A 57671-nucleotide genomic window follows, 5' to 3' on the forward strand; every position below is an offset into this window, starting at 1 on the left:
CATTGGTCAGCGCCTCAATGGCGTAGGCGATTTCCAGGTCCTCGGGATCGAGCACGTCTTCAAACAGCGCAATCGGCGGAAAGCTGCTGTTGACGATCCGATAGGCTCGCGGCCACTGCGCCTCGGCCAGCTCCGGCGCCTTCAACCGCGCACCCCGTCGAGGTAACGGCGTACATCGGCGATGTCCACCACCCGCCCGGCCAGCATGTAACTCAGCGCGGTCTGGCCATTGAACGGTGCTGCGTCGTTCGGGCTGCTGACCCATGTGTAGGCGCGCTCACGGCTGTTGCTGAAGATGATGCTCAGCGCCTTGTGAATCCCCATCAGGTAGGAGATGCGCTCAAGGGTGTCATGGGGCAGACGGATATTCGGCGGCAGGTGTTTGTACTTGTAGAACGTGGTGTTGCCGACGCCGCCGAGCAGTGTGCGTTGTTGCTCGGCGTTACAGCCCCAGCGCTCCATGAGGTTGAAGAAAAACTTCAACGCAACGCGGCCGGCTTCGGGGACGTCGAGTTGTTCGCGTGGGGGTGGGCTCGAAGTGGGTGATATGAAAGGCATGAGTTTCCTTCCGAAATTGTGGCGTACTTTGATACTAGTACAGATCCGAACACTTCTTTAAATTTAGTCCGCGTATGTACAATCGGTCATGCAAAAGCACGATTGACACGCCTGCGATTTGTGACAGAGAATCAAACCAAGAGCGCGAAACCGACTGCCTTCAGGTGGCGATAGTCGGCGTTAGGAACCCCGTTGATGGCCTGAAAATCAGCGCTCGGGTGAGACCTCTTTTTTCTGCTTTAGAACGTACCTATCAAGCATGTTTCAAAAAAAGAAGCCGACAGCGATGTCGGCTTCTTTGTTTCTGCGTTATTTGAATAATTCAGAGTGAGTACCGAGATCGACAAATGTAAGACGATCCGGACTTGAGCTCTCATAGATCATCAGGAAATCGCCGCCAATATGGCACTCGCGAAATCCAGACCAGTCTCCTGTCAGAGCATGATCCAAGTATTCTGCTGGTAAGGGCTCGCCCAGAAAAAGCATCACCATCACCCTTCGAACTTCGTTCATATCGCGCCGTCCGGCACGCAGGTATCGATCCCAGGACTTCTTAAATTCGGACGTTTGTGCGCATTGTCGCGGTCGTTCAGCGCGCTTTTGCTTTTTCTCCGTTTTCGCCATCAGCAGCCCTTAGCATGTCGTCTACAGAGTCGAAGCGCTGGCGAATATCTCGAGCTTCACTCATGGCGCGCGCTGTCTTTTCAGAAGGAACTCGCACCTCGAAGGGTAAACCCTGAGTCACAACGACCTGCCGGAGAAAAAGGCGCATGGCATCGCTTAGGCTCAACCCGCAAGCGTTCAACACTTCAGTGGCACGCGCCTTCAAATCCTCATCGATGCGGCAACGCACATCCGTGGTTTTAAGCAGTGCAGTCATGTTGAGAACCTCATCGTTATTTATGTAGCTACATCAGCGCTACCTCTGCATTGTTATCGGGAGACTGGTTTTCGGTCAATCGCTTGTTGATCGGCGGGGCTGCATCGTCGTAATTCGCCTTTCTGATTGCTATTTTCATCTGCCCCAACCAACCCCGACAATCAGTCCAATCCCTGTATTTCATCGGACAAGTCCGCGCATTTCGAAGGCATCAGGCGTCTACGCTGTAAGTCTTTTCCCGTTAAAATATCCCCCCTACACCGCTCGCCCCCGCACTTTTTTTGACCCCAATCACCCCCCAGTCACCAAAAACCCCGATCCTGTGTCAGCTTCCAGCCATCGGCGGAGGCATCAATTCGCTACTAAACCCGCGACAACTATGCTCAGGTGCAGGAATATAGCCGGCATATGGCGCCGTATCGGCAGTTTCCTACACAACAATACCCAGCCCACTTTAGAGGGCATTACCTATGGATAGCAGAACCTTACGCAACCTCATGCGCATCGTGCAGACCGGCTCTTTGTCGGCCGCAGCCGAGCATTCGTGCCTGACCGTGCAGGCCTTGGCCGCGCAGTTGAACAAGGTCGAAGAGCAGTTCGGTTTCCGCTTGTTTCGCCGTTCCAACAAGGGTTTGACGCTGACGCCGCAAGGCACTGAGCTGACGCCTTACATGGACAAAGTGTTGATTGCCACGCGGCAAATGGAAGAAAAAGTCGAGGCGCTGAAGGTGCCGGGGCAACGGACGCTGAAGGTAGCGTTGAACAATACGTTATCAACTGACTTCAACCGGCGAATGATCGGACGCCTGATCGAGGTGTTCCCCGATTATCAGATGGAGTTCAGTTACGCCGAGTCGATGGAAAACCTCAGCAAGCTGAAGAACGAGGACTTTGATCTCGCGGTGTTGATCGGTCCACAGCGGCCGGGGATGCCGAGCATTGTCCTGCCGGATGTTCAGGTGCAGGTGGTCGGTGCCCATTGCGGGCAGGAAAACGATCCTCTGACGCTGCTCGGCAACAAGTTTCAGGTACGTCCGGCAGAAGATTGTCCGTATTCCCACAGCTTCCTGCGTTTTCTCGACGCCGGGCTGGGCAATCACGAGAACGGTCAGCGCATGGTTTATTCGTGCAGCGAGACGTTGACGCTGTCGTTAATCACGCAGATGGATGCCGTCGGCATGGTGTCCCGCGAAGCCGCGCAGAAGAACGGGCTGACGATTTTCCCCGACTTCGAGGACTTCCTTGAAGTGCGCCTGGCGGTAAACAATCCGAACCTGTCCGGCCAGGCGCTGAACGACGTAATCGATCTGCCGCTACATGAACGAGCCGAGCGCAATGTACGCAGCCGTCCCAACCGCCACACTGAGAAAGAGGTTTTTGCTGAAGTACGCACATAACAACGTCGGAATCGCTGCATAGAATTCCGGGCGGTCGAGCTGTATGTGCTGATCCTTGATCAACAAGGGAGTCAGGCTGATCGCAGCGACGATCGCCACCGGCAAGTATTCCAGCGCCCGCGCAACGAACGGCGGCCAGTGTTCGGTGTTCACTTGCAATGGCAAGGCGCGTGGCAGGAAGGTCACGGCCATCATCAGCACGACGACCAGAATCAGGAACGTTTGGTCAGGCATACACCCACTCCGCAGCCCACAAACGTGGCGATGAATACGTTGAAGGGCGAACTGCCGACCAGACTCAGTGCGCCCATGCACACCACTGCGGCCAGCGCGGCGATCAGTTTGTTGCGGGTGTTGCACAGCGAAACCAGCACGTAGAGCATCATCGCGGTCAGCGCATAGTCGAGCTGATATTTGATCAGGTGCGAGGCATATTGCGCGCAGACGGCGCCGAGCAGTCCACCCAGCACCCACGAGGTGTGGCAGAACAGGTTGAAGCCGATCAGATAACGTACGTTGACTGGCGCCCCGGTGCCCAGTTTCACACTGTGAAAGGCAAAGGATTCGTCCGTCAGGCCGCCGGCGTAGCACCAGCGTTCCATGCGACTGAGGCCCAATGCGCGCAGGGCCTTGGCCATGTACACCGACATCAGCATGTGCCGCGCATTGATCAGGAAAGTGGTCAGCACAATGGTGGTCAGCGACGCGCCACTGGAGATCAGCGCCAGCGCCGCAAATTGCGAAGCTCCGGCGTAAACGAACAAGCACATCGCCACCGGCAGCCACATTGGCAGCCCTGCGTTGACCGCCATCAACCCGAACACGAATGACACCGTGAAATAACCGGCCACTACCGGGCTGGCTTCGGCAAACGTGCGCGACGGCTGACGCTCAGCCATCAGCGGCGCACTGCCGGACGTTTCATTCATAGATCCCTCTCAAATGTTCGTTCGCCATGGGGCTCGCAAAAACCCTGGGCAGTCCAAAAACGCTTGCCCGCGAGGTTAGCATCGTCGACGAACAGAAACATCCGCAATACCCCGACACGTTTCATGTCGGCGGAAGCCGCTTCAACCAGACGCTGGCCCACGCCTTGGCTGCGATAGCGCGGGCTGACGGCCAAATGATTGATGGTGCCGCGACTGCCGAGCATGCCGCCGAGTACTGCGCCGACGATTTCGCCGGCCACGTCGAAGGCCAGATACGCCGTAGTGGTTTTCTGGATCAGCACCCCGCGCAGGCACTTGGCGTCCTGCCATTCGCAGAAGGACACTTCGTCGAACATGCGGAAGAAGCGCTCCATGCGTTGCGCGTCCTTGGCCGTGGCGCGACGCAGCACCACCGGCGTCGAGCACTCGACACCGTCTATTTGGGTGATCTGATTAGCGAACAATGTCGAAAGCGGTCCCGGGCCGCGAGAAGGAAATCGCCAGAATCTGCCGGTATGCCATGGCATGGGAGTGGGTGTTGCGCGCCGGTGTCACGTAGTGGCGCATGTCGCGGTCGAGGAAATACGTGGTGTCGAGGATTTCCTTGTAAGTCGTCGACGCCAATTGCTGCTCGTGCACGTCATACAAACGGCTTTCCGCGCCCTCGACATTGTTGCGACCCCAGAAGTGCACGCCGCTGAACGGATAGCCGTCGCAGTGAATGCCTTCGGGAGTGATTTCCAGTTGTTTGCCGGGTTTGATCTCGATGCGGATCTGGTGAATCTGGCACTGCCAGATTTCATCGTGCAGCTCTTCAGGCAGCACGCTTTTGTACACTTCAAAATCGGTATCGATCAGGCTGCGCATCACCGGCGAAGTAATCACTTCTTCGGAGAAGTCCTGGAAGTGCCGGACCATACCGCCCACATAGGCGTTGTTCTCTTTGGACTGCACGTAAGCGCGGTGTTCGAGTTGCTTCAACTCGCGAGTCTTGGGGTTGTATTCGAAGTCGCTGTAGCGGCGATAGCGCATGCCGGCATCGGCCTGACCGTAGTAACTGTCGGGCTCCATGTTTTCCCAACTGCGGGTCAATCTGACGAGGTCGGTGAAATGACCGTAGAGATTGAAGTCACCACTCTGCACGTTGACATACTTGTCGCGCCGCAGCGATTCGCCCACTTCTCTGTTCAAAACGATCATTACCAAATTCTCCACTACGTTGAGCGGACTAATCTATTAGGTGGAGAATTTGCGTCCATGAGAAAGAATTTCAGGCATTTAAAGGCCTGATTGAAACGCCGTTTCAAGCGCCTCAAAAAGTAGTTTCAGATGACAAAAACACGGGTTTTTTGCGGTTTTCGTCGAAAAAGTCAAAAAAAAGCCCCGAACCAGTCGGGGCTTTTTTTACGAGTTTTTTATCACTCGCCGATCATCAGAAGATGTTGATCGGGTAATCGACGAATACACGCAGCTCGTTGCCGCTGACGTTGTATTCGCTGGATTTCTGCGACACGCGCAGGACCGAGCTACGCAGTTTCACGCTCAGGTCTTTGGCCGGGCCACTTTGCACGACGTACTTGAACTGGTTGAAAATTTCGCGCTCGGAACCACCGGAGGAAGTGGAGGTGGTGATGTTATCGCCACGCACGTAAGCAACGTTGTAGCTCAGACCTGGCACGCCGAATGCGCCGAAGTCCAGACCGTAACCAACCTGCCAGCTGCGCTCGTCTTCAGCGTTGAAGTCGGACCAGTAGGAGTTGGCCAGGTAGATGGTGTTGCCACCGTCACCCACACGCTGTTGATCTTTCTGGTAGCCGCCGTAGGCGTAGCCCAGGTTGCTGTCGCCGGTGGAGCGCTGGTGCGCCACGGTGAACGAGTGTGGACCCGTGACGAAAGTGGCTGCCAGGCTCCAGATCTTGTTGTCCTGACCGGTAACGATGCTTTTGCCAGGAACAGTGTTTTCGCGAACGTACGAGCTATCCAGCTTGGTGCGATAGCCGTTGAAGTCCAGGGTCAGGGACTGATCCTTGTCAATCGGGAACACGTAGTTGGCGTTCACGTATTGCTTCTTCAGCACGTCTTCGACGTCGGAAGCGTACAGCGCAGCCTTGAACTGTTCGGTGAACTGATAGCTACCGCCCAACACGTTGATCGACTTCAGACCACCGCTGTCACGGCCTTCAGCGCTCTTGCGCGATTCGGCGGTGAAACGACCGGCGTTCAGCTCCAGGCCTTTGATCTCTTTGGAAGTGATCAAAGTACCGGTGTAGCTTTCCGGCAGCAGACGCGAGTTGTCATAGTTCAGCACCGGCAGAGCCGGCATCTGGTCACCGTAGGTCAGCACGGTGTTGGATAGACGGAATTTCACCGCTGCGCCGAACTTGGACAGGTCATCAGCCGCGTTGCCGCTGTCGCCCTGCTTGAAGAAGTCGATGCCACCCGCGCCGCTGCGACCTTTGCCGCCGTCCAGACGCAATGCGTACAGACCGAAAGCGTCAACACCGACACCAACGGTGCCTTGGGTGAAACCGGACGAGAACGTACCGATGGCCGCTTGGCCCCACTCGGCTTTGTCGTCGTTACCGTTTTTGTAATCACGATTGATGTAGGCATTGCGCAGCAGCACTTTGAGGCTGCTGTCTTCAACAAAACCCTTGGACTCGGCCTGGTCGTTAGCCATGGCCTGAGTGGCGCTCAACATCCCCAATGCGATCAGACTGATCCGCTTGTTCAACATTTTATTTTCCTTATTACGGGTTGAAACGCGCTGTGTCGAACGGCTGAAACGGCGCTATTGCACTCTTCTTTCACCCCGAAAACAAAAAGACCCGCCCACGACAAAGTCATGGCGGGCCTGATTATTATTTTGAGTCATGGCGGTTAGCCACAGGCGTTGGCGCGAATCCTATCCGCGCCCTTAACAGTGTGTCAATTTCAAGAATCGTCTTTAAATAGGTAAAAATCGTCTAAGAAAGGACTTTTTTACGATAGGCAATTGCCCGAAAAGCCACGTAACCAGTGACTTTCGTGCATGTCATCAAGTGCAGCCATCAACGCCACAAAAGGGTGCGGCAACGGCGACCTGAGCCGTAGGAATCGTCTGACGCAGCCAATCGGAAAACTCCTGCGGTTTGCCCAGCCACGGTCCGATATCTATCAGCGTGAACTGCCCAGCGTCTTCCAGCACAAATGTCGGGAAACCCTGTCCGCCGACTTTCGCCAGCAACTGACGGCTTTGTTTGATGTGATGCTGCGTGTCAGCCGCTTCGAACGCGGCTTTAAATTCAGCGGTGTCGTAGCCCAGCTCCTGAGCCAACTCGAGAAGCACTGCTACATCGGCAATCCGCTGACCTTCCAGGTAGTGCGCGGTCTGTAACCGTCCAATGAATTCCAGACCCCGGCCATCGATCTGCTCGGCCGCCAGTACCGCAGCAATGGGTGGCTCAGAATCGAAGACTGCCGAGTGATCGCGCAACAGGCCTTCAAAATACGCCTCGCCGAAGGGCTGGCCGGTGTATTCGGCGATGCGCCGGTCATGCGGTATCACGTAATTGCGCAATTGTGGCGACACGCTCTGGCGGTTGGCGCCGCTCATCATGCCGCCGCCGTGGGCGATGACCGGCAGCACTTGCTGTGCGGCTTGCACTAGCGGTTTGGCGCCGTAGCACCAGCCGCACAACGGGTCGTAAATGTAGTGAAGGACCATGGGAAAGCTCCGGCAAGAATGGCGAAAAATCGATGGCGCCAGACTAGCCCTCCGACGTAGGCAGAAAAACGCTGGAATGGCTTTCAGTCTGTTTCACCAATCGGTCGAATGACCGTAAGGGAGTTTTGTATCGAAACAGACACAACTCGAAACAATCAAACCGGGGAACTTTTCAGGAACAATTAACGGAAGTAAATGCAAAGCATTACCATTCGCGCACTCGATTTCCCCTGCCCTTTCGGATGCGTTTCAGATGCCTGCCCCGTTCCGCTTAACCCCCGTGACCCTTGGACTTTCGGCTTTTCTGTCCAGCGGCTTTGCCTACTCTGCGACTGAATTACCCGCCACCTCGATCAGTGCCGAAGCGCAAGCCGACGACCCTCGCGTCAAAGTCAGCAACACCGCAACCCGCACATCCACGCCCGTGCGCTACGTGCCGCAGGCAATCGATTCGATCAAGACTTCAAACGTCGCCAACTACGGCACCAACGACATCGGTGACGCACTGAGCGGTGTTCCCAACGTCAGCAGCGGTGCCGACACCCGTTTCGACAGCGTGCGCATTCGCGGCTTTGACGCCAGCAATGACTTTTACCTGGACGGCATCCGCGACGACAGCCAGTACAAGCGCGACATGCACAACATCGAACGCGTTGAAGTGCTCAAAGGCCCAGCCGCCGTTCTGTACGGGCGCGGCAGCCAGGGCGGGATCGTCAACCGCGTGAGTAAAATGCCCGAGGCCGGACGTCGCTCGACCATTGAAGCCCAGGGCAGCAGCGAAGACCTGCGTAGCCTGTACGCCGACCTCAGCACCGATCCGAGCGACAACATCAGCCTGCGTCTGAACATGGGCAACATGGATGAAAACAGCTTCCGCGACGGCGTCAGCGGCAATCGCCAACTGTTCGCACCGTCGATGAGCTGGCAACTGACCCCGGACCTGAACTGGCTGGTGCAGTACGAATACAGCCGCTACAACCGCACCCCGGATCGCGGCATCCCTGGCGTGAATGGTCGTCCGGCGGACGTCGGCTCGGACACGACCTATGGCAACGATCACGATTACATCGACGACAAGACGCAATCCCTGCGCTCGAAACTCAGCTATGAAATAAACGACAACTGGCAACTGCGCCAAACCCTTGGCGTGTTCAAGCTCGACAGTGATTTCGACAACACCTACCTCACCGGTTTCGATAAAAAAACCAACAAGGTCACGCGCCAGCACTGGCAACAGGATCTGACCACCCGCAACATCTTCAACAACGTTGAACTGGAAGGCGGATTCGACACCTTTGGCCTCGAACACCGACTGCTGACCGGTATCGAAATCGGCAGCCAGCGCCGCGACCCGAAGCTGTTTAACGCTGCCACCGGCAAAACGCCGGGCGCGCAACCGGTGCCGTCGCTCGATCTGTACAACCCTGACCGCAACCTGCGCCACACGGGCAGCATGCAAGTCTTCAGCGACAGCCACACCGAAGTCGAAAGCCGCGCCGTGTATGTTCAAGACCAATTGCGCCTGAACGATCAATGGCAATTGCTCGGCGGCCTGCGCTACGACACGTTCGATATCAAGTCGACCAACCAGCTCAAGAACATCTCCGAAGAGCGTGACAGCCACAGCACCAGTCCACGAGTGGGTCTGGTCTGGACGCCATTGCAGAACCATTCGTTCTACGCTTCCTGGTCGAAGACTTTCTCACCGGTCGGCGGCGGTTTGATCGGTATCACGCCCGGAGCTGCCGGCAATAGCAACGACCTGAGTCCCGAGCTGACCAAGCAGAAGGAAATAGGGGTGAAGAGCGACTGGCTCGACGATCGCCTGAGCACCACGCTGGCGGTCTACGACCTTGAGCTCTACAACCGCCGTACCGCAGATCCAAACGATCCGACGATCACCGTGCTGACCGGTGTCCAGCGTTCGCGCGGGATCGAGTTGACCGCTGCCGGCAAGATCGTTGGCAACTGGTACGTTCGCGGTGGCGTCGGCATGCAGGACGCAACCGTCGAGAAGGACAACAACGGGCTGGAAGGCAAGCGAATCAGCAACGTCGCCAAGCACAACGGCAACCTGTTCCTGACCTGGAAACCGGAAATGGGCTGGTACGCCGAAACCGGCCTGACGATGGTTGGCCAGCGTTACGCCGACAACCTCAACACCACGGTGCTACCGGGTTATGGCCGCTGGGACGCGCTGGCCGGTTACAAACACAAGGACTGGGATGTACGCGCAGCGTTGAACAACATCACTGATCGCGATTATTACGCCTCATCCACCAGCGCCTTCCAGATCCAGCCGGGCGCACCGCGCAACCTGGTGGTGACCGGAACCTACAGCTTCTAGTCAGCGCAAAAACCTGTGGGAGCGAGCCTGCTCGCGAAGGCTTAGTGTCAGTCGATAAAGATGTCGACTGGCCCGACGCTTTCGCGAGCAAGCTCGCTCCCACATTGGTTGGTAGTCATGTCAAAAAAACTTCGTGCATAAAAAAGCGCCGCCATCCCGGCAGCGCTTTTACCAATCCCTGTTGTTGTTCTTATCCTTCCATCACAGCCCACAACGCTTCCAGTTCTGCCTCGCTGAACAGGCCAGCGGGGTAACGCTCGATCATCATCCGGCGCGGATCAGGTCCCCTGATCTGACGCGTTCCATTGGACTTCAACCAGTGCGCGACAATCTGGAGCGATTCGCCGTTGACGGCCACGGGATGCAAAGTCCGCTCGCTGACTACGTTCACTTCGGCGTTCATTTCAGCGCTCTCTCCCCGTTCGTGAGCGGCTACGTTATCCAAGGTTTATGACAGAACTGTTGAAGTTCTCTTCCCCTCCCTAGTACCCCTTGGCCGATACAAGAGCTATGCCAACGTTTCTTATTTGTCGACAAGCGGATACAAAGAAGCCCGCAGTCCAACCGGGCTGCGGGCTTCTCTTCGAACGGCGAGCGCGAATTGGCGCTCAGCTTATTTTTTAATCAACTCAAGCTGTTACGTCAGCACTCACTCTTTGTGGGGCGCTGGCTGCTGCTGGGTAAGGCAGTGAATATTGCCGCCGCCCAGTAACAGTTCACGACCCGGCACCATCACCACTTCGTGCTGCGGGAACAGGTTCTGCAGAATCTCCCGGGCCGGGGCATCCATCGGGTCGTCGAAGCTTGGCGCGATGATGCCGCCGTTGACGATCAGGAAGTTCACGTAGGAGCCGGCCAGACGCACACTCGGATTGCGCTCCTGCGTGCCGTCCACCGGATCGACACCGGCGCACTCTTCTTCGGTCGCATACAGCGGCCCCGGAATCGGCATTTTGTGCACCGTGAACGGGCGCCCCTTGGCGTCGGTGCTGCTTTGCAGCACTTTCATCGCAGCCTGGCAGCGTGCAAAGTTCGGGTCCTGTGGATCATCGGTCCACGCCAGCAGCACTTCACCCGGACGCACATAGCAGCAGAAGTTATCCACATGGCCGTCGGTTTCGTCGTTGAACAGGCCATCCGGCAGCCAGATGATTTTATCCACAGCCAGATTTTCGCTGAGCACCGCTTCGATTTCTTCACGACCCAGATGCGGGTTGCGATTGCGGTTCAGCAGGCATTCTTCGGTAGTGATCAGCGTGCCTTCGCCATCGACGTGAATCGAGCCGCCTTCAAGTACAAAACCTTCGGTGCGATAACGCGGGCTGCGCTCGATCTCGAGGATCTTGCCGCCGACCTGGGAATCACGGTTCCACGGTGAATACAGACCGCCGTCGAAACCACCCCAGGCATTGAAGTCCCAGTTCACACCGCGCACTTCGCCGTTGTTGTTGATGACGAAAGTCGGGCCGCTGTCGCGTACCCAGGCGTCATCGCTGGACATCTCGACCACACGAATATTCGGCACGTCGAGGCGGGCGCGAGCGTTTTCGTACTGGCCGGCGGACACGGCGACGGTCACTGGTTCGAAACGGGCAATGGCTTTGGCCACGGCAGCGTGCGCGGCTTGCGCCGGTTTGCCGCCCAGACGCCAGTTGTCCGGGCGCTCTGGCCAGATCATCCAGGTTTGGGTTTGTGGCGCCCACTCGGCTGGCATGTGGAAGCCGTCAGCGCGTGGGGTACTTTTCAAAGTGGTCATCGGGACTCCAGGGAACCGTCGAGGGTTTTCAGCTTTATAGCCGATAAAAATCGTATTTAAAAGGATGGAAAATGCATTCCATCTAAAAACTCTTAAAATTTACCGATATAAATCCGCTTTATGTAGGAGCTACGGCACGCTGCGATCTTTTGATTTTTGCCTCTGAAAACAAGATCAAAAGATCGCAGCGTGCCGCAGCTCCTACAGGGGATTGGGTTACAGGCCTTCAGTGAGTACCTGGTCGAGCATGTCGACAAAGAAATCCACACTGCGCCGCGACGTCACCATCGGTGGCTTGATCTTGAGCACGTTGAGGAAATCGCCGGTCGGTTGCATGAAGATACCCAGCTCACGCAGACGATCACACAGCAGCGTGGTTTCTTCGGTGGCCGGCTCCAGGGTTTCCCGGTTGCGGATCAATTCAACACCCAAATAAAAACCGGAACCGTGCACCGCGCCCACCAGCGGATGTTTATCGATCAACGCCTCCAGTCGCGCCTTGAAGTGGCCGCCAACCACCTGCGCATTTTCCCAGAGCTTCTCTTCCTCCATCACGTCCAGCACCGCCATGCCGATCTGGCAACTCACCGGGCTACCGCCAGCCGACGAGAAGAAATAACCCTCGGCCTCCAGCGCTTCGGCAATTTCCCGGCGGGTGATCACCGCGCCCAGAGGCTGACCGTTGCCCATGCCTTTGGCCATGCTAATGATGTCCGGCACCACGCCCTGCTCTTCAAAACCCCAGAAGAAATGGCCCATACGCCCATAACCAACCTGCACCTCGTCGGCGATGCACACGCCGCCCTGTGCATGCACCAACGCGTAGACCTGTTTCAGATACCCCGGTGGCAACGAGATGCCGCCAGCGTTGCCATACACCGGCTCGCAGATGAACCCGGCCAGTTGGCGCTTCTGTTCAGCGATCTTTTGCAGATGATGCTCGACGCTGCGCACGTAATCCGGCGCCGAGTCCGGGCCACGGAATTCGCCACGATAGATGTTAGGTGCGGTCACCGCATGCACCCAGTCCGGCCGGCTGCTCAGCGCTTTTGGATTATCGGCAATCGAGGTCGATACCGCGTCGGCGCCGACCGTCCAGCCGTGGTATCCCTCAAGCACGCTGAGCATGTCGCGCCCGCCGCTGTAGGCCCAGGCCAGACGGATCGCCAGATCATTGGCCTCGCTGCCGCTGTTGACCAGAAACACCCGGTCCATGCCTTCGGGCGCCAGCTTCAGCAGCCGCTCGGAAAACTCGGCGACCGCCGCATAGTTGAACCGCGAATTGGTATTGAGCAGCGACCACTGACGTGCCGCGACTGCCGCCATACGTGGGTGACCGTGACCGAGCACCGCAACGTTGTTGAGCATGTCGAGGTAAGAACGGCCCTGCATGTCGATCAGGTGATTGCGCCAGCCGCGCTCGATGCGCGGCGGGTCAACGTAATAGTGTTTTTGCGTGCGGGCGAAACTGGCATTGCGCCGATCGAGCAGGGTTTGCGCGTCCAGCTCCGGTTCGGCATCGCAGGCCAGCCCCAGCAGAGCGGCGGGTGACGGACACAACGCCTGCCACGCCGCCGCCCGCGAAGGCGTGCAGAACAACGGCGCATGCAGATCCGGGCCACGGCTCAACTGCACGATCAACGGGCCATCGACCGAACCCAGCACCTGACCTTTGACCAGCGCCGCGCCGCTGTGCAGTGAAGGGTTCACGCCCCACAGCCGCACGCTCAATTGCGGGCCGTCGAGTTGCAGTGCGCCATCCGCCGCTTGATGCAATACACCGGCAAACGGCGCCTCTACTGCCGTGCCATCCGGCACACGCAATTCGACATGCAGCGGGAACGTGTCCGGCTCATCGGCGCTGTCTACTCGGGTGTGCGACAACCGGTACTGGCCATAACGACTGGCCGCCAGACCGTGGGTCGCCGCAGCCTCAGTCAACAATCGTTGATCGATACCTTGCTGTTCCCAATTACCGGCCTCGAAATGCGGGCTCAAGACACCCAGATCAATCAGCGCAAATTCGCGCCCGACCAGTTCTGGCAACAGCGGCGCGAAACCTTCACTGCCGATGGCAGGCAGGCTCTGGCCGACCGAAGTGACAATCGCCGCTTCCATCAGCGCCAGTGGCACCGAGGTCGCGACGCGGAAAATCTCCCACTCGTGGGCCAGGTTGTCGCGGCTGTAGGTGTTGTCCGGATCGATGCTGACCTGTTGCTCGCCACTGAGTACCAGTACCGCCGCTCGTGCAACGATCAGCGGCCACAGAGCCTGAAGCTCTTCGTGTTGCAGCGGATTGACCGCGTGATAAGCCTGAACCGCCTTCAGGATGACAAACGGATCGCCAGCGGCGTGATGCAACAGCGCCGCACAGGTCACCGACAGATCGGTGATGCGCCAGGTGCGCACCAGATCACCGAAATCGATCACGCCTTGCAACTGCCAGTGGCGCTGCGCGTCACGCTGCCAGACCACGTTGTCATCGGTGATGTCCATGTGAATCGCTTGCACCGGCAGCTTGTCCAGAAGCGGTTGCAGACGACGCTCGGCCTGCTCGGCTGCGTCAGCGATTTGCCCACGCTGCTGGTCATCCTTGATCACCGGCAGCAGATGGCTGATCAGCGCACTGGCATGGCGAGCATCCCATTGCAGCGTGCGTTCGAGGCCCGGGTGATCGAACCCGGCCAGCGCCAGATCCATTTCGCCGCAGAGCCGACCGAACCCGGCCACCACTTGATTACCGAGATGCTCGAGAGCAGTCAGCGGCTGGCCTTCGATGTAGTCCAGCAGCCGCACATGCACCGGCTCGCCGTCGACTTGCAGGGTCAGCAGGTCTTCGCCGCTATTGGCCAGAATTACTCGCGGCACGTGGACTGCCGAATGTTCGGCAAGGTATTTGAGGCCGGCGTGCTGGGCCTGTAACTCCACCAGCGAATAATCGCCACGGCAGATCTTCAAGACGAACCGCCCGCGCACACTGTCGAGGCGGTAGTTGAGATCCTGCTGGCTACCCAGCGCCTGCAACGTGCCACTGAGCCCGTAGTGTTCCGCCAACCATTGCAGAGCCTGCTCCGCAGAAACCTGCGGGCTGGGCAAACTGGCGCGATGAATCAACGTGGCGAGCGGCATGAAACGACCCCTGAAATTTTATTAGGCGCCTATATCGCCACTGCACGGCGCGATACGCAACCCCCGGCCATCCTCACGCTTGATCCAGGACTGGGGATTTGTACTTGAGCACTCGCGCCCGGCACTGCTTTGCGCAAGAATGTCGGCCATTCACGCTTATCAATGGAGAATCCCATGAATGTAATCACCACCGACCTGCCCGGTGTTCTGATCATCGAACCCAAGGTGTTTGGTGACGAGCGCGGTTTCTTCTATGAGAGCTTCAATGCCAAGGCGTTCCAGGAGGCCACTGGCCTGGACACTCAGTTTGTTCAGGACAACCATTCGCGCTCGCAAAAAGGCGTGCTGCGTGGCCTGCATTACCAACTGCAAAACACCCAGGGCAAACTGGTGCGCGTGACGGTCGGTGAAGTGCTTGATGTGGCCGTGGACATTCGCCGCAGCTCGCCGCACTTCGGCAAATCGGTGGCCGTGCGCCTGTCGGCGGAAAACCACCGCCAATTGTGGGTGCCGGAAGGTTTCGCCCATGGCTTCGTGGTGCTGAGCGAGTTCGCCGAATTCCTCTACAAAACCACCAACTATTACGACCCGAGCTCCGAGCGCAGCATTCGTTGGGACGATCCGGCGTTGGGCATTGACTGGCAACTGGACGAAGCACCGAAGCTGTCCGGTAAGGACGCTGCCGCCGCATTGCTCAAGGACGCTGACGTCTTCTCCTGAGGCTAGGCATAATGCGCCTGTCACCTCAGGCGCATCCGGCCCATGAAACCAACCCTCCCTCGCCGCCCCCGCTGGCGCAGTCTCGCGTTGCTGGCCCTGTGCCTGGCGCCGTTGCTGTGGCCGCTGGAACATCTGGCCGAGCGTTATTACCGCAGCGAACTGGCCGGGCAGAACCGGCAGACCCTCGATCTGTACGTCGCCAACCTGTTGGGCACCCTGCATCGCTACGAAGTGTTGCCGACGATTCTTGGCGACCTCCCGGCCCTGCGCTCCGTGCTCGGCGCACCGGATGACGGCGTCACCCAAGGCAATGCCAACCGTCTGCTGAAAAACATCGCCGCCCAGGCTGGTGCCGAAGTCATGTACCTGATGGACACCAAAGGCCAGACGCTCGCGGCATCGAACTGGGACAAACATGACAGTTTCGTCGGGCGTAATTTTTCCTTCCGGCCGTATTTCAGCGAAGCCATGGCCGGACGCTTGGGGCGATTCTTCGGCCTCGGCACCACCTCGGCCAAGCGCGGCTATTTCTTCGCGGCAGCCGTACGTGATGGTGAAAAAATCATCGGAGTGCTGGTGATCAAGGTCGACCTCGACCACACAGAAAGTCTGTGGGGCAAAACCCCGGAACAATTACTGGTAACCGATCACAACGGCGTGGTGATTCTGACCTCGCGCCCGGAATGGCGCTTTCGCTCGACCCGAGATTTGAGTGACACCGAACGTGCGGCAATCACCGCCATCCAGCCCTACCCGACCCGCGAGCCGCGCCCGCTGAACCTCAGCCCGACTGCTTGGCTGACCCAGACCGTGGACATCGCCGAAACCGGCTGGAGCGTGAGCATTCTCGCCCCGCGCACCCTGATCGACCGCCCGGTACGCACCGTCGTGGCGATCGGCGGCGCAACACTTTTGGTGGTCATGCTGTTACTCGGCCTGATGATGCAGCGCCGTCGCCACTATCTGGAACGCATCGCCTTCGAAGCCAAGGCCCGCCGCGAACTGGAAGGCCGGGTGGCGGAGCGTACCAGCGACCTCGAAGGCCTCAACCGGCGTTTGAAACAGGAAGTGCTGGAGCGCGAACAGGCCCAGCAGGAGTTGGTACGCGCCCAGGATGATCTGGTGCAAGCCGGCAAACTGTCGGCGCTGGGGACGATGTCAGCGAGCATCAGCCACGAACTCAATCAGCCACTGGCAGCGATCCGCAGCTACGCGGAAAACGCCGAAGTGCTGCTCGATCACCAGCGTACCGACGACGCTCGCGGCAACCTCAAACTGATCAGCGAACTGACCGGGCGCATGGCCTCGATCATCGCCCACCTGCGTGCTTTCGCCCGTCGTGATCGACATGCGCCGGAAAGCGTCGCCCTGCAACCGGCACTCGACGATGCGCTGGCGTTGCTGGCCAAGCGCCGGCGCAGCATGGAAGTCGAGTTGATCCGCGACCTGCCCGCCGCCACTTTGTGGGTCGAGGCTGGCGAAACCCGTCTGCGCCAGGTGCTCGGCAACCTGCTGGCCAACGCCCTCGACGCGCTGACCGAAAAAGGTCCGCCGCGCAAACTGTGGCTGAGTGCCGAATCCACCGCCGAGGGCGTCAATCTGTACATTCGCGACAACGGCCCGGGGTTCTGCATGGAAGCCCTAGGCCGCGCCAGCGAGCCTTTCTACACCACCAAGACCCGCACGCAGGGCCTTGGTCTGGGACTGGCGATCTGTGAAACCCTGATGCGCGCCTTTGGCGGTGAACTGTCATTTGCCAACCACAAGCAAGGCGGCGCCTTGATCACCCTGCGGCTGCGCGCCGGCGCGCCCGGGGTCAGCCTGCAACCGTCCGAGGACCGAAGTGCATGACCATCGACAATCGCATTCAGGTGGTGTTGATCGACGACGATCCACACCTGCGTCAGGCCCTCGGCCAGACTCTGGATCTGGCCGGGCTGAAAATCCTGCCGCTGTCCGAAGCCCAAGGGCTGGCCGCACAACTGGAACGTGACTGGCCTGGCGTCGTAGTCAGCGACATCCGCATGCCGGGCATGGACGGCCTCGAACTGCTCAGCGAGTTGCACGCTCAGGATCCGGAGTTGCCGGTATTGCTGATCACCGGCCACGGCGATGTGCCGCTGGCGGTGCAGGCCATGCGTGCCGGCGCCTATGACTTTCTGGAAAAACCTTTCGCCAGCGATGCCCTGCTCGACAGCGTGCGCCGCGCCCTGGCCCTGCGCCGACTGGTGCTGGACAACCGCAGCCTGCGGCTGGCCCTCAGTGACCGCAATGAACTGAGCGCGCGACTGGTCGGCCAATCGGCGCCGATGCTGCGCTTGCGTGAGCAGATCGGTTCGCTGGCGGCGACCAAGGCTGACGTGCTGATCCTTGGCGAAACCGGCGCCGGCAAAGAGGTGGTCGCCCGGGCGCTGCATGACCTGTCGAGTCGACGTAACGGCCCGTTTGTCGCGATCAACGCCGGGGCGCTGGCCGAGTCGGTGGTGGAAAGCGAACTGTTTGGCCACGAACCCGGCGCCTTTACTGGCGCGCAGAAACGCCGGATCGGCAAGTTCGAATTCGCCAATGGCGGCACGCTGTTCCTCGATGAAATCGAAAGCATGAGCATGGACGTGCAGGTCAAACTGCTGCGCATGCTGCAAGAGCGTGTCGTTGAGCGCCTGGGTGGCAATCAACTGATCCCGCTGGACATCCGCGTGATCGCCGCGACCAAGGAAGACCTGCGTCAGGCTGCCGATCAGGGCCGCTTCCGTGCCGATTTATACTACCGACTCAACGTCGCACCGCTGCGCATTCCGCCACTGCGCGAACGCGGCGAAGATGCGTTGGTGCTGTTCCAGCATTACGCCGATGAAGCCAGCGCCCGCCACGGTTTACCGCCCCACGAACTGCAACCGGGGCATCGCGCCTTGCTGCTGCGCCACCCCTGGCCCGGCAACGTGCGCGAACTGCAGAACGCCGCCGAACGCTTCGCCCTCGGCCTCGAACTGGCGCTGGACAACACCGAACCCGGCAGTGGCGGCAGCACCGTGGAAGTGTCCGGCGGCGGCCTCAGCGAGCAGGTAGAGAATTTCGAGAAGTCATTGATTGCTGCCGAACTGGCGCGTTCTCACAGTTCGGTGCGCAGCCTCGCCGAAGCGCTGGGCCTCCCGCGCAAAACCCTGCATGACAAGCTGCGCAAACACGGGCTGAATTTCGGTGACAGCAGCCAGGGAGACGACGCCGAATGAGCATCAACAGTGAGTACCTGGAAGCCGTTCTCCATCACGACATTCCGCTGACCCGGGACATGCGCCTCAAGGTGCTCGACTGGCGCGAACAACAGTTGAGCCTGCATCTGCCACTGGAACCCAACGTCAATCACAAGAGCACCATGTTTGGCGGCAGCCTGTATTGCGGCGCGGTGCTGGCGGGTTGGGGCTGGCTGCATTTGCGCTTGAAGGAAGAAGCGATTGAAGACGGGCACATCGTGATTCAGGAGGGGCAGATCAGTTATCCACTGCCGGTGACTGGCGATGCGGTTGCGATCTGTCCGGCGCCGAGTGCGGCGGTATGGAAGAAGTTTCTGACGATGTATCAGCGCTACGGGCGGGCACGGTTGACGCTGCATACGCGGATCGTCAATGCGGGGAGTGATGAAGCGGCGGTGACCTTTACCGGGCAGTACGTTTTGCACCGCTAAAGCAAAAGATCGCAGCCTTCGGCAGCACCTACAGGGAAATACGAAATCCACTGCAGGAGCTGCCGCAGGCTGCGATCTTTTGATCTCAAGAGCGAGCGAGTTCCAGAAGCTTCGCTCGCCACGCAGCCTTTGCCGGCAGCGCCAAAAAGAACTCGTTAAGTAACGATTCCCGCGCCGGATAACTGAACGCTTCACCGCGCAGATCCAGCACCTCACCACCCGCCCCTTCCAGCACGCCCTGCGCCGCTGCGGTGTCCCACTGCGAGGTCGGTGCCAGTCGCGGATAGCAATCCGCTGCCCCTTCGGCCAACAGGCAGAATTTCAGCGAACTACCGATGTTCGCCAATTGCAGTTCACCCAGGCTGGCACTCAGGCCGGCAAGTAAACGCTCCTGCTCTGGACTGGAATGCCGACGGCTCGCCACCACGGTAAATGCTTCACCCGGCGCCAAAACATCGCGCACCGCGATTTCCACAGGCGTGCCATCCATATCCCCGCGCCACGCGCCGAGACCTGCACCGCCGACATAAAAGCGGCCATTGGTCGGCATCGATACCACGCCAAACACCACGCGACCGTTTTCGATCAACGCGATGTTGACGGTGAATTCTTCACTGCCGTTGATGAACTCCTTGGTGCCATCCAGCGGGTCCACCAGCCACCAGCGCTGCCAGCCGGCACGCACGCTTTGCGGGATGTCCGCATCTTCTTCGGAAAGGATCGGAATCGTCGAATCCAGTGCGGTCAGCCCGGCGACGATCACATGGTGCGCAGCCAGATCGGCCGCCGTCACCGGCGAATCATCAACCTTGGAGGTAACCGTAACGTTGGCGCGCCAGAATGGCAGAATCGATTCGCCAGCCTTCAATGCCAGCTCAACCACCGGCGCCATCAATGGGTGGGGAAATTTCACCGATATCTCACTCATGGCTGAAAGAATCCGCGCTGGGTCAGCAAGTCGCGGGTCAGGTACAACGCCGCGAGGGCGCGCCCTTCACTGAAACTCGGGTTTTGCGCCAGGGCTGACAGTTCGCGCAGGTTGACCTTGTCGACGCGCATTGGCTCGGGCTCGTCGCCCTCCAGTTGCTCCTCATACAGATCAGTGGCCAGCACCACCTGAATCTTCTGGCTCATGTAACCGGGCGACAGCGACAGCTCGGTCAGATGCTCCAGTTGCCGGGCGCCATAACCTGCCTCTTCCTTAAGCTCGCGCTCGGCGGCTGCCAGCACATCTTCGCCCGGCTCGATCAGGCCCTTGGGCAAGGAAAGTTCGTACTCGTCGGTACCGCCGCAGTATTCCTCGATCAGTACCGCGTGCTCGGCATCCAGCATCGCCACGATCATCACCGCGCCGTAGCCAGCGCCTCTGCCGACCAGACGCTCGTACGTGCGCTCCACGCCGTTGGAAAAGCGCAGCTTCAATTCTTCGACGCAGAAAATCCGGCTGGTGGCGACGATCTCGCGGGCAAGTACAGTAGGTTTCTGGCGCATGCAAAGCTCCTTGGCGTGAACGCGCTACTATAACGCGGCTTTCCCGATTATTTACGTCGGATATCTTTCTACCGCTCGAGACGTTGCCATGCCTTCTCTACCGTGGTCTGACATTGATACCGTTCTGCTGGACATGGACGGCACGCTGCTGGATCTGCACTTCGACAACCATTTCTGGATGGAACACCTGCCGCAGCGTTACGCCGAACTGCACGGGGTTAGCCGGGCGATGGCCGAAATGGAATTGCAGCCGCTGTTCGAGCGCCACGCCGGGCAATTGCAGTGGTATTGCCTGGATTTCTGGAGTGCCGAGTTGAAGCTGTCGGTGCGCGACTTGAAGCTGGAAACTGCGCACATGATCGCCCTGCGCCCGGACGCCGATACGTTTCTGGCGGCGATCAAACGAGCCGGCAAACGCGTGGTGATGATCACCAACGCGCATCGCGACTCGCTGTCACTGAAGCTGGAACGGATTGAACTGGCGCCGTATTTCGAGCGTTTGATCAGTTCTCACGATTACGGGTATCCAAAGGAAAACCCGCAGTTCTGGGATGCCTTGCAGGCGGACATCGATTTTGACCCGGCGCGCAGTCTGTTCATCGACGACACGTTGCCGATCCTGCGCAGTGCACGGAGTTTCGGCGTGGCGCATTTGCTGGCGGTGAAAGAGCCGGACAGCCGCAAAGGCCCGAAAGACACCGCTGAGTTTGCGGCGGTCGAGGATTATCGGGACTTGATTGCCGGGCTCTGAAACCGGGTTGCCCCAATCGCCAGCAGGCTGGCTCCCACACTGGATCGCATTTCCATGTGGGAGCCAGCCTGCTGGCGATAGCAGTTCGCAGGTTTACTCAGGGATACGCAGAGTCTGCCCTGGATAAATTTTGTTCACATCCTTGAGCATCGGTTTGTTGGCATCAAAAATCTTCTGATACTTGTTGGCGTCTTTATACACTCGCAGGGAAATCGCGCTCAGCGTGTCGCCCTTCTGGACCACGACAAACTGCGCCGCAGCCAGCACCGGCCCAGTCACAGTGATCTGGTCATCGACGCTCCCAACCCCGGCGATGTTACCCGCGGCCAGCACAATTTTTTCTTTCTCTTCCTGACTCGCCACTTCCCCCGTCAGCGTGACTTTGTCGCCGTCCACCGTCGCCTGCACATTTGGATTGCCCAGGCCGACCTTGCTGATATGGTCCTTCAACTGCTCGCTGGCATTGGCGTTGCCAGGGGTCAGCAGATCGATCAGTTTTTCACCGGCTTCTTTCACAAAGCTAAAAAGGCTCATCGTGTTCTCTCCATGGAATAAAAGGGTCAGACGTCCAAGCCTAGACCACGCCAGAGAAACCCGGTTCCAAGCCGACCAATGACCCACCCCGGCCCAAGCGTTAGAATCATCCTCCCCACCCACATCCCCCGGAGCGAAGATGGACATCAAGCAGCTGAAATTCCTCATCGCCCTCGACGAAACCCGCCACTTCGGCCAGGCCGCCGCGCGTTGTCACATTACCCAACCGACCTTGTCGATGCGCCTGCGCAATCTCGAAGAAGAACTCGATTTGCCATTGGTAAATCGCGGTCAGCGCTTCGAAGGGTTCACCGCGCCGGGCGAGCGTGTGTTGGCGTGGGCGCGCACGGTGCTGGCGGCTTACGACGGTTTACAGGCGGAAGCGGCGGCGTGTCGCGGTAATCTGATCGGTACCCTGCGTCTGGGCGTGGTGCCGTTGTCGAGTTTCGATCCGCTGCCGCTGATGCAACGCCTCCATGCCGCCCACCCTAACCTGCGCTTCGAACTGTCGGCGCTGAGTTCGGAACAGATCCTCGAACAACTGGCGAATAACCGTATCGACCTCGGTGTGTCCTACCTCGAACGTCTGGATAACGAGCGATTCGACTCTCTGGCCCTTAGCGAAACCCGCATGGGCCTGCTCTACGACCAGCGCTCCTTCACCTTCGGCGAGGCACCGTTGAGCTGGGAATCGCTGATCGAACTGCCGCTGGGCATGCTGACCAGCGGCATGCATTTTCGTCAGTCCATCGACCACAACTTCCACAGCCGTGGCCTGACCCCGCAACCGTTGCTGCAAACCGACGCCGTGCATCAATTGTTACAAGCTGTGCACGGCGGTTTTTGCTGCGCGATCATGCCGCTCGAAGGCGGCCTGGAAAAGCTCACCGATCACTTGCGCCTGCAACCGATTGAAAACGCCAGAACTCTTGCGCCGCTGGGCCTGATCATGCGCCGTGGCGCCCCACGTTCAGCGCTGGCCGAAGCCTGTTTTGCGCTGTATTAACAATCACCAACGGCAGCCTGATCGACGGCATCTATCAATAGATCGACACTAGCGATTAGACGCGACATGTTGCCGCGCCTAGTCTTAACGGTGATCAATCCGTCGGTGATGCCATGAACGCCAAGCGCCCAGCCTGCGCGGCGCCTGCAATCGAAACGCCCGCGCCCGCCGCTAGCCAGACCTACAGTTACAGTGATCTGCAACGCAATGAATCGGCAAGCACCGCGCTGGCCGAGGAAGTCGCGTTGGCGATTGCCTACAACGGCATCAGCCAGGCCGTGATGCTGGTCACGCCAACCGATCTGGAAGACTTCATCGTCGGCTTCAGTCTCGGCAGCGGCATCATCGAAGACGCTACCGACATCTATGACCTGCAACTGACCGGCGCCGGTTCAGCGCAGTACGCGCAAGTGACCATCGCCAACCGCGCCTTCTGGAACCTCAAGCAACAGCGTCGGCAAATGGCCGGCACCAGCGGTTGCGGGCTGTGCGGCGTCGAAGCGGTGGAACAGGCACTGCCCGATCTCAAGGTGTTGCCGGGGGCGCCGTTGCCACCGATTGAATGGCTCGACGGCCTGCGCCAGCGCATCGGTGCGTTCCAGCCACTCGGCCAGCATTGCGGCGCGGTGCACGCGGCGGTGTTCATGAACGCCAGCGGCGAATTGCTGCTGGGCCGCGAAGACATCGGCCGGCACAACGCCCTCGACAAGCTGATTGGCGGCCTGATCCGCCAGAAGATTTCCACAACCGGCGGCCTGGCGATTGTCACCAGCCGTTGCAGTCTCGAATTGATCCAGAAAGTTTTGCGCGCCGGCATCCAGACTCTGGTCAGCCTGTCCGCGCCTACGGGCCTTGCCGTGCAATGGGCCCGTCGCCACAACCTCAATCTCATCCACCTGCCGCAGAAGAATGCGCCGCGGGTCTACAGCCCTGCGATGGAGAACCAAGCGTGAGCCAACATCATCAAGCCGACCAGAAACCCGTCCCGCGCTACAAGCCTTACAAAGGTGCTGCCGGCGGCTGGGGTGCGCTGATCAGCGTGGCACAGGCCTGGTTGACCAGCGACAACGCGCTGAAAAACCTGCGCATGATGCTCAAGACCAACCAGAACGGCGGCTTCGACTGCCCGGGTTGCGCTTGGGGCGACTCGCCGGAAAGCGGCATGGTCAAGTTCTGCGAGAACGGCGCCAAAGCGGTGAACTGGGAAGCGACCAAGCGCCGGGTGGATGCCAAGTTCTTTGCCAAACACAGCGTTACCTGGCTGCTGGAGCAGAGCGACTACTGGCTCGAATATCAGGGTCGCCTGACCGAGCCAATGGTCTACGACGCCGAGACCGACCGTTACAAAGCTATCGCCTGGGATGACGCCTTCGCGCTGATCGGCAAGCACCTGCAAGCGCTGCCTAGCCCTGATCTGGCCGAGTTCTACACCTCGGGTCGCGCCAGCAACGAAGCGGCGTACCTGTATCAATTGTTCGTGCGCGCCTACGGCACCAACAACTTCCCCGACTGCTCGAACATGTGCCACGAGGCCAGCGGTGTGGCATTGGCGCAGAGTGTCGGCGTCGGCAAAGGCACCGTGACCTTCGATGACTTCGAACACGCCGATGCGATTTTCGTCTGGGGCCAGAACCCCGGCACCAACCACCCACGGATGCTCGAACCGCTGCGCGAAGCCGTCAAACGCGGCGCACAAGTGGTGTGCATCAACCCGCTGAAAGAGCGTGGTCTGGAACGCTTCCAGCATCCGCAACACCCGATCGAAATGCTCACCAACGGCGACAAACCGACCAACACCGCGTATTTCCGCCCGGCACTGGGCGGCGACATGGCGCTACTGCGCGGCATGGCCAAATTCCTGTTGCAGTGGGAACGCGATGCGCAGAAGGCCGGTGCGCCAGCAGTGTTTGACCATGACTTCCTCAACGAACACAGCGCCAATGTGCTGGAATACCTCGGCGCCGTTGACGATACGCCGTGGGAGCAGATCGTTGAGCAGTCGGGCCTGACGCTGGTGGAAATCGAACAAGCGGCACGCATGTACGCCAAAGGCAAGAACGTGATCATGTGCTGGGCGATGGGCATCACTCAGCATCGTCATTCGGTGCCGACCATCCAGGAAATCGCCAACCTGATGCTGCTGCGCGGCAACATCGGCAAGCCCGGCGCAGGTCTGTGCCCGGTGCGTGGCCACAGTAACGTGCAGGGCGACCGCACCATGGGCATCAACGAGCGTCCGCCAGTCGCGTTCCTTGATTCGCTGGAGCGTCGCTTCCAGTTCAAGGTGCCGCGTCACAACGGGCACAACGTGGTCGAGGCGATTCATGCGATGGCCGAGGGCCGTGCCAAGGTATTCATCGGGCTGGGCGGCAACTTTGCTCAAGCTACGCCGGATAGCCCGCGCACCTTCGCGGCGCTGAGCAATTGCGACCTGACCGTGCAGATCAGTACCAAGCTCAATCGTAGCCACCTGGCGCATGGCAAGAACGCGTTGATCCTGCCATGCCTGGGTCGCACCGACATCGATATCCAGACCGAAGGCCCGCAAGCGGTAACCGTCGAAGACTCGTTCAGCATGGTCCACGCCTCCAACGGCCAGTTGCAGCCGTTGTCGAACCAGATGCGTTCGGAGCCGGCCATCGTCGCCGGCATTGCTGCCGCTACTCTCGGCAGCAAACCGGTGGACTGGAACTGGCTGGCGGCCGATTACGCACGCATCCGCGACCTGATTGCCGACACCATTCCCGGCTTCAAGGACTTCAACGAGAAGCTCAAAAATCCGGGCGGTTTCTATCTCGGTAACAGCGCTGGCGCGCGCAAGTGGAACACCCCATCGGGTCGCGCCAATTTCCGCGCAAACCTGCTGCCCAAGGATCTGGTGCACGAACGCACCCGCGCCACCGGGCAACTGCCGGATCTGATCATGCAATCGATGCGCTCCCACGATCAGTACAACACCACGATTTATGGCCTCGACGACCGTTATCGCGGGGTGAAAGGCCAGCGCGATGTACTGTTTGCCAACGAGGCCGACATCATTCGCCTGGGCTTCCGGCCAGGGCAGAAAGCCGACATCGTGTCGCTGTGGGACGATGGGCGTGAGCGTCGGGTGAAAGGCTTCACTCTGTTGGCGTTTGATATTCCGGCAGGTCAGGCAGCGGCTTACTACCCAGAGGTCAATCCACTGGTGCCGCTGGAGAGCACTGGCGACGGAAGCCATACGCCGACGTCGAAGTTCATTGCGATTCGCCTGGAAGCAGCGAGTGAGACCGGACTGATTATGGCCAAGTCTGCTTGATGTGTTGCCAAGGCTGACCCCTTCGCGAGCAAGCTCGCTCCCACATTGGAATACATTTCAAATGTGGGAGCGAGCTTGCTCGCGAAGGCGGTAGTCGATTCAGCAGATTTGTTTGTAACCGGTACTTTTCAAACGCCCACAAAAAAGGCCGCTTTTGCATAAAAGCGGCCTGTCCGAAGTAGCTAAAGACCAGCGAAAATCGCTTAAGTTCCGCATATAAAACAGTAACTTGCGAAATTGTATACAAGTCGTGTTATTCGTCGGATTTCGATTGTCACGGTTGTTACACAGCCTCAGGATCGGCGCCGTCATCCCTTTGAGGCTCCTCTATGAAGTTCTCCTCGATTCTCTTGTTGTCCCTTGGCCTGGTCAGTGGCTTCGCTTCTGCCGGAGGCACCACCGAAGCAGGTGTGGGCGGCGCATTGGGCGGGGTTCTTGGCTCGGTCGTCGGTCAATCGTTAGGCGGCAACACAGGTTCCACCATCGGCGCAGCCCTGGGCGGCGCGGGTGGTAGCGCAGTTGGCGCCAACAAACACAGCCGTGGCGAAGCGGCCATTGGCGGTGCGTTGGGCGCAGCGGGTGGTAACGTGGTTGGCCGCAGCATGGGCGGCACCACCGGCAGCCTGATCGGCTCCGCAGCAGGTGGCGGCGCCGGTGGCGCGCTCGGTAACTACATGGGCAACAAGAGCAATGACGATGACCGTCATTACGATCGTGGCCGTGACCGTGATCGTCGCTACTATCGCGACGACCACCGTGGTCGTGGGCATGCCTATGGCCACCGCAAGCATCACCGCTACTACCGCGACTGAGGCTTCGCCTCCTCGGCCGGTACAGAACAATCGCAGCTCCCCCGGGCTGCGATTTTTTTTGCCTGAGGCTAAACCACCAATCGCTCCAGTGCCTGGCGTAACCCGGAAGGAATCGCTACAGGCTGATTCGATGCCCGATCGACAAACACATGAACGAAACGACCAGCCGCGCAGGCCTCGCTTTCGCCGACCTTGAACACCGCCAGTTCGTATTGCACCGAACTATTGCCCAGTTTGCCGACCCGCAGACCGATCTCGATCAGATCAGGGAAAGCAATCGACGCAAAATAATCACACGCCGAACTGACCACAAAACCCACCACTTCACCGTCATGGATATCCAGCCCACCAACCTGAATCAGATAGGTGTTAACGGCGGTATCGAAGAAGCTGTAGTAGGTAACGTTATTGACGTGACCATAGGCGTCGTTGTCATGCCAGCGCGTGGTGATTGGCTGGAAGTGCGGGTAGTCGGTGCGTTGATTCATTCGAAACTCTCATCTGATCGCCCTCACGCTGACCGTGAGAACGACCACTATACCTGTGGGAGCGGGCTTGCCCGCGAAGGCGCCCGCACAGACACCGCATCACTCAACGGTCAGCAAACCCTTTCCCCTGAGCCGCAAGTTCGCCAATCAATCGCGCAGGCTTCCACTGATCGCCCTGCCGCGTTTCCAGCGCCAGCAACCGCTGATGAATATCCGCCAGCCCCTGCTGATCTGCCCAGGCCATCGGCCCGCCTTTGTCCGCCGGGAAGCCATAGCCATTCAGGTACACCAGATCAATATCGTGCGCCGACCCGGCAATGCCTTCCTGAAGGATCTTCGCTCCTTCGTTAACCAGTGCCAGCAGGCTGCGTTCCAGAATCTCCTCCGGCCCGATCTCACGACGCTGGAAGCCCAGCGCTTCACTGACTTCCAGCACCAGTGCATCGACCTCAGGGTCATGTTCGGCCTGACGACTGCCCGCCTCGTAATGGTAGTAACCATTGCCGGACTTCTGGCCGAAGCGGCCCATTTCACACAAGCGGTTATCCACTTGAACTTCGGGCGCATTCTGCCCTTTACCGGCCAGTTCACGGGCGCGCCATTCCAGATCGATGCCGACCACGTCGTACATGCGGAATGGCCCCATGGCGAAACCAAAGCCCTGCAATGCCGCATCGACCTGGTGTGGATAAGCGCCTTCCAGCAACATCTTGCGTGCCTCAAGGGCATACGGATGCAGCATTCGATTGCCAATAAAACCATGGCAGTTGCCCGAAACCACACTGACCTTGCCCATGCGTTTGCCGAGCGCCAGCGCCGCTTCCAGCGCTGCCGGAGAGGTTTGTGCACCACGAACGATTTCCAGCAGTTTCATGATGTGCGCCGGGCTGAAGAAATGCAGGCCCAGCACTTGCGCCGGACGCCGTGTCGCGGCGGCAATCGCATCGATATCCAGTGCCGAAGTATTGCTCGCGAGCAACGCTTCAGGCTTGAGCAATCCATCCAGCTCGCGGAAGATTTTCTGCTTGAGTTCAAGATTTTCGTACACCGCTTCGATCACCAGATCGACATCACGGATCGCGGCGTAATCCGCCGCCGCCGTCACCCGGGCGATACGCGCATCCGCCTCGGCCTGATCGATGCGGCCCTGACGCACGTTATGCGCATAGGTATCGGCCACCGTGGCCAAGGCCTGCTCAAGCATCTGCGGATTGTTATCGACCCACCGCACCGCAACGCCGGCATTCGCCAGACACATGACAATGCCACGGCCCATGGTGCCCGCACCGATCACGGCGGCCTGCTGAATATCGAAAGACGTCTGGCTCATATTGTTCTCTTGTGGGTGATCCAAAGACTGGTCTCACCATAGTCAGCCATCGACGGAAATTGAAGTTTATTACCGTGATGATCGACATTCAGCGGATGGATGCAGCTCCGCCCACGCCCGCACTTCAGCGTAGGGATACTCCTCCAGCGCCGCATACCCGGAAATCGTCCGTGCCTTGAGCTTGGTGAACAGTGGCACGCTGATCCCGCAGAGAAACCGCGTCAGCCGCTCCGCCGAGGGCTTGCTGCCGGTGTGTTGCTCATGCCTGTGGATAAAATCCTCGCACAGCACATCGAAACTCTTATCCACAAGCGGTGGCAGTTCCGGTGGCGCCGGCAACCGGGCGATGTCCCCGTGACACACCGAACAATGCCCGCAACGTTCCGGCGCATTGTGATCGCCGAAATACTCGGCCAGTCGATAACCCAGGCAATGTTCAGTGGCGAACAGCTCCAGCATCGCGTGAATCCGCGTGATTTCAGTTTGTTCATGGCGGGTGAAATACGCGTGTAATTCTGCACTCAAGACATCACTGTCGAAGTCGCTGTGCAACAGGCTGTAGACCTCGGTCATCTGCTTGCTTTCCAGTTCGACCCAGCCCTTCTCCTGAAAGTAATCCAGCGCCTTCACCACTCGATTGCGCTCGGCTGAATACTGCTCGTACATCGCATCGAAATTCACCGTGGCCCAAGTGCGCGCACGGCTAGAAGTCTGGATGATCGCCGCAACGAAATCCCGGCGCTCACCTTCGAAACGCTCAAGCAGCGCTTCCGGTTCCAGCAAATATTTGAAGCGGTATTCTGCATAGTAGGCGTAGCGCGGTGCGATCAGCTCACGCAACTCCAACTGCACCAGCAAAGTCTTCAGCGGCAAGGCGCGAATGTTGCTCTGATCCGCCAATGGTCCGAGCAGAAATTCCCACTGACCTTCCGGGGCCGATGCCTTCAGTTCGTCGAGCACATAACGAATGCCATCACGCTCCGGGGTGTCGCCGTAGACGAAGTTTTCCAGCACGTTGAGGCTGTCGCGGTTGGCCAGCACCAGACAATCCGATGGCTGCCCGTCCCGCCCGGCGCGACCGATTTCCTGACTGTAGTTTTCGATGGATTTGGGCAGGTCGAAATGCACCACGTTGCGGATGTCGCTCTTGTCGATGCCCATGCCGAACGCGATGGTGGCGACGATACAATTGGACTGTCCGCCCATGAAGCGTTTCTGGATCGCTTCACGCTGGTCATGAGGTAAACCGGCGTGATACGCCTCGGCCTGAATGCCGTTTCGCTCAAGATGTTCAGCGATGTGCTCAGCGGTTTTCTGCAAGGTCACATAAACGATGCTCGGCTGGCCGGGACGCGCGGCCATCCACTCCACCAGACGCCGGCGCTTGTCCTGGCCACGCACCGGTTCCACCAGCAGATTGAGGTTGGGCCGATAGAAACCGGTGGTCACCACATCCTCGGCGGCGATAGCGAATTTGGTCTGCATATCGGCAATGACTTTCGGCGTCGCCGTGGCCGTCAGCAGCAGGGTTTGCGGGATATTGAACTGACGCTGGTAGTCCGGCAGCTTGAGATAGTCGGGGCGGAAATTGTGGCCCCATTCCGATATGCAGTGCGCCTCGTCCACCACCAGCAACGAGATCGGCACCTGCTGCAAGAAATTACGGAAGCGCTCGTTCTTCAAGCGCTCCACGGAAATCATCAGGATCTTCAATTCACCCGAACGGGCGCGCGCCATCACATCGTTGGCGTCATCGCGACTCTGCGCCGAATCGATACTGCCGGCACTGATGCCGTGGCGTTGTAAAAAGCCGAGTTGATCCTGCATCAGCGCCAGCAACGGCGAAACCACCAGGGTCAGATGCGGCAGCATCAACGCCGATAATTGATAGCAAAGAGACTTGCCTGAGCCGGTGGGAAAGATCGCAGCCGCCGAGCGTCCGGCCAGCACCGCGCTGATCGCGGCTTCCTGCCCGGGTCGAAACTGTGGATAACCAAAAACCTGTTCCAGGGTGTTGTGCATTCGCTGTCACTCCGTTGACCGCTGTCATGCCAACAGCCTAGCGGGCGATCACAGCGAGTCGAGAAAAGGCCGGGGGCAATTCGATACGGAATGATACAGCGAATGGCGCGATCAACACGCCACCCTGTGGGAGTGAGCTTGCTCGCGAAGAGGCCCTTCAGAACGACACAAACTTAAACATCTCAGGGATGCAAAACCGCCACACGCAGTTGCTCATCCAGCATCTGCTCATGCACACCCTGGCTCTTGCTCGCCCACAGCGCATGGGCCGGGCTGATGTCGCCAGTAAATGCCGCAGCCAGTTGCCGCAATTCGGCGACACTGCGCACACGCGGACAAAACGGCTGATCGTCGCAGTCCTGACTGGCGTTGCGATAGGTACTCAGCAAACGATCCCACAGACCGTCGCGTACTTGCCTGATCGATTTGAGTTGTACGTGCGGCACACCGAGCCGCTGTTCAAGCTCCTTCTCATCCAGTGCCTCGCAGGCGAGCAGCGCTTTGGCGAACATCAGCACTTCGCCACGCGAAGCCGTGTCCACACTGGCCTGACTGGTGAGGGCATCGGGCCAGCCGGTACGTTCCAGATTGGCAAACATCAGTGCGTTGGCCGCATCCGACGCCAACGCCAAACGACAGCCGCTGGCCCACAGCAACAAAATCGAGGCCATTCGTAGCCATTGCATACCTAATTCCCTTTAAGCGTGTGTCGGACGTATGGAAACGCCCTACGGATTCTGGCGCGCACCATACAGAGATTTACTGCGAATCGCCTGACAAACCCGTGGGAAATTTTACCTCTAAGGGTTTTGCCCTGAAAAAGCCACGAAACCTCGTAGGGCAAATGCCCTAACCACGGAAAAACCCCTACAAACTCTGTCCATCGCGGCTGTCTTGTCGCTGCGTGTAACGCACTTCTATAGTGGCCGGCGCAGCTGGAAATACCGGAGCGAATTCGTACAGGACACATCCACCCATGAACACGTACAACCCATTGATCCACCGTTACCGCCCATTAAAAACCAACTACAGCGATAACCCGGTACTGGTCGTCGATACCCAGGCTCGTCACTCTGATCTGCTCGATGCCGCTCACCAACGTATTTGCGCGGCCAGCGACTTGTTGGAAACTCTTTACTGTTTGTGTTTCAAGCAAGCCGACGTAAAGGATATCCCCAATATCATCAATGCCCTTTATTTACTGACACAAGATGGCTGCGAACTACTGGAAGTTGCAAAACAACAACTCACACATCGAACCTGAGGCACAGAAAACAAATCCAGCAACAATCAACTGCTTTATTATAAAGACCATCGACATTAGTTTGCTCCTACTTCAATAGAGAGCAACAACATGACTACATTAACTATATTCTTTTGTGGCACCGGTTCTACCAAGTTCGATACAACTAATGAAAACTTCTGGAATGGTGAACTGGTTTCCACCCTCGCCTCGCACCATTCCGGTCGCGAGTTCGCGGAATGGATCGTGGTCGACGGCCCCGGCACCAGCAACCTGCAAGCCGACGAACTGTTCACCAAGTCCGCTGACTACGGCCTAAGTGGCACGCTGTTCGGCAAGGGCTGGGAGGAAAACGTACTGCACGCGGTCAACATCATCAAAGGCAAGTGCGACTGGCAGCGCGAGCAATTGTCCGAAACCGAATACAACCGCCTTAAAGCGGCCGGCATTCCCATTGAAGATGTAAAAGCCGAAGGGTCGTGGTTCTGGCGTAAATATAACTACGGTGATCGCAGCGTAACCAATCAAAAATTACAGGAAAAGATCATCGAACTTTTTCGCAAAGATGGAATTATTCCAACTCAAGTAAACCTGGTAGGTTGGAGTCGCGGCGGTATCAGCTGCCACATGCTGGCCAACGCAATGTTCAAGGACAACGCACTGAAAAACATTCCGGTCAATATCTTTGCGATTGACCCTGTACCGGGTATCGGCAACTTTCAGGAGCAACGAGTCAAACTTAACGCCAACGTCAAAGAGTATGTAGGCTTCTACGCCCGGGATGAACGCTCCAAAGGTTTCAGCTGCGTGATCCCGCAAACCGCCACAGGCACTCGAACCCACATCTTCCCCATCCCCGGTCGCCACGCCACCCTGGTGGGCAACGCTTCCGCCGATGGTGTTGCAGGTGCAAAAGTACTCGCCGAGCCGGGGCGTTTCGTTCGCCACTTTGCCGAGATTTGCCTCAAGCGCTGGGGCACTCCACTGACCAATCCACTGAATCTGACCGACGCCGACCTCAAAGTCTGTGGCGACGCGATGGTCAAGGACGCAGCGAAATACAAGGCGATGGAAAAGAATTCCTATACCTGGTTCACCGAACTGGATCAGGGCGAACGCTATGTTTCGCTGGGCAGCAAAGGCGTGAGTTTTTCGTCGGTGAAGGGCGGGATTTATGCGCCGGATACCGGGTTGGCGACCAGCGTGCTGGATCTTGCTGCGTATCGGCATATTCGTTGAGGTGGAGCCGGGTGAACCGGACGAAAAATCCGACAGTCGTTGCCTATCGAATCTTCGGCCCGTTCCTACAAGCCCAGCCACCTTATCTTCTATCGCTGCTCGTTAGCTCGAACCTATAGTCGTGACTGTCGCTGCCAAATCAGCGACTCGGGTTTGGTCACCTGAAATTGAGAGAGAAACTGCGCATGCCCTTGTATGCTTGCCGCCTTCTATATGTGCGGCACGCTTTATGGCGGCTGTGTTTGGGACGCTTCGGCGTACCTAGGGTTTATCTCTCTCCTTGGTTGACCAACCCGAACAAAGTCCGCCTCCCATCGTTTGATCATGGTGGTGGTGGCTTTTGAAACGCCTATAGAGAGAGAAGAACAATGAAATCATGGAACTCGCTCACCACCGATCGATACCGCCCACTCGAATCCAGCCTCACCGACACGGACGCTGAGTCTTCGGATCGCTCTCACGGCTTACCTGAGAGCGATTAAGAAAAAGGTGATCAAACACAGGACTGACCATGAGCAAATTTTTTGATGAGCTGATAGAAAGCGTGCCGCACTTAAGTAGCAGTATTCTGGCTGTATATATAAAAAACAGCTGGAATAATGGCAGTTAACCAGAAACACTGTCGCTCATCTTCCACAAACGGCAACCTTCAACTTAAGTGCTATTATTCTGGCAGTTAAGGCTAAAAAATGAAGGAATACTGCCACATGGCCAAGAAAACAGCGCCACTTTTGCCTTCCTCCACTCGACTGCTGTCCGAATTTGGCGAACGGCTGAAGCTGGCTCGTCTACGCCGCAAGTTGACGGCCAAGCAGGTCGCTGAACGAGCAGGAATGTCGCTGACCACCTTGCGCAATCTCGAGTCGGGTGAATCCGGAGTAACCATCGGTGCTTATTTGTCGGTCATGCAGGTGCTGGGGCTGGAAAAGGATCTGAACCAGCTTGCCGCGACCGACGAAACGGGTCGCCAAATACAGGATGCTCAATTAGTGCCCGCATCAAGATCCCCGACCAAAAAGCCGCAACGAGTAAGCGGCGTCAGCGCGGTAAAAAAAGCTGCATCTGATCAAACGGGGACTCCAAGCGTCATCGATGCCGCTACCACCACAAAACTTCCGGCTGATTTCCCATTCAACACACACTCCCTTTCCGAACTTTTGAAGAAGAAAAAGCCAGGCACCGCAGGTGAGAAATGACGCTGATCGCTGTTTATGCTGACTGGGAATCGTTGAACGGCGCCAGACGTCTTGGATTTCTGCACGCAAGAAAAACACGTAACACCAACGTGTTTGAATTTGAGTATGACCCGAAGGCGCTAGCCGATCCGGAGTTGAATTTCACAACACTAGACCCACGAATCGGGCTTTTTCAAGGCCGCCAGTTCCCCGGTCAGCATCAGAGTCGTTTTGGCATCTTTGCAGACTCAAGCCCTGATCGGTGGGGTCAACTGCTGATGAAACGCCGACTGGAAAGGGATATTCGGGACGGTTTGGTTCCCAAGGACAGCAAGTTGTTCGAATCCGATTATCTTCTCGGCGTACATGACCAGTTCCGCGTCGGCGCCATACGTTACAAACTCAATGACGAGGGTAACTTTCTCGACGACCGCGACGGTATTGCCGCCCCGCCCTTTGTCGAGCTGCGAGCCTTGGAGCAGGCAAGCAGAGCTCTCGAAAACGATCCGGATAACACGGCAGCCGATGGCCGCGAATGGCTAAGAATGCTCATCGCACCCGGCGGCTCGCTAGGTGGTGCCAGACCCAAGGCCAGCGTCGTCGACGAGCACGGCCAACTTTGGATCGCCAAGTTCCCCAGCACGCGAGACGATTACGATGTCGGCGGATGGGAAATGGTGGTGAATGCTTTGGCGGACAACTGCGGATTACGCGTAGCAAGCGGCTTGGCCCGACGCTACGCGAGCGATCACCATTGCTTCCTGGTCAAACGCTTCGACCGAACCGAACGCGGCGGCCGACACCACTTTGCCTCAGCCATGACCATGACCGACCGCGTGGACGGTGATGACGCCTCTACAGGTGCCAGCTACCTGGAATTGGCAGAAGTCATCATGGAGCATGGTTCGCAACCCAATGCCGATCTTCGTGAGTTATGGTCGAGAATCGTCTTCAACATCATGGTTTCCAACACCGACGACCACCTTCGTAACCATGGTTTCATTCTCGACCCTGGTCGAGGCTGGCGACTGTCTGCGGCCTATGACATGAATCCGGTGGCGCACTCTGATGGGTTGAAGCTGAATATCACCGATGCGGACAACGCGCTGGATCTGGAGTTGGCTAGGGAAGTGGCGGAGTATTTTCGGATTGGCCGAAGCGATGTGGAGGCAATCATTGACCACTTCAGACTTACGATTGGTAACTGGCAGGAGGTAGCGGGTGCTTTGGGACTATCGAGGCGTGAGCAGGACAACATGGCTGCCGCATTTCGTGCCGTTTAATGCCCACAAAAAAGCCGCCTCAAGAGGCGGCTTTTTCATTCGCTGAAAACCGATCTTACAACTTCGGCCCAGCAGCCTTGATCGCGTCGCTCACTTCGAACTTCTTGAAGTTCTCGATGAACAGACCGGCCAGTGCTTTCGCGGCTTCGTCGTAAGCAGCCTTGTCAGCCCAGGTGTTGCGTGGGTTGAGCAGGTTGGTTTCAACACCCGAGACGGCCAGTGGCACGTCGAGGTTGATGGTGTCGAGGTGTTCGGTTTCGGCACCGATCAATGCACCGCTCTGGATCGCAGCGATCACGGCGCGGGTGGTCGGGATGTTGAAGCGTTTGCCGACGCCGTAGCCACCGCCGGTCCAGCCGGTGTTGACCAGGTAGACCTTGGAGCCGAAGCCGCGGATGCGCTTGATCAGCAGCTCTGCGTATTCGCCAGCCGGACGCGGGAAGAACGGTGCGCCGAAGCAGGTGGAGAAAGTCGACTTGATGCCGCTACCCGAACCCATTTCAGTCGAACCCACCAGAGCGGTGTAGCCGGACAGGAAGTGGTAGGCCGCTTGTTCTTCGTTGAGGATCGACACTGGTGGCAGCACGCCGGTCAGGTCGCAGGTCAGGAAGATCACAGCGTTTGGCTCGCCGCCCAAGTTCTTCTCGGAACGCTTGGCAACGTGCTCCAGCGGGTAGGCTGCGCGGCTGTTCTGGGTCAGGCTGACATCGGCGTAGTCGGCGTGCTTGGCATCGTCGATGACGACGTTTTCCAGAACTGCGCCGTGCTTGATGGCTTTCCAGATGACCGGCTCGTTCTTCTCGGACAAGTCGATGCATTTGGCGTAGCAGCCGCCTTCGATGTTGAAGACAACGCCTTCGCCCCAGCCGTGTTCGTCGTCACCGATCAGGTAACGGCTTTCGTCGGCCGACAGGGTGGTTTTACCGGTGCCCGACAGACCGAAGAACAGGGTCACGTCGCCTTCTTCGCCGATGTTGGCAGCGCAGTGCATTGGTAGCACGTCAGCGGCCGGCAGCAGGAAGTTCTGCACCGAGAACATGGCTTTCTTCATTTCACCGGCGTAACGCATGCCGGCGATCAGCACTTTCTTCTGGGCGAAGTTGAGGATCACGCAGCCATCGGAGTTAGTGCCGTCACGCTCAGGCACGCATTCGAAGTTGGCAACGTTGAGCACTTGCCACTCGTCACGACCGGCCGGGTTGTACTGAGCCGGGTTGATGAACAGGCAACGACCGAACAGGTTCTGCCAGGCAGTCTGAGTGGTCATTTTCACGGCGAGGTAGTGATCTTCCGCCGCGCCTACATGCACATGGGAAACAAAGTGCTCTTGCGCGTTGTTGAACGCTTCGACGCGAGCCCACAAGGCATCGAACTTGTCGGCCGGGAACTTGCGGTTGATCGGGCCCCAGGCGATGGCAGCCTGGGTGGAAGGCTCTTCAACGATGAAACGGTCGACTGGCGAACGGCCGGTGCGATGACCGGTGCGAACTACCAGAGCGCCGGTATCGGCAAGCTCGCCTTCACCGCGGTTCAAGGCTTCTTTAACCAGATCATCAACACTCAGATCGGTGTACACGGCGTTATTGGCTTGCGTCATGAGGTTCCCCGTCGGCCAGTGGCCGAGTGTGCTCCAAACGTTTTGTAGTAGAAAGTCGTGCACTACTACCGCGAAAAAAGTGGGCCGGATTATGCCAGAAAAGCCCAAAAAGAGTAGGGCCCTCCCGTCGTAACGGCGTAATTCCGTCGTTGAGCAGTGAATTTACCTACGCTGAACCGTTTTAGTGCCGGGTATCTGACGGCGTCTCGACGCCCGCTCCAGAGAACAATTGAGCGACATCGGCAGCATCGAACAGGTAGCGCTGGTTGCAGAACTGGCAATCGATCTCGATGTTGCCACCGTTTTCGACCACCAGCGCCTGCGCATCTTCCAGACCCAGACTGACCAGCGCATTGCCCGAGCGTTCCCGCGAGCAGCTGCAACGGAAGCGCAGATTCTGCACGTCGAACAGACGCACCTGCTCTTCATGGTAGAGGCGATGCAGCACGGTTTCGTTGTCCAGGCTCAACAGTTCATCGGCGGACAAGGTGCTGGCCAGCGCGGTGATGTGCTGCCAGCTGGCGGCGCGTTCTTCTTCATCTTTCAGGCGATCGGCCGGCAGTTGTTGCAGCAGCAGACCACGAGCGCGACGGCCGTCGGCGTAGAGCTTGAAGCGCGTGCCGACCTGTTGCGACATGACGAAGTAATTGGTGAAGCAGTCGGACAGGGTTTCGCCGTCGAGATCGACGATGCCCTGATAACGCTGGCCAATTGTCGGGTCGATGGTCAGGGCCAGAACGCCGTTGGGCATCAGGTCGGCCAGGGTCGCATCGGGGGCGATCTGATCGGCTTCGTATCGGGCCAGGCCGCGAATATCGCGATCACTGGAGCACTCGATCATCAGCATCGGGATCGGGCCTTCGGAACGCGCCTGCAAAATCAGCAAGCCATCGAACTTCAAGGTGCCGACCAGCAACGAGGCGGCAGCCATCAGTTCACCCAGCAATTGCGCAACCGGTTCCGGGTACGGGTGCTTGGCGAGGACCTCGGCGTAGCTGCGCTCCAGCGCCACCAGTTCGCCGCGAGTGTCGCTGTCATCGAAGATGAAGCGTTGGGAAAAGTCGGTATCTGGAAGGTCGGTCATAGGTTTTAGGTATCTGAATGTGATGACAAAATGGTTACAAAAGATGAAAATCCGGCGCTTCTTGGCACCGTTTTGGTGCGAAATGTTCAGCCACGGGAGGCATTTTATGAACAATCCGGGTTTGTTCCAATCTAGGTGGAACCTCGGCCGGCTGGTTTTGTGCAACGTAGTGCCATTAGCACTACTGGCTTTCTGGTTATGGCCTACGGGCCAGATGCTGTGTGTGATTTTCGACGAGTGGCTGTTTCGCTCACTCAATGCACCACTGGCCAGCAACCCCATATGGCTCCACATCTGGGCAATTGCAAGTCTGCGCCCGTTCGACATCGTAGTGGGACTGATCCTGCTGACGCTGCTGATCAAGGGCGACTGGGTGTTCAAGGCCGTTGACGTGCGTCGGGCTTTTTTCGGTTTTCTGTCGATCCTGCTGCTGATGGTGGTGATCCGCGCGCTGTTTTCCAAGTTCGCCGACTACATGGACTGGCAACACAGCAGTCCGTCGATGATGCTCGAAGGCGCAGTGCATATGAGCGACTACTTCCCGCACCTTGAGAAGACCTGGGAGCTGAAGGATCGCTCAAGCCAGAGTTTCCCCGGTGATCATGCTTCGGTGCTGCTGATCTGGGCGCTGTTCATGGGGGTTTTCAGCCGTAGTGTTGGTCAATTCCTGGTGGTTTGGGGCCTGGCGCTGTTGTTTATGCTGCCGCGTTTGGTAGCCGGGGCGCATTGGGGTCAGGACGATTACATCGGCGGTGTATTGCTGGCGGTGTGGGCGTTGGGCTGGGGTTACTACACACCGTTTGCGTATCACGCCTCGAATTTCTGGCTGAAGGTTACTGCGCCGATTTTCGGGCTGCTGGGCAAGTTTCCGGTGATTTCGCGGATGAGTGTGATGCGTACGGCCTGATACCGCGTTGTTGCTGGCGAGTGCTGCGCACTCGATCGCGGGCAAGCCACGCTCCCACAGTGATCTTCAGTGAACATAAATTTTGTAACACCTGAAATACCTGTGGGAGCGGGCTTGCCCGCGATGACATCGGCACAGACAACACAGCAACTACGGCTCTACTCGTCGTTACTGTTCCCACGAAACTTAAACAAGTCCCGTCGCTGTTTCTTGCTCGGTTTGCCATCGGTGCTCACGCCCAGCGCGCCAGCCTTGCGCATCGCCGCTGCCGCTTCACGTTTGGCAATACTGGCCTCGGTCTCGACATACAGCGTCTGCGCCTCGGGTGCGCCACGACGCACGATCGACAAGGCCTCAACCTTTACCGTGCGTTCTTCGAAGCCCATACGAATCTGGAACTCATCCCCTACGCGTGGCTCTTTGCCAGGCTTGCAGCGATCGCCTCGGCAATGCACCTTGCCACTCTCGATGGCGGCTTTGGCCAAGGCACGTGTTTTATAGAAACGTGCAGCCCACAACCACTTATCGAGACGGACCTTGTCGTCCTCTTCGCTTTTTTGTGCCATGGAATTTCCTCATTCTGAAATATTGATGAACTGTACTACCGTTTCTGTCGTGCCATGAATTGCACCATCCCGGATTACAATGCGCAGCATCCGACACCTGCTTGAGGGGTCGGCTATCCGGGCCGTAGATATCTGTCGCCTTTTAACCATTATTCTGCGTGAATACCGCGAATTCGGCCGCGTGCGGCCAGAGCGGTTTCTACCGGTTGAGTACCTTTGAAGACATTTGACCATTTGACCGTTGTCGGTCTGCGCGAGTGGGTGGCGCTCCCTAATCTGGGAGTCGCGGGCCTGCGGGCGAAAATCGACACCGGCGCCAGCACCTCCAGCCTGCATGCCACCGACATCGAGCCGTTCGAACGTGACGGCGAGAAGTGGGTGCGCTTTACCGCGCACCTGGGCACGGTGGTGCAGTTGCGTCACCGGCGCTGCGAAGCACCGCTGGTCACTCGCAAAACCATTAAAAGCTCCAACGGCCAGGCCCAGGTGCGCTACGTGATCAGCACCACCCTGGCCCTTGGTGATCGGGTCTGGCCAGTCGAGTTCACCCTCGCCTGCCGCAAGTCCATGCGCTATCGCCTGTTGCTCGGTTCCAAAGCCCTGATTGACGGCCAGTTGGTGGTCAATCCGGGGATTAAATATGTACAAGACAAGCCGGTGTTCCCGGTATCTACCTCCTCCACAGGTGTTGCATGAAGATCGCTGTGCTGTCACGGAATCCGCGTCTGTATTCCACCCGTCGTCTGGTCGAAGCCGGCACCGAACGCGGGCATGAAATGGTGGTGATCGACACCTTGCGCGCCTATATGAACATCGCCAGCCACAAGCCGCAGATCCACTATCGCGGCAAGCCACTGGAAGGCTTCGATGCGGTCATCCCGCGGATCGGCGCATCGGTGACGTTCTACGGCTGCGCGGTGTTGCGCCAGTTCGAAATGATGGGGGTTTTTCCGCTCAACGAATCGGTGGCCATCGCCCGTTCACGGGACAAGCTGCGCTCGCTGCAATTGCTTTCACGCCGGGGGATCGGCCTGCCGGTCACCGGTTTCGCTCACTCGCCGGATGACATCCCTGACCTGATCGACATGGTCAACGGCGCACCGCTGGTGATCAAGGTGCTGGAAGGCACTCAAGGCATCGGCGTGGTGCTGTGCGAAACCGCGACGGCGGCTGAGTCGGTGATCGAGGCCTTCATGGGCCTGAAGCAGAACATCATGGTTCAGGAATACATCAAGGAGGCCGGCGGCGCCGACATTCGTTGCTTCGTGGTCGGCGACAAGGTGATCGCGGCGATGAAACGTCAGGCCAAACCGGGTGAGTTCCGTTCCAACCTGCACCGTGGCGGCAGCGCCAGCCTGATCAAGATCACCCCTGAAGAACGCATGACCGCGCTGCGTGCAGCCAAGGTCATGGGTCTGGCGGTAGCGGGTGTGGATATCCTGCGTTCCAATCACGGGCCGCTGGTGATGGAAGTGAACTCGTCACCGGGTCTGGAAGGGATCGAGACCACCACTGGCAAGAACGTGGCGGGGATCATCATCGAGCATCTTGAGAAGAATGGCGGGCCGAACATGACTCGCACCAAGGGTAAGGGTTAATACCGTAATCCTCTGGCGGTGATCAAGCCGCCTTCGCGAGCAAGCTCGCTCCCACAGGGAATGCATTTCAACTGTGGAAGCGAGCTTGCTCGCGAAGGGGCCATCAGCCCTGGCAGAAGTGACCGCCCTTAAACCGCATCTCGCGGCAGCATCAACCCCAGCGGCAACCGCACCCGCGCTTCCAGTCCACCACCGGAGCGGTTGCGCAGTTCAACATTGCCGCCATGCATCGAAGCGATCCGCTTCACAATCGCCAGACCCAACCCCGTCCCCTTCCCGCCCCGCGCACGATCCCCGCGAGTGAACGGGTTGAAAATCGCCTCAAGCTCCGACGGATCAATCCCCGCGCCTCGGTCCATCACACTCAGCACCACATACGGCGCGCTGGTGTCACCGGACACATAGGCCGCGACTTCCACACCACTGCCGGCATGGTTCAAGGCATTGCCGATCAGGTTGTTGAGCAAACGCTTCATCGAAACCCGACGCAGCGGAAACGGCTGGATCGGCTCCAGACGCAAACGGACTTTCTCTTCATTCTGGTTGTACGGCGCAGCCACTTCGCGCACCAGGTCGCTGAGATCGACTTCCTCGACCGACTCATCCCGACCGTCACGAATGAACGCCAGGAACTGGTCGAGAATCGCGTCCATGTCCTCGATGTCGCGCACCATGTCGTCGGTCAGATCGTTGCGGTCGCCCATCAATTCCAGCGACAACCGCAGGCGAGTCAGCGGCGTGCGCAGGTCATGAGAAACCCCGGCCAGCATCAGCTCACGCTCGCGACCGGCCTGTTCGACGTCTTCGGCCATCTGATTGAACGCTCGGTAAACCTCGGTCATCTCGCTCGGGGTGTCGCTGATCGGCAGACGCACGCTACGACCCTGGCCGAGTTGCCTTGCGGCAAACACCAGACGCTTCAAGGGTTGGTTGAGCTGGCTGACGAAAATCCATGCCGATGCAGTCGAGAGCAGACCGATCGCAAGGAACCAGCCGAGCACGTTCCAGATTTTCTGGCCGCGCAATGGATGCGGATACAGCGGGACTTTCAGCCAGCCATCGCCGAGGCTGGGTGCACGCACCCACAGCGCCGGTGGCGAATGCATGCGTAATCGGACTTCAGTATCGCCGCCCAGCTCCGCCTGCATTTGTCGCTGGTAGATTTCGCTGTACGGCCAATGTTGCTCGCCCTCCGGCACGCCTGCGCCAACCACCCGGATCAGGGTCGCGGCATCGGCAATCTTCGCGCGGTTTTCTTCATCGGCGGCCCAGTAGGCACGCAGCGTCAGGGCGACACCGTGGCTGTATTGGCGGTCCACCAGCACGTCTTCGTTCATCAACAGATAAACCAGGGTCAGCGCCTTGGAAAACAGCACGACAATCAGCACTAGCCAAAGGGTGCGGGAGAAAAAACTTTGGGGGAACCAGACAGGGGTTTTCATGGATAACCGCTACACACTTGCAGGAGCGAGCAATGCTCGCATATTGCGGATTGCGAGTCTGCGCAGAAGGCCATTGGCTGGCCCGGCAGACTCGCTCCTACAAATCACCGACTCACTTGGTGGCGGCGCCATCCGGTACAAACACGTAGCCCACGCCCCAGACAGTCTGGATGTAGCGCGGCTTGGATGGATCAGGCTCGATCATCCGGCGCAGACGGGAAATCTGCACGTCAATGGAACGCTCAAGAGCATCCCACTCGCGGCCACGGGCCAGGTTCATCAGTTTGTCGCGGGTCAGCGGCTGACGAGCGTTCATCACCAGCGCTTTAAGTACCGCAAACTCACCGGTGGTGAGCATGTGCACTTCTTCGCCGCGTTTCAGTTCGCGGGTAGCCAGCGACAACACGTAATCACCGAAGGTGACGTTTTCGTCTTCGCTACCCGGCGCGCCCGGCACCGGTGCGGCTTGACGACGCAGTACGGCTTTGACTCGCGCCATCAGCTCGTCCGGGTTGAACGGCTTGGCCAGATAATCGTCGGCGCCCAGTTCCAGACCCTTGATACGGCTCAGCTCGTCGCCCTTGGCGGTGAGCATGATGATCGGGATCTGGTTGTTCGAACCGCGCAGACGACGGCAAGCGGTCAAGCCGTCTTCGCCCGGTAGCATCAGGTCGAGGACGACCAGGTTGAACACTTCACGCGACAGCAGACGATCCATCTGCTCGGTATTCGGTACGGCACGGGCGCGGTAGCCCTTGCTGACGAAAAAGCGTTCCAGCAGGCTGCTCAGCCCTGGATCGTCGTCAACAATAAGAATTTTTTCGCCTTCAGCATTGTTTGCAGTGCTGCTCATTGGATGCTCCTTTTAGCTCGGCGCGCATTATGGCGTAGCTGCCGTTATACGCACCGTGTGCATTGTTAGCAGATTTTTCCTTCACTGCCAGTAAACCGGGGTTTATGCCTACAGACTGCAACGCCCCCGAATGTCAGAACGCTGGTTATAATGCGCGGCGTTTTGTGCCAGGCAACGTCTGAATCGTTACCGCAGGTGGCAGCCGATTATTTTCATGGCAACCGCAGTAATTGTTCGATTTCACGGGTCAATGGGGAGCCTCTTGACCCAGGCAGCGGCAAACTTCACGCCGCTCAACCAGACTCCGGGCCTTTATTTTCCGTGCCTGCGAGCCTGCTTTCACAATTTGTCAGGTGGTTTTATGGACAGCATCAACAGCCGCATCGCCGAGGAACTCGGCGTACGCCCACAACAGGTCGAAGCGGCCGTCGCGCTACTCGATGAAGGTTCTACCGTTCCTTTCATCGCCCGTTACCGGAAAGAAGTGACCGGCAGCCTCGATGACACCCAGTTGCGTCATCTGGAAGAGCGTCTGCGCTACCTGCGAGAACTCGACGAACGGCGCATCAGCATCCTCGCCAGCATCGAAGAGCAGGGCAAACTCACCCCGCAACTTGAACGCGACATCAAACTTGCCGACACCAAGACCCGTCTCGAAGACTTGTACCTGCCGTACAAGCAGAAGCGCCGCACCAAGGGCCAGATCGCCCTCGAAGCCGGTCTCGGCGAGCTGGCCGACGGTCTGTTCAACGACCCGTCGCTGACCCCGGAAGCCGAAGCAGCGCGCTTCATCGACACCGAAAAAGGCGTGGCCGATACCAAGGCTGCACTGGAAGGTGCGAAATACATCCTCATGGAGCGCTTCGCCGAAAACGCGAGCCTGCTGGAAAAACTGCGTAACTACCTCAAGCAGGAAGCCACTCTCAGCGCCCGCGTGATTGCCGGCAAGGAAGAGGAAGGCGCCAAGTTCCGCGACTACTTCGAACACGACGAACCGCTGAAAAGCATGCCGTCGCACCGCGCGCTGGCGATTTTCCGTGGCCGCAACGAAGGCATCCTCAGCTCCGCGCTGAAGGTCGGCGACGAACTGCCGGGCACCATGCACCCGTGCGAAGGCATGATCGGTCAGCAATTCAACATCCAGAATCAGAACCGCCCGGCCGACAAATGGCTCGGTGAAGTAGTGCGCTGGACCTGGAAGGTCAAGCTCTACACCCACCTCGAAACCGACCTGCTCGGCGAGTTGCGTGACGGCGCTGAAACCGAGGCGATCAACGTCTTCGCCCACAACCTGCACGACTTGCTGTTGGCCGCCCCGGCGGGTCCGCGTGCAACTCTGGGCCTCGACCCGGGCCTGCGAACCGGCTGCAAGGTTGCGGTGGTCGACTCGACCGGCAAGATGCTCGATCACGCCACGGTTTACCCGCACGTCCCGCACAACAAATGGGATCAGACCATCGCCATCCTCGCGGCCCTGTGCGCCAAGCACTCGGTTGACCTGATCGCGATCGGCAACGGCACCGCCAGCCGCGAAACCGACAAACTGGCAATCGAGCTAATCAAAAAATATCCAGCGATGAAAATGACCAAGGTCATGGTCTCCGAGGCCGGTGCATCGGTGTACTCGGCGTCGGAACTGGCGGCCAAGGAATTCCCGGATCTCGACGTATCGATCCGTGGCGCGGTGTCCATCGCTCGTCGCCTGCAAGACCCGTTGGCCGAACTGGTGAAAATCGATCCGAAATCCATCGGTGTCGGTCAGTACCAGCACGACGTGTCGCAGCTGAAACTGGCGCGAGGTCTGGACGCAGTGGTCGAGGACTGCGTGAACGCCGTCGGCGTTGACGTGAACACCGCTTCGGTAGCCTTGTTGGCGCGCATCTCGGGTCTCAACTCGACGCTGGCGCAGAACATCGTCAGCCACCGCGACGAACACGGCGCGTTCAAGACCCGTGCAGCGCTGAAGAAAGTCGCACGTCTGGGCGAAAAAACCTTCGAACAGGCTGCCGGTTTCTTGCGCGTCATGAACGGCGACAACCCGCTGGATTCGTCCGCCGTTCACCCGGAAGCCTATCCACTGGTGCAACGAATTGCCGCTGAAACCGACCGTGACATCCGTTCGCTGATCGGTGACGCCGGGTTCCTCAAGCGTCTGGACCCGAAGAAATTCACCGACGAAACCTTCGGTCTGCCAACGGTCACCGACATCCTGCAAGAACTGGAAAAACCGGGCCGCGACCCGCGTCCTGAGTTCAAGACCGCCGAGTTCCAGGAAGGCGTCGAAGACCTCAAGGACTTGCAACTGGGGATGATCCTCGAAGGCGTGGTAACCAACGTGACCGCGTTCGGTGCGTTCGTCGACATCGGCGTGCACCAGGACGGTCTGGTGCACATCTCGGCGCTGTCGGAGAAGTTCATCAAGGACCCGCGTGAAGCGGTGAAGGCCGGTGATGTGGTGAAAGTGAAGGTCATGGAAATCGACATTCCGCGCAAACGCGTGGGCCTGTCGATGCGCATGGGCGACACCCCGGGCGAAAAAATCGACGGTGCGCGTGGTTCGCGTCCGGGTTCGGCATCGCGTCAGTCTTCGGGCAACGCCGCGCCGCGCAAGGAAACCGCGACGGCTGCGCCGAGCAACAACGCCATGGCTTCGCTGTTCGCCAACGCCAAGCAGTTGAAGAAACGCTGATGGATATTCCGGCCGGGCTCGTCGAGAGCGCGTTTTTCAAGCTGTTGGGCTGCCGCCTGCACAGCCTGGAAACCGGGGTGGCGCAAGTCGCCCTGGCGCTGGAACCCGAGTTGCGCAATCGCGGCGGCAAGTTGCACGGCGGCGCGTTGTTCAGTCTGGTCGACATTGCCATGGGGCTGGCCTGTTCCAGCACCCATGGCTTTGACCAGCAGAGCGCGACCATCGAATGCAAGATCAACTACATCCGCGCCGTCGCTGACGGCGAGGTGCTGTGCACGGCGCGGGTTATCCACCCGGGCCGGCGCACGCTGGTGGTCGAAGCCGACGTGATGCAGGGCGACAAACTGGTCGCAAAAGCGCAAGGCACGTTCGCTGTCCTGTAGCTACTCGTCATCAATTTGAGTTAATTTCGGCGCTGTGTCTGCGGCGTCGAACTTTTCCGCGTGCGCAATAGCCAGATTCAAGGAGTGAAGTTGGCAAGCGGCATGGGCCGGCACGGCTAAAAAACCAGGCGATAACGCCAGTTTCAACTTCACCCTTGTAGACCGTCCTGCCCACCCCCATATTGGGGCGACTGACGCGTGAAGGAATCCAAATTGAGCGAACTTCTCAACCGCCGCCTGGCTCTGCTCGGTGAGCGCGCCAACCTCTCTCTGCTCGAACAGTGCCTCCACGGTATCGAACGTGAATGCCTGCGCGTGACCAGCGAGGGTCGTCTGGCGCAAACGCCGCACCCCGAAGCCTTGGGTTCCGCGCTGACCAATGAACAAATCACCACCGACTATTCCGAGTCGCTGCTGGAATTCATCACGCCTGCCCTGCCCGATCCGGCCGACACGCTGGCGAGCCTGGACAAGATTCATCGTTTTGCCTACAGCAAGCTCGGCAACGAGTACCTGTGGAGTCCATCGATGCCGTGCCCGTTGCCGGCCGAGGAAGACATCCCGATTGCCTATTACGGCACCTCCAATATCGGTCAGCTCAAATACGTCTACCGCAAGGGCCTGGCCCTGCGTTACGGCAAGACCATGCAATGCATCGCCGGGATTCACTACAACTTTTCCCTGCCGGAAAAGCTCTGGCCATTGCTCAAGGAAGCCGAAGGTTTTGTCGGCACCGACCGCGACTTCCAGTCGGTTTCCTACATTGCGCTGATCCGCAATTTCCGTCGTTACAGCTGGTTGCTGATGTACCTGTTCGGTGCCTCACCGGCGCTGGATGCCGGTTTCCTGCGCGGTCGTTCGCACCAGTTGGAACAGCTTGATCCGGACACGTTGTATCTGCCGTACGCCACCAGCCTGCGCATGAGCGACCTCGGTTATCAGAGCAACGCTCAGGCCGGTCTGACTCCGTGCTACAACGACCTGTCGAGCTACACCGACAGCCTGCGCAAGGCTGTTGCCACGCCGTACGCGCCATACGTTGAAGTCGGCACGCACAAGGATGGCGAGTGGGTACAGCTCAACACCAACATCCTGCAGATCGAAAACGAGTACTACTCCAACATCCGCCCGAAACGCGTCACCTACACCGGCGAGCGGCCGATTCAGGCGCTGGTCGCCCGTGGCATTCAGTACGTCGAAGTCCGCTGCCTGGACATCAACCCGTTTCTGCCGATGGGCATCGACCTCACCGAATCGCGCTTCCTCGACGCATTCCTGCTGTACTGCGCGCTGAACGACAGCCCGCTGCTGACCAACACCAGTTGCGGCAACGCCACCTCGAACTTCCTCAGCGTGGTCAAGGAAGGTCGACGTCCGGGCCTGCAATTGCAGCGTGACGGGCAAGCAGTCGAGATGAAGGAATGGGCCGCCGAACTGCTGGAGAAAATCGCTCCGCTGGCCGCGCTGCTTGATCAAAGCCATGCCAGCGACGCCCACAGCAAAGCGCTGGACGCACAACTGGCCAAGGTCCGCGACCCGTCGCTGACGCCTTCGGCTCAGGTGCTGGCGTCGATGGCCGAGCACAAGGAGAGCTTTGCCCAGTTCTCCCTGCGCCAGAGCCAGGCGCACGCCGAGTTCTTCCGCAGCGAACCGCTGGCGGCCGATGAACAGGCGAAGTTTGAAGAGCTGGCGCGCACCTCGCTGGCGGCACAGGCTGAACTTGAGCAGAACGAAGTCGGCGATTTCGATGTGTTTGTCGGGTCGTATCAGGCGAGCATTCTGGCGATCAGTAACTGATCTGTCAGAACACAAATTGTGTACTGACAGGTTCCTGTGGCGAGGGGATTTATCCCCGTTGGGCTGCGCAGCAGCCCCAAAAGCCAGATACGCGATTTATCCGATACACCGCACAGGAAGGTCTTACGGCTGCTGCGCAGCCGAACGGGGATAAATCCCCTCGCCACAAAAGCGCCGGTTGCCCTTAAGGCTTAGATTTTTCCGCTCATAAGCTCATTCGAAAAAGTTATTTATTTTCGTATTCTTAGATCATTTAGTCTCCTTTCACGCCGACGCTCGGTCGCCTGATATGGAGTTCTTCAATGAAACTGAATTTCCCGCTTCGCCTGCTGGCCGTAGCCTCTCTGGCTGCCGCGAGCTTTTTGGCGCAGGCTGCCGACCTCACCGTTGCCTACCAGACCACCGTTGACCCGGCGAAAGTCGCCCAGGCCGACGGCGCCTACGAAAAAGCCACCAAGGCCGATATCAGCTGGCGCAAGTTCGACAACGGCGCCGACATCATCGCCGCCATCGCCTCCGGTGATGTGCAGATCGGCTACCTCGGTTCGAGCCCATTGACCGCTGCGATCACTCGCAAAGTCCCGGTCGAAACCTTCCTCATCGCTACCCAGATCGGCGCCGCCGAAGCACTCGTCGCCCGCGACGGTTCCGGGATCAAGACCCCGCAAGATCTGATCGGCAAGAAAATCGCCGTACCGTTCGTATCCACCGGCCACTACAGCCTGCTCGCAGCACTGAAGCACTGGAACATCGACCCATCGAAAGTCACCATCCTCAACCTAGCGCCGCCGGCCATCGTTGCCGCATGGAAACGCGGCGACATCGACGCCACTTACGTCTGGGACCCGGCACTCGGCGTGGCCAAGGAAAACGGCAAAGTGCTGATCACCTCCGGTGAACTGGCCAAGTTCGGCGCGCCGACTTTCGATGCGTGGATCGTGCGTAAAGACTTCGCCGAGAAGCACCCGGAAATCGTCAGCGCATTCGCCAAGGTCACCCTCGACGCCTATGCCGATTACCGCAAAGACCCGAAAGCCTGGCTCGCCGATCAATCCAACGTCGACAAGCTGGTGAAACTGTCCGGCGCCAAGGCCAGCGACATTCCATTGCTGCTGCAAGGCAACGTCTACCCGCTGGCGGCTGATCAGGTGATCACGCTCGGCGCACCGACCACCAAAGCCATCACCGACACCGCTGCGTTCCTCAAGGAGCAAGGCAAGGTCGAAGCCGTGCTGCCGGACTACGCGCCGTACGTCAGCGCCAAATACATCACCAACTGATCGGGAGTTAACTGCGATGGCCTTGCTACAGCTGGAGCGCATCAGCGCACAGTATCCCGGCAGCCAGGAACCTGTGCTGGCGGACATTTCCCTGACCTTGGGCCCCCAGCAATTGCTGGTCGCCCTCGGCCCGTCCGGCAGTGGCAAGACTTCGCTGTTGAACCTGATTGCCGGTTTTGTTGAACCCAGTGCCGGGCGCATTACCCTCGATGGCGTGCCGGTCAAAGGCCCGAGCGCCGAACGTGGCGTGGTGTTCCAGGACGACGCCCTGCTGCCCTGGCAGGACGTGCTGGCCAACGTTGCTTTTGGTCTTGAGCTGGCAGGTGTTGCTCGCGACAAACGCGAACAACGCGCCCGTGAAATGCTCGCGCTGGTTGATCTCTCCGGTTTTGAAAACCGTCGCATCTGGCAGCTATCCGGCGGACAGAAGCAGCGCGTTGGCTTGGCCCGCGCACTCGCTGCTGACCCGCGCGTGCTGCTGATGGACGAGCCTTTCGGCGCCCTTGATGCGTTCACTCGCGAACAGATGCAAGAGTTGCTGCTGCAAGTCTGGCAGCGCACCGCCAAGCCGGTTTTCCTGATCACCCACGACATTGAAGAAGCGGTGTTTCTCGCCACGGATCTGATTCTGCTGGCACCGAATCCGGGGCAGATCGTCGAACGCTTGCACTTGGATTTCGGTCGGCGTTATGCCGCTGGCGAATCAGCCCGAGCAATCAAATCCGACCCGCGTTTTATCGAAACCCGCGAACACGTGCTGAGCAAAGTATTTTCGCAACGCAGCGCCGTTCAACGGCAGGAGCGCGCATGAGCAGTTACGACGTTTCCGCCCAAGCGGTAAAACCCGCCACTGTTTCGGTGGCAATTCCTGCACGCCGCAGCCTCAGCACTCGCTGGATCAGCCTGCTGACGCTGTTCACTTTGTTGGCAATCTGGTGGGCAGTGACTGCCACTGGATTGATCGAACCACTGTTCCTGCCACCGCCCTCCGCCGTGCTGCAAAAAGGCTGGCTGCTGGCGACTACCGGCTACATGGATTCGACCTTGTGGCAGCATTTGGGCGCCAGTTTGAGCCGCATCGGTCTGGGCCTCGGTTTCGCGATTCTGACCGCTGTGCCAGTGGGCATCGCCATTGGTTCAAACCGCATCGCCCGTGGCGTGCTTGATCCGCTGATCGAGTTCTACCGCCCTATTCCGCCGTTGGCTTATCTGCCACTGATCGTGATCTGGTGCGGCATCGGTGAATTGTCGAAAGTGCTGCTGATCTACCTGGCGATTTTTGCGCCGATTGCCATCGCTACCGCGACCGGCGTACGCACCGTCGACCCGGCCAAACTGCGCGCCGCGCAATCGTTGGGCGCTACTCGAGCACAACTGATCCGCCATGTGATTTTGCCGAGTGCGTTGCCGGACATTTTGACTGGCGTACGCATTGGTCTGGGTGTGGGCTGGTCGACGCTGGTCGCCGCCGAGCTGATCGCTGCCACCAGCGGCCTGGGCTTCATGGTGCAATCGGCCGCGCAATTTCTGGTCACCGATGTGGTGGTGCTGGGGATTCTGGTGATCGCGCTGATCGCCTTCGCCATGGAAATGGGCCTGCGCGCACTGCAACGCAAACTGGTGCCGTGGCATGGCCAAGCCCACTGAGTTTGAAACCCTTGTAGGAGTGAGCCTGCTCGCGATCGCAGAGTGTCAGACAACGTTGTTGTGAATGACACACCTCTATCGCGAGCAGGCTCACTCCTACAAAAGCTCGACATCACGAATTCGAAGAGAACCACCATGAGCAGCCTGAACATCACCCCTTTAAGCTCGGCCCTCGGCGCGCAGATCAGCGGCGTTGATATCAGCCAGCCATTGAGTCTGGAACACCGCGACGCCATCGAGCAGGCGTTGCTCAAGTATCAGGTGTTGTTCTTCCGCAACCAGCCAATCGAACCGCCACAACAGGCGCGTTTCGCAGCGTATTTCGGCGATTTGCACATTCATCCGATCTACCCGAATGTGCCGGAACAACCGGAAGTGCTGATCCTCGACACCGCCGTCACCGACGTACGCGACAACGCGATCTGGCACACCGACGTGACCTTCCTGCCGACGCCTGCGATGGGCGCGGTGCTCAGCGCCAAGTTGCTGCCGGAGTTTGGTGGTGACACGCTGTGGGCCAGTGGCATCGCGGCTTACGAAGCGCTCTCGGCGCCGATGAAAGCAATGCTTGAAGGGCTGACCGCAACCCACGATTTCACTCGCTCGTTTCCGCTCGAGCGCTACGGCAATACACCCGAAGCACTGGCGCAGTGGGAAGAAGCGCGGCGCAAGAATCCGCCACTGTCGCACCCGGTGATCCGTACGCATCCGGTTAGTGGCCGGCGTTCGTTGTTCGTCAACGAAGGCTTCACCTCGAAGATCAACGAACTGTCGGACACCGAGAGCGAAGCGATTCTGAAGTTTCTGTTCGCCCATGCGACCCGCCCGGAATTCACCATTCGCTGGCGCTGGCAGCAGGACGACATTGCGTTCTGGGATAACCGCGTGACGCAGCATTACGCGGTGGATGATTACCGGCCCGCACGGCGGGTGATGCAGCGCGCGACGGTGTTGGGGGATGTGCCGTTCTTTAACTGAGTCTTCTATGGCCTGCTTCGGCCTCATCGCCAGCAGGCTGGCTCCCACATGGACTGCAATCCACCTGTGGGAGCTAGCCTGCTAGCGATCGCCATGCAACTGGCGCCAATGTATTCAACGCCTGTCAGTTACTCAGCCGTCGAAGGCTTCTCCCAAAGATTGATCCCGCCCTCTTGAGCAAACCGGTCGATCTCCGCCAATTCCTCTGCGCTAAAGCTCAGATTCTTCAACGCCCCGACGTTCTCGATAATCTGCTCCGGCCGGCTCGCGCCGATCAGCGCCGAGGTCACCCGTGGGTCACGCAGGGTCCAGGCCAGCGCCAGTTGCGCCAGACTCTGGCCGCGACGTTTGGCGATCTCGTTCAGCGCACGCACATGCGCGATGTTGGCATCGGACAGGTGCGAAGCCTGCAACGAACCACCGCCCGGACGATTGACCCGCGCATCTGCCGGTACACCGTTGAGGTATTTATCGGTCAGCAAACCCTGCGCCAGCGGCGTGAAAGCGATGACGCCGGTACCGAGTTCTTCAGTGGTGTCGAGCAGGTCTTTTTCCACCCAGCGATTGAGCAGGTTGTACGCCGGCTGATGAATCAGCAACGGCACTTTCCACTCGGCGAGTAGCGCCGCCATCTCACGGGTTTTCACCCCGGAATACGACGAGATACCGATGTACAACGCCTTGCCCTGCTGCACTGCTGTAGCGAGGGCGCTGGCGGTTTCTTCCAGCGGAGTATCCGCGTCGAAACGGTGCGAATAAAAAATATCCACATAGTCCAGGCCAAGACGTTGCAGGCTCTGATCGAGGCTGGCCAGCACGTACTTGCGCGAACCGCCGCCCTGACCGTAAGGACCGGGCCACATGTCCCAGCCGGCCTTGCTCGAAATGATCAATTCATCGCGGTACTGCTTGAAATCTTCGCGCAGCAGACGGCCGAAATTGATCTCGGCGCTGCCGTACGGCGGACCGTAGTTGTTGGCCAGGTCGAAGTGGTTGATCCCCAGGTCGAACGCGGTACGCAGCAAGGCGCGTTGGGTATCGATCGGCGTGCTGTCGCCGAAGTTGTGCCACAGGCCCAGCGACAGCGCCGGTAGCACCAGACCGCTGCGTCCGACGCGGCGGTAAGGGATGGAGTCGTAGCGGTTTTCGGCAGCGGTGTAAGTCATCGAGTCCTCTCTTATCGGTTTTGAACGGGTATCGACTGCTTCGCAAGTCGCTCAGCATACTCGCGCAGCACGGCTGATAAACCTCGGACTCGACGAATTGCTGAAACGTTTCACATTTTTCCTGGCGCGAGTACAAAAGCTTGCGCCATAACTTAACGGCGGCCTGGTTTTGACTATGCTTTCAATGACACCGAGGCGAGCTCTTCGCGAGCAAGCCCGCTTCCACAGGTTTTTGTGTCGAATACAAGAATTGTGAACGACGCCAATCCCTGTGGGAGCGGGCTTGCCCGCGAAGGCGTCAGACCCGTCGACAGATATCCAGCAGGCAGAACCCGACATGCACACCGCAATCATCATCTTCTTCGGCCTGGTCCTGCTCGCCCTGATGCTCTACATCGGCGAACGCATCGGCTTCAGCCGGCAGACCATGGCCTACAGCTTCGCCGCGCTGTGGCTGGCATTGACGGTGATTAATGGCGCGGTCGGCGTGGTGCACGCCGGTCAGCCGTTGGGCTCGGAATTGGTGGTCGGCAGCGCGGTGTTTGGTGTGCCGATGGCAGCGATGGTGTTGTTCATGGTGCTGAGCGCCGAGTCGTAAAACGTCCCGACGCTCAGCTCCCGATCAACGCACCAGATGCAGGAACTGCATGTGCCGTTCGTACTGGTCGAGGATGTCGTTGATGATCTGCTCTTTGGTGTAGCCGACCAGATCGTAATCCTGACTGCCTTCGCTCAGATGCACTTCAGCCCGGTAGTAGCGACGATTGTTGAGCTGTTTGGAGCCCATGCCACCGCGCGCGAATGACGGCGTGAAGTAGCCGCGCATCTGCACCTGATAAACGAACGGATGCTGCTCGCCGTGGCCAATCTCCAGGCTGACGCTGTCGTTCGCCGGGTCAGGTTGCGCGACCACATTCAGGCCTTTCTCGACGAATACCGCCGTCACTTCTTCAATCGCCGGACGCACCGTGGTGTCCATGAAACGGTACACCTCGTCTCGCGACGGAAAGTGCACGGCCTGACTCAGACGCTGACGCCAGCCGCCCGTGCCACGTCGCGAACCCGACACCGGCGCCAGCGAATGTAGCTGCGCGATCTGTTTCTGCGACTCCAGATAGAACGCCTTGTGCAGGCCCCACATCATCAGCAGCAGGATCAGCGAGAACGGCAACGAGGTCAGCACCACGGCTGACTTCAGCGCATCGATGCTGCCAGAGAACAGCAGCGCACTGGTGATCAGTGCGGTCATCGCACCCCAGAACACCCGCAGCCATTTCGGGCCGTCTTCGTCCGGGTTACCACCCTTGGCCGACAACGTCGAAAGCACCACCGTGCCGGAGTCGGCCGAAGTGACGAAGAACACGAAGCTGATAAACACCGTCACGGCGATGACGGTCTTGCTCCACGGATAGGTTTCCAGCAGCAGATAAATACTCATCGACGGATTGTCGAGGGCTGACATACCCAGCGCCGACATACCGTGGTTGAGCACTTGATCGATGGCGCTGTTGCCGAAAATCGACATCCACGCCAAGGTGAAGCCAAGCGGAATCAACAGCACGCCGAAGACGAATTCACGGATGGTCCGGCCACGGGAAATCCGTGCGATGAACAGCCCCACAAACGGCGACCATGCAATCCACCAGGCCCAATAGAACACCGTCCAGCCGCCGAGCCAGTCGCTTGGCTTGTCGTAGGCGTACAAGTCGAAACTCTTCATCGGCAATGCGCCGAGGTAGTCGCCAATGTTCTGGATCAGGGTATTGAGCAGGTGTTGCGTAGGCCCGGCGAACAACACGAACAGCAGCAGCGCACAGGCCAGCAGCATGTTGATGTCGGACATCACCCGCACGCCCTTATCGACACCGGAGACCGCAACGATGATCGCCGCGCCCATCATCAGCGTGATCAGGCCGACCTGAATCCACTGGGTGTGAGCGATGCCGAACAGGTAGTCGAGACCGGAGTTGAGGTGCAATACGCCGAAGCCCATGTCGGCACCGAGACCGAACACCGTGGCGATGATGCCGAAGCCGTCCACCGCGTAGCCGATCGGGCCGTTGATGCGCTTGCCGATCAGCGGATACAGCGCCGAACGCAACGCCAGCGGCAGGTTATGCCGATAGGCGAAATAGGCCAGCGCCATGCCGACAAAGGCGAACACGCCCCAGCCGTGCAGGCCCCAGTGCAGAAACAGAATCTGCATCGCCTGACGCGCCGCGTCTGCCGTGCCCGCCTCGCCTTGCGGCGGTTGCAGCATGTGGGTCAGCGGCTCGGAGACGCAGAAGAAAAACAGCGTGATGCTGATCCCGGCGGCGAACAGCATGCCGGCCCAGGACAGATAACTGAATTCGGGTTCGTCGTGGTCGGCACCGAGCTTTATCTTGCCGTAGCCCGATAACGCGGTGACCACCACGAAGACCAGATACAGGGTCATCGCGAGCATGTAGTACCAGCCGACCGTGTTGGCCGCCCAGTTTTGCGCTTCCAGAAGCCAGGCACCGGCCTGCTCCGGCATGGCGATGACAACGATACCGAACAGCAGAATGACCGTCGCGGCAAAGTAGAACACCGGCGGATTCATGCGTACCAGACCGCTGGCGGGGGTGGACGATGCACTCATGAAAGGTGCACCTCAAGGGATTGGGAAATGGCTGAAATGATCGGACTCAGCAAAGGCAAGCCTCCTGTTGTGAGCGGGCAGCGAACCACCGGTTTAACTTGAATGAACGTTCAAGTTAAACATGGATAGGGCGCTAAGGACTAATCGCACGGCCAAGCGGTAGTTTTCCTACGCTAGCTCAAGGAGGGGTATGACGCTGGTTTCGGAAGATTCGTTCAATGGTGAATTGGCTGAATGCCATTATCTCGATTCGGCCTAAAAACCATTCGCGAGCAAGCTCGCTCCCACAATGGAACGCATTCCAAGTGTGGGAGCGAGCCTGCTCGCGAAGAGGCCAGATGCAGCAACACAGATTTAAAGGTTACTTCTGCGTCCCGTCATCATGCTGCAAGTTGGCCTGGGTCAAATTGCTCCCCGCCGGCACACTGCGCGTCAGCCACACATTGCCGCCGATGGTCGAACCCTGACCGATGGTGATCCGCCCGAGAATGGTCGCCCCGGCGTAAATCACCACGTCATCTTCGACAATCGGATGCCGTGGGTGGCCCTTCTGCAACTGCCCGTCTTCATCCGCCGGGAAGCGCTTGGCGCCCAGTGTCACAGCCTGATAAATCCGCACCCGCTCACCGATGATCGCCGTCTCGCCGATCACCACACCTGTCCCGTGATCAATGAAGAAGCTACGACCGATCTGCGCGCCCGGGTGAATATCGATACCGGTGGCCGAGTGCGCAATCTCCGCGCTGATCCGCGCCAGCAGCGGCAATCCGGCACGGTACAAATGGTGCGCCAGACGATGGTGAATCACCGCCAGAATCCCCGGATAGCACAGCAGCACTTCATCGACACTGCGTGCCGCCGGATCGCCGTGATAGGCCGCCAGCACATCGGTATCGAGCAGACTGCGCAGCCCCGGCAACGCCAGTGCGAAATCCTGAATGATGCGGATCGCCCGCGCTTCGACTTCGGTATCAGCCTGCTCGGTATGCCGGGCGACATAACGCAGTTCAAGACGCGCCTGCGCCAACAAGGCATTCAGCGAGGTGTCGAGGGTGTGGCCGACGTAGAAATCTTCACTCTCTTCACGCAAATCCACCGGGCCCAGCCGCATCGGAAACAGCGCGCCGCATAAGGCTTCGAGAATCTCCGCCATCGCAGCTCGCGACGGCAACTCGCGGCCTCCCTGCTCGCCGCTGGCCCGGCCATTTTGTGCGCGCCACTGATCCCGCGCACTGCGTAGCTGGCTGACGATGGTCTGCAATTGCCAATGGCTGGAACGCTCGCT

The 57671-nt window shown here is 58.8% G+C and carries 54 protein-coding genes (2 of these 54 running past the window's edge); 26 read left to right on the top strand and 28 right to left on the bottom strand.

All coding sequences use genetic code 11. From position 1 onward, the window contains the following. The 4 genes from ACTWLJ_RS05430 to ACTWLJ_RS05445 form a co-directional block, all read right to left on the bottom strand. Positions 1-145, bottom strand: partial view of an RES family NAD+ phosphorylase gene (locus ACTWLJ_RS05430; protein WP_445180132.1) — the 5' portion only. The gene continues 536 nt to the left of window position 1, outside the view; 145 of the gene's 681 nt are visible here — the first part of the coding sequence; it begins with the start codon at positions 143-145; the stop codon falls past the left edge of the window. Further along, positions 142-558, bottom strand: a complete 417-nt coding sequence (locus tag ACTWLJ_RS05435; RefSeq protein WP_401218074.1) for an MbcA/ParS/Xre antitoxin family protein — start codon at positions 556-558, stop codon at positions 142-144. Before ACTWLJ_RS05435 ends, ACTWLJ_RS05430 begins: the two co-directional genes overlap by 4 nt. A 309-nt stretch (positions 559-867) precedes the next feature. Then, a complete protein-coding gene (locus ACTWLJ_RS05440; protein ID WP_445180133.1) occupies positions 868-1182 on the bottom strand; it encodes a type II toxin-antitoxin system YafQ family toxin in 315 nt (104 codons plus the stop codon). Beyond that, positions 1148-1438: a type II toxin-antitoxin system RelB/DinJ family antitoxin gene (locus ACTWLJ_RS05445; protein ID WP_445180134.1), complete on the bottom strand. Its 291-nt coding sequence runs from the start codon at positions 1436-1438 to the stop codon at positions 1148-1150. Before ACTWLJ_RS05445 ends, ACTWLJ_RS05440 begins: the two co-directional genes overlap by 35 nt. 470 nt (positions 1439-1908) lie before the next feature. On the opposite strand from ACTWLJ_RS05445, the gene ACTWLJ_RS05450 reads away from it, so the two are divergent. Next, positions 1909-2835: a LysR family transcriptional regulator gene (locus ACTWLJ_RS05450; protein WP_445180135.1), complete on the top strand. Its 927-nt coding sequence runs from the start codon at positions 1909-1911 to the stop codon at positions 2833-2835. On the opposite strand, the gene ACTWLJ_RS05455 is transcribed toward ACTWLJ_RS05450, so the two are convergent. The 6 genes from ACTWLJ_RS05455 to ACTWLJ_RS05480 form a co-directional block, all read right to left on the bottom strand. Then, on the bottom strand, positions 2752-3069 hold the full coding sequence (locus ACTWLJ_RS05455; RefSeq protein ID WP_115076201.1) for an AzlD domain-containing protein: 318 nt from the start codon (positions 3067-3069) through the stop codon (positions 2752-2754). The two genes, ACTWLJ_RS05450 and ACTWLJ_RS05455, sit on opposite strands and share 84 nt — an antisense overlap. Beyond that, positions 3048-3764, bottom strand: a complete 717-nt coding sequence (locus ACTWLJ_RS05460; protein ID WP_445180136.1) for an AzlC family ABC transporter permease — start codon at positions 3762-3764, stop codon at positions 3048-3050. The genes ACTWLJ_RS05455 and ACTWLJ_RS05460 overlap by 22 nt, the downstream gene beginning before the upstream one ends. After that, positions 3761-4138, bottom strand: a complete 378-nt coding sequence (locus tag ACTWLJ_RS05465) for a GNAT family N-acetyltransferase (RefSeq protein ID WP_445181318.1) — start codon at positions 4136-4138, stop codon at positions 3761-3763. Before ACTWLJ_RS05465 ends, ACTWLJ_RS05460 begins: the two co-directional genes overlap by 4 nt. Before the next feature lie 79 nt (positions 4139-4217). Beyond that, positions 4218-4964 (bottom strand): 2OG-Fe dioxygenase family protein, encoded by a 747-nt coding sequence (locus tag ACTWLJ_RS05470; RefSeq protein ID WP_401218064.1) that lies wholly within the window; start codon positions 4962-4964, stop codon positions 4218-4220. Between the two features lie 232 nt (positions 4965-5196). Then, entirely contained in the window at positions 5197-6501 is a 1305-nt protein-coding gene (locus ACTWLJ_RS05475; protein ID WP_445180137.1) for an OprD family porin, read from the bottom strand. A gap of 300 nt (positions 6502-6801) precedes the next feature. Beyond that, complete coding sequence (locus ACTWLJ_RS05480) at positions 6802-7470, bottom strand: DsbA family protein (RefSeq protein WP_445180138.1); 669 nt, start codon at positions 7468-7470, stop codon at positions 6802-6804. Between the two features lie 253 nt (positions 7471-7723). On the opposite strand from ACTWLJ_RS05480, the gene ACTWLJ_RS05485 reads away from it, so the two are divergent. Next, positions 7724-9817 carry a TonB-dependent receptor gene (locus ACTWLJ_RS05485; protein WP_445180139.1) on the top strand — a complete coding sequence of 698 codons (2094 nt, stop codon included), beginning with the start codon at positions 7724-7726 and terminating at the stop codon, positions 9815-9817. Positions 9818-10007: 190 nt separating this feature from the next. Here ACTWLJ_RS05485 and ACTWLJ_RS05490 read toward each other — a convergent pair whose 3' ends face one another. From ACTWLJ_RS05490 to ACTWLJ_RS05500, 3 genes are all read right to left on the bottom strand, one after another. Beyond that, positions 10008-10220 (bottom strand): hypothetical protein, encoded by a 213-nt coding sequence (locus tag ACTWLJ_RS05490; RefSeq protein ID WP_445180140.1) that lies wholly within the window; start codon positions 10218-10220, stop codon positions 10008-10010. 246 nt (positions 10221-10466) lie between these two features. Continuing rightward, complete coding sequence (gene aguA / locus ACTWLJ_RS05495) at positions 10467-11573, bottom strand: agmatine deiminase (protein ID WP_445180141.1); 1107 nt, start codon at positions 11571-11573, stop codon at positions 10467-10469. A 216-nt stretch (positions 11574-11789) separates the two neighbouring features. Then, on the bottom strand, positions 11790-14702 hold the full coding sequence (locus ACTWLJ_RS05500) for an aminotransferase (RefSeq protein ID WP_445180142.1): 2913 nt from the start codon (positions 14700-14702) through the stop codon (positions 11790-11792). Positions 14703-14876: 174 nt separating this feature from the next. Here ACTWLJ_RS05500 and rfbC point away from each other — a divergent pair, with 174 nt between their 5' ends. The 4 genes from rfbC to ACTWLJ_RS05520 are packed head-to-tail and all read left to right on the top strand — an operon-like array spanning position 14877 to position 19104. Next, a complete protein-coding gene (gene rfbC / locus ACTWLJ_RS05505; RefSeq protein ID WP_401218045.1) occupies positions 14877-15422 on the top strand; it encodes a dTDP-4-dehydrorhamnose 3,5-epimerase in 546 nt (181 codons plus the stop codon). Between the two features lie 42 nt (positions 15423-15464). After that, a complete protein-coding gene (locus ACTWLJ_RS05510) occupies positions 15465-17273 on the top strand; it encodes a sensor histidine kinase (protein ID WP_445180143.1) in 1809 nt (602 codons plus the stop codon). Then, entirely contained in the window at positions 17270-18652 is a 1383-nt protein-coding gene (locus tag ACTWLJ_RS05515) for a sigma-54-dependent transcriptional regulator (RefSeq protein WP_445180144.1), read from the top strand. Before ACTWLJ_RS05510 ends, ACTWLJ_RS05515 begins: the two co-directional genes overlap by 4 nt. Further along, positions 18649-19104 (top strand): thioesterase domain-containing protein, encoded by a 456-nt coding sequence (locus ACTWLJ_RS05520; RefSeq protein WP_445180145.1) that lies wholly within the window; start codon positions 18649-18651, stop codon positions 19102-19104. The genes ACTWLJ_RS05515 and ACTWLJ_RS05520 overlap by 4 nt, the downstream gene beginning before the upstream one ends. 85 nt (positions 19105-19189) lie before the next feature. Here ACTWLJ_RS05520 and cysQ read toward each other — a convergent pair whose 3' ends face one another. After that, positions 19190-20017, bottom strand: a complete 828-nt coding sequence (gene cysQ / locus ACTWLJ_RS05525) for a 3'(2'),5'-bisphosphate nucleotidase CysQ (protein WP_445180146.1) — start codon at positions 20015-20017, stop codon at positions 19190-19192. Between the two features lie 11 nt (positions 20018-20028). Continuing rightward, a complete protein-coding gene (nudE, locus tag ACTWLJ_RS05530) occupies positions 20029-20595 on the bottom strand; it encodes an ADP compounds hydrolase NudE (RefSeq protein WP_401218031.1) in 567 nt (188 codons plus the stop codon). A gap of 88 nt (positions 20596-20683) precedes the next feature. On the opposite strand from nudE, the gene yrfG reads away from it, so the two are divergent. After that, positions 20684-21346: a GMP/IMP nucleotidase gene (gene yrfG, locus ACTWLJ_RS05535; RefSeq protein WP_445180147.1), complete on the top strand. Its 663-nt coding sequence runs from the start codon at positions 20684-20686 to the stop codon at positions 21344-21346. A 93-nt stretch (positions 21347-21439) separates the two neighbouring features. Here the strand turns inward: yrfG and lysM are convergent, their stop codons facing one another. Further along, positions 21440-21880, bottom strand: a complete 441-nt coding sequence (lysM, locus tag ACTWLJ_RS05540) for a peptidoglycan-binding protein LysM (protein ID WP_445181319.1) — start codon at positions 21878-21880, stop codon at positions 21440-21442. A gap of 139 nt (positions 21881-22019) precedes the next feature. Here lysM and ACTWLJ_RS05545 point away from each other — a divergent pair, with 139 nt between their 5' ends. The 4 genes from ACTWLJ_RS05545 to ACTWLJ_RS05560 all read left to right on the top strand — a co-directional run bounded on the left by ACTWLJ_RS05545 (position 22020) and on the right by ACTWLJ_RS05560 (position 26996). Beyond that, positions 22020-22886 carry a LysR family transcriptional regulator gene (locus tag ACTWLJ_RS05545; RefSeq protein ID WP_445180148.1) on the top strand — a complete coding sequence of 289 codons (867 nt, stop codon included), beginning with the start codon at positions 22020-22022 and terminating at the stop codon, positions 22884-22886. Positions 22887-22999: 113 nt separating this feature from the next. Beyond that, on the top strand, positions 23000-23839 hold the full coding sequence (fdhD, locus tag ACTWLJ_RS05550) for a formate dehydrogenase accessory sulfurtransferase FdhD (protein ID WP_445180149.1): 840 nt from the start codon (positions 23000-23002) through the stop codon (positions 23837-23839). Then, positions 23836-26184, top strand: coding sequence for an FdhF/YdeP family oxidoreductase (locus ACTWLJ_RS05555; protein ID WP_445180150.1), 2349 nt, complete (start codon positions 23836-23838; stop codon positions 26182-26184). Before fdhD ends, ACTWLJ_RS05555 begins: the two co-directional genes overlap by 4 nt. Positions 26185-26513: 329 nt before the next feature. Continuing rightward, positions 26514-26996, top strand: a complete 483-nt coding sequence (locus ACTWLJ_RS05560; protein WP_401218017.1) for a glycine zipper domain-containing protein — start codon at positions 26514-26516, stop codon at positions 26994-26996. Positions 26997-27064: 68 nt separating this feature from the next. On the opposite strand, the gene ACTWLJ_RS05565 is transcribed toward ACTWLJ_RS05560, so the two are convergent. The 4 genes from ACTWLJ_RS05565 to ACTWLJ_RS05580 all read right to left on the bottom strand — a co-directional run bounded on the left by ACTWLJ_RS05565 (position 27065) and on the right by ACTWLJ_RS05580 (position 31522). After that, positions 27065-27484, bottom strand: a complete 420-nt coding sequence (locus tag ACTWLJ_RS05565) for an acyl-CoA thioesterase (protein ID WP_401218015.1) — start codon at positions 27482-27484, stop codon at positions 27065-27067. Between the two features lie 103 nt (positions 27485-27587). Beyond that, positions 27588-28814, bottom strand: coding sequence for a 3-hydroxyacyl-CoA dehydrogenase NAD-binding domain-containing protein (locus tag ACTWLJ_RS05570; RefSeq protein ID WP_445180151.1), 1227 nt, complete (start codon positions 28812-28814; stop codon positions 27588-27590). A 69-nt stretch (positions 28815-28883) separates the two neighbouring features. Next, positions 28884-30836 (bottom strand): RecQ family ATP-dependent DNA helicase, encoded by a 1953-nt coding sequence (locus tag ACTWLJ_RS05575; RefSeq protein ID WP_445180152.1) that lies wholly within the window; start codon positions 30834-30836, stop codon positions 28884-28886. A 182-nt stretch (positions 30837-31018) separates the two neighbouring features. Further along, entirely contained in the window at positions 31019-31522 is a 504-nt protein-coding gene (locus ACTWLJ_RS05580) for a polysaccharide deacetylase (RefSeq protein WP_445180153.1), read from the bottom strand. 290 nt (positions 31523-31812) lie between these two features. Here ACTWLJ_RS05580 and ACTWLJ_RS05585 point away from each other — a divergent pair, with 290 nt between their 5' ends. The 4 genes from ACTWLJ_RS05585 to ACTWLJ_RS05600 all read left to right on the top strand — a co-directional run bounded on the left by ACTWLJ_RS05585 (position 31813) and on the right by ACTWLJ_RS05600 (position 35776). Next, on the top strand, positions 31813-32100 hold the full coding sequence (locus ACTWLJ_RS05585; RefSeq protein ID WP_445180154.1) for a hypothetical protein: 288 nt from the start codon (positions 31813-31815) through the stop codon (positions 32098-32100). A 90-nt stretch (positions 32101-32190) separates the two neighbouring features. Next, on the top strand, positions 32191-33318 hold the full coding sequence (locus tag ACTWLJ_RS05590) for a hypothetical protein (RefSeq protein ID WP_445180155.1): 1128 nt from the start codon (positions 32191-32193) through the stop codon (positions 33316-33318). A 707-nt stretch (positions 33319-34025) separates the two neighbouring features. Continuing rightward, on the top strand, positions 34026-34514 hold the full coding sequence (locus tag ACTWLJ_RS05595; protein WP_445180156.1) for a helix-turn-helix domain-containing protein: 489 nt from the start codon (positions 34026-34028) through the stop codon (positions 34512-34514). After that, positions 34511-35776 (top strand): type II toxin-antitoxin system HipA family toxin, encoded by a 1266-nt coding sequence (locus ACTWLJ_RS05600; protein ID WP_401217998.1) that lies wholly within the window; start codon positions 34511-34513, stop codon positions 35774-35776. Before ACTWLJ_RS05595 ends, ACTWLJ_RS05600 begins: the two co-directional genes overlap by 4 nt. Positions 35777-35831: 55 nt before the next feature. Here ACTWLJ_RS05600 and ACTWLJ_RS05605 read toward each other — a convergent pair whose 3' ends face one another. Further along, positions 35832-37373, bottom strand: coding sequence for a phosphoenolpyruvate carboxykinase (locus ACTWLJ_RS05605; RefSeq protein ID WP_445180157.1), 1542 nt, complete (start codon positions 37371-37373; stop codon positions 35832-35834). Positions 37374-37554: 181 nt separating this feature from the next. Further along, positions 37555-38457, bottom strand: coding sequence for an Hsp33 family molecular chaperone HslO (hslO, locus tag ACTWLJ_RS05610; RefSeq protein ID WP_401221463.1), 903 nt, complete (start codon positions 38455-38457; stop codon positions 37555-37557). 106 nt (positions 38458-38563) lie between these two features. On the opposite strand from hslO, the gene ACTWLJ_RS05615 reads away from it, so the two are divergent. After that, positions 38564-39364 carry a phosphatase PAP2 family protein gene (locus ACTWLJ_RS05615; protein WP_445180158.1) on the top strand — a complete coding sequence of 267 codons (801 nt, stop codon included), beginning with the start codon at positions 38564-38566 and terminating at the stop codon, positions 39362-39364. A gap of 158 nt (positions 39365-39522) precedes the next feature. Here the strand turns inward: ACTWLJ_RS05615 and ACTWLJ_RS05620 are convergent, their stop codons facing one another. Then, positions 39523-39930, bottom strand: a complete 408-nt coding sequence (locus ACTWLJ_RS05620; RefSeq protein WP_401221469.1) for an RNA-binding S4 domain-containing protein — start codon at positions 39928-39930, stop codon at positions 39523-39525. Between the two features lie 216 nt (positions 39931-40146). On the opposite strand from ACTWLJ_RS05620, the gene rimB reads away from it, so the two are divergent. Next, a complete protein-coding gene (rimB, locus tag ACTWLJ_RS05625; protein ID WP_445180159.1) occupies positions 40147-40626 on the top strand; it encodes a retropepsin-like aspartic endopeptidase RimB in 480 nt (159 codons plus the stop codon). Then, positions 40623-41528, top strand: coding sequence for a 30S ribosomal protein S6--L-glutamate ligase (rimK, locus tag ACTWLJ_RS05630; RefSeq protein ID WP_007949201.1), 906 nt, complete (start codon positions 40623-40625; stop codon positions 41526-41528). Before rimB ends, rimK begins: the two co-directional genes overlap by 4 nt. Before the next feature lie 128 nt (positions 41529-41656). Here rimK and ACTWLJ_RS05635 read toward each other — a convergent pair whose 3' ends face one another. After that, positions 41657-42970: an ATP-binding protein gene (locus tag ACTWLJ_RS05635; protein WP_401211037.1), complete on the bottom strand. Its 1314-nt coding sequence runs from the start codon at positions 42968-42970 to the stop codon at positions 41657-41659. 112 nt (positions 42971-43082) lie between these two features. Then, positions 43083-43823: an osmolarity response regulator transcription factor OmpR gene (gene ompR / locus ACTWLJ_RS05640; protein WP_401211035.1), complete on the bottom strand. Its 741-nt coding sequence runs from the start codon at positions 43821-43823 to the stop codon at positions 43083-43085. Positions 43824-44184: 361 nt separating this feature from the next. Between ompR and ACTWLJ_RS05645 the strand changes: the two genes are divergently transcribed. From ACTWLJ_RS05645 to tauD, 7 genes are all read left to right on the top strand, one after another. Beyond that, a complete protein-coding gene (locus ACTWLJ_RS05645) occupies positions 44185-46512 on the top strand; it encodes a Tex family protein (protein WP_445180160.1) in 2328 nt (775 codons plus the stop codon). Then, positions 46512-46895, top strand: coding sequence for a PaaI family thioesterase (locus tag ACTWLJ_RS05650; protein ID WP_401211030.1), 384 nt, complete (start codon positions 46512-46514; stop codon positions 46893-46895). Before ACTWLJ_RS05645 ends, ACTWLJ_RS05650 begins: the two co-directional genes overlap by 1 nt. 213 nt (positions 46896-47108) lie before the next feature. Further along, on the top strand, positions 47109-48692 hold the full coding sequence (gshA, locus tag ACTWLJ_RS05655; RefSeq protein WP_445180161.1) for a glutamate--cysteine ligase: 1584 nt from the start codon (positions 47109-47111) through the stop codon (positions 48690-48692). A 302-nt stretch (positions 48693-48994) separates the two neighbouring features. Beyond that, the gene (tauA, locus tag ACTWLJ_RS05660) at positions 48995-49972 is read left to right on the top strand and encodes a taurine ABC transporter substrate-binding protein (RefSeq protein WP_401211024.1); all 978 of its coding nucleotides are present in this window, start codon (positions 48995-48997) and stop codon (positions 49970-49972) included. 16 nt (positions 49973-49988) lie between these two features. Further along, positions 49989-50783: a taurine ABC transporter ATP-binding subunit gene (gene tauB, locus ACTWLJ_RS05665; RefSeq protein ID WP_445180162.1), complete on the top strand. Its 795-nt coding sequence runs from the start codon at positions 49989-49991 to the stop codon at positions 50781-50783. After that, complete coding sequence (tauC, locus tag ACTWLJ_RS05670) at positions 50780-51619, top strand: taurine ABC transporter permease TauC (protein WP_445180163.1); 840 nt, start codon at positions 50780-50782, stop codon at positions 51617-51619. Before tauB ends, tauC begins: the two co-directional genes overlap by 4 nt. A 135-nt stretch (positions 51620-51754) precedes the next feature. Further along, positions 51755-52597, top strand: coding sequence for a taurine dioxygenase (tauD, locus tag ACTWLJ_RS05675; RefSeq protein WP_445180164.1), 843 nt, complete (start codon positions 51755-51757; stop codon positions 52595-52597). 128 nt (positions 52598-52725) lie between these two features. Here the strand turns inward: tauD and mgrA are convergent, their stop codons facing one another. After that, positions 52726-53763, bottom strand: a complete 1038-nt coding sequence (mgrA, locus tag ACTWLJ_RS05680) for an L-glyceraldehyde 3-phosphate reductase (protein WP_445180165.1) — start codon at positions 53761-53763, stop codon at positions 52726-52728. A 337-nt stretch (positions 53764-54100) separates the two neighbouring features. Here mgrA and ACTWLJ_RS05685 point away from each other — a divergent pair, with 337 nt between their 5' ends. Next, complete coding sequence (locus tag ACTWLJ_RS05685) at positions 54101-54361, top strand: hypothetical protein (RefSeq protein ID WP_401211004.1); 261 nt, start codon at positions 54101-54103, stop codon at positions 54359-54361. Positions 54362-54385: 24 nt separating this feature from the next. Here ACTWLJ_RS05685 and betT read toward each other — a convergent pair whose 3' ends face one another. Both betT and epsC read right to left on the bottom strand, forming a co-directional pair. Continuing rightward, entirely contained in the window at positions 54386-56347 is a 1962-nt protein-coding gene (gene betT, locus ACTWLJ_RS05690) for a choline transporter BetT (protein ID WP_445181320.1), read from the bottom strand. 400 nt (positions 56348-56747) lie between these two features. Continuing rightward, positions 56748-57671, bottom strand: the 3' portion of a protein-coding gene (gene epsC, locus ACTWLJ_RS05695) for a serine O-acetyltransferase EpsC (RefSeq protein ID WP_401211001.1). 3 nt of this gene lie beyond the right edge of the window; only the last 924 of its 927 coding nucleotides appear in the window; its start codon lies beyond the right edge, outside the window — the gene reads right to left on this strand; the stop codon is at positions 56748-56750.

The organism is Pseudomonas sp. McL0111 (genome assembly GCF_052567255.1).

Coding starts and splice junctions, on each gene's coding strand:
- ACTWLJ_RS05435 (WP_401218074.1), bottom strand. CDS start 558: ATGCCTTTCATATCACCCACTTCGAGCCCACCCCCACGCGAACAACTC.
- ACTWLJ_RS05440 (WP_445180133.1), bottom strand. CDS start 1,182: ATGGCGAAAACGGAGAAAAAGCAAAAGCGCGCTGAACGACCGCGACAA.
- ACTWLJ_RS05445 (WP_445180134.1), bottom strand. CDS start 1,438: ATGACTGCACTGCTTAAAACCACGGATGTGCGTTGCCGCATCGATGAG.
- ACTWLJ_RS05450 (WP_445180135.1), top strand. CDS start 1,909: ATGGATAGCAGAACCTTACGCAACCTCATGCGCATCGTGCAGACCGGC.
- ACTWLJ_RS05455 (WP_115076201.1), bottom strand. CDS start 3,069: ATGCCTGACCAAACGTTCCTGATTCTGGTCGTCGTGCTGATGATGGCC.
- ACTWLJ_RS05460 (WP_445180136.1), bottom strand. CDS start 3,764: ATGAATGAAACGTCCGGCAGTGCGCCGCTGATGGCTGAGCGTCAGCCG.
- ACTWLJ_RS05465 (WP_445181318.1), bottom strand. CDS start 4,138: ATGGAGCGCTTCTTCCGCATGTTCGACGAAGTGTCCTTCTGCGAATGG.
- ACTWLJ_RS05470 (WP_401218064.1), bottom strand. CDS start 4,964: ATGATCGTTTTGAACAGAGAAGTGGGCGAATCGCTGCGGCGCGACAAG.
- ACTWLJ_RS05475 (WP_445180137.1), bottom strand. CDS start 6,501: ATGTTGAACAAGCGGATCAGTCTGATCGCATTGGGGATGTTGAGCGCC.
- ACTWLJ_RS05480 (WP_445180138.1), bottom strand. CDS start 7,470: ATGGTCCTTCACTACATTTACGACCCGTTGTGCGGCTGGTGCTACGGC.
- ACTWLJ_RS05485 (WP_445180139.1), top strand. CDS start 7,724: ATGCCTGCCCCGTTCCGCTTAACCCCCGTGACCCTTGGACTTTCGGCT.
- ACTWLJ_RS05490 (WP_445180140.1), bottom strand. CDS start 10,220: ATGAACGCCGAAGTGAACGTAGTCAGCGAGCGGACTTTGCATCCCGTG.
- aguA (WP_445180141.1), bottom strand. CDS start 11,573: ATGACCACTTTGAAAAGTACCCCACGCGCTGACGGCTTCCACATGCCA.
- ACTWLJ_RS05500 (WP_445180142.1), bottom strand. CDS start 14,702: ATGCCGCTCGCCACGTTGATTCATCGCGCCAGTTTGCCCAGCCCGCAG.
- rfbC (WP_401218045.1), top strand. CDS start 14,877: ATGAATGTAATCACCACCGACCTGCCCGGTGTTCTGATCATCGAACCC.
- ACTWLJ_RS05510 (WP_445180143.1), top strand. CDS start 15,465: ATGAAACCAACCCTCCCTCGCCGCCCCCGCTGGCGCAGTCTCGCGTTG.
- ACTWLJ_RS05515 (WP_445180144.1), top strand. CDS start 17,270: ATGACCATCGACAATCGCATTCAGGTGGTGTTGATCGACGACGATCCA.
- ACTWLJ_RS05520 (WP_445180145.1), top strand. CDS start 18,649: ATGAGCATCAACAGTGAGTACCTGGAAGCCGTTCTCCATCACGACATT.
- nudE (WP_401218031.1), bottom strand. CDS start 20,595: ATGCGCCAGAAACCTACTGTACTTGCCCGCGAGATCGTCGCCACCAGC.
- yrfG (WP_445180147.1), top strand. CDS start 20,684: ATGCCTTCTCTACCGTGGTCTGACATTGATACCGTTCTGCTGGACATG.
- lysM (WP_445181319.1), bottom strand. CDS start 21,880: ATGAGCCTTTTTAGCTTTGTGAAAGAAGCCGGTGAAAAACTGATCGAT.
- ACTWLJ_RS05545 (WP_445180148.1), top strand. CDS start 22,020: ATGGACATCAAGCAGCTGAAATTCCTCATCGCCCTCGACGAAACCCGC.
- fdhD (WP_445180149.1), top strand. CDS start 23,000: ATGAACGCCAAGCGCCCAGCCTGCGCGGCGCCTGCAATCGAAACGCCC.
- ACTWLJ_RS05560 (WP_401218017.1), top strand. CDS start 26,514: ATGAAGTTCTCCTCGATTCTCTTGTTGTCCCTTGGCCTGGTCAGTGGC.
- ACTWLJ_RS05565 (WP_401218015.1), bottom strand. CDS start 27,484: ATGAATCAACGCACCGACTACCCGCACTTCCAGCCAATCACCACGCGC.
- ACTWLJ_RS05570 (WP_445180151.1), bottom strand. CDS start 28,814: ATGAGCCAGACGTCTTTCGATATTCAGCAGGCCGCCGTGATCGGTGCG.
- ACTWLJ_RS05575 (WP_445180152.1), bottom strand. CDS start 30,836: ATGCACAACACCCTGGAACAGGTTTTTGGTTATCCACAGTTTCGACCC.
- ACTWLJ_RS05580 (WP_445180153.1), bottom strand. CDS start 31,522: ATGCAATGGCTACGAATGGCCTCGATTTTGTTGCTGTGGGCCAGCGGC.
- ACTWLJ_RS05585 (WP_445180154.1), top strand. CDS start 31,813: ATGAACACGTACAACCCATTGATCCACCGTTACCGCCCATTAAAAACC.
- ACTWLJ_RS05590 (WP_445180155.1), top strand. CDS start 32,191: ATGACTACATTAACTATATTCTTTTGTGGCACCGGTTCTACCAAGTTC.
- ACTWLJ_RS05595 (WP_445180156.1), top strand. CDS start 34,026: ATGGCCAAGAAAACAGCGCCACTTTTGCCTTCCTCCACTCGACTGCTG.
- ACTWLJ_RS05600 (WP_401217998.1), top strand. CDS start 34,511: ATGACGCTGATCGCTGTTTATGCTGACTGGGAATCGTTGAACGGCGCC.
- ACTWLJ_RS05605 (WP_445180157.1), bottom strand. CDS start 37,373: ATGACGCAAGCCAATAACGCCGTGTACACCGATCTGAGTGTTGATGAT.
- hslO (WP_401221463.1), bottom strand. CDS start 38,457: ATGACCGACCTTCCAGATACCGACTTTTCCCAACGCTTCATCTTCGAT.
- ACTWLJ_RS05615 (WP_445180158.1), top strand. CDS start 38,564: ATGAACAATCCGGGTTTGTTCCAATCTAGGTGGAACCTCGGCCGGCTG.
- ACTWLJ_RS05620 (WP_401221469.1), bottom strand. CDS start 39,930: ATGGCACAAAAAAGCGAAGAGGACGACAAGGTCCGTCTCGATAAGTGG.
- rimK (WP_007949201.1), top strand. CDS start 40,623: ATGAAGATCGCTGTGCTGTCACGGAATCCGCGTCTGTATTCCACCCGT.
- ACTWLJ_RS05635 (WP_401211037.1), bottom strand. CDS start 42,970: ATGAAAACCCCTGTCTGGTTCCCCCAAAGTTTTTTCTCCCGCACCCTT.
- ompR (WP_401211035.1), bottom strand. CDS start 43,823: ATGAGCAGCACTGCAAACAATGCTGAAGGCGAAAAAATTCTTATTGTT.
- ACTWLJ_RS05645 (WP_445180160.1), top strand. CDS start 44,185: ATGGACAGCATCAACAGCCGCATCGCCGAGGAACTCGGCGTACGCCCA.
- ACTWLJ_RS05650 (WP_401211030.1), top strand. CDS start 46,512: ATGGATATTCCGGCCGGGCTCGTCGAGAGCGCGTTTTTCAAGCTGTTG.
- tauA (WP_401211024.1), top strand. CDS start 48,995: ATGAAACTGAATTTCCCGCTTCGCCTGCTGGCCGTAGCCTCTCTGGCT.
- tauB (WP_445180162.1), top strand. CDS start 49,989: ATGGCCTTGCTACAGCTGGAGCGCATCAGCGCACAGTATCCCGGCAGC.
- tauC (WP_445180163.1), top strand. CDS start 50,780: ATGAGCAGTTACGACGTTTCCGCCCAAGCGGTAAAACCCGCCACTGTT.
- tauD (WP_445180164.1), top strand. CDS start 51,755: ATGAGCAGCCTGAACATCACCCCTTTAAGCTCGGCCCTCGGCGCGCAG.
- mgrA (WP_445180165.1), bottom strand. CDS start 53,763: ATGACTTACACCGCTGCCGAAAACCGCTACGACTCCATCCCTTACCGC.
- ACTWLJ_RS05685 (WP_401211004.1), top strand. CDS start 54,101: ATGCACACCGCAATCATCATCTTCTTCGGCCTGGTCCTGCTCGCCCTG.
- betT (WP_445181320.1), bottom strand. CDS start 56,347: ATGAATCCGCCGGTGTTCTACTTTGCCGCGACGGTCATTCTGCTGTTC.